Annotated in this window: 43 protein-coding genes and 1 pseudogene (2 of these 44 cut by a window edge); 24 read left to right on the top strand and 20 right to left on the bottom strand. The window is 62.2% G+C overall.

Annotated features, from left to right (window positions below):
- A protein-coding gene (locus AC3ISG_RS10975) for an RHS repeat-associated core domain-containing protein (protein ID WP_489299251.1) crosses the window boundary here: on the bottom strand, window positions 1-3,759 show its 5' portion. The gene continues 837 nt to the left of window position 1, outside the view; 3,759 of the gene's 4,596 nt are visible here — the first part of the coding sequence; it begins with the start codon at window positions 3,757-3,759; the stop codon falls past the left edge of the window.
- A 333-nt stretch (window positions 3,760-4,092) separates the two neighbouring features.
- Window positions 4,093-4,506, bottom strand: a complete 414-nt coding sequence (locus tag AC3ISG_RS10970; RefSeq protein ID WP_489299250.1) for a winged helix-turn-helix transcriptional regulator — start codon at window positions 4,504-4,506, stop codon at window positions 4,093-4,095.
- A gap of 84 nt (window positions 4,507-4,590) precedes the next feature.
- Between AC3ISG_RS10970 and AC3ISG_RS10965 the strand changes: the two genes are divergently transcribed.
- From AC3ISG_RS10965 to AC3ISG_RS10945, 5 genes are all read left to right on the top strand, one after another.
- Complete coding sequence (locus tag AC3ISG_RS10965) at window positions 4,591-5,472, top strand: SDR family oxidoreductase (RefSeq protein WP_489299249.1); 882 nt, start codon at window positions 4,591-4,593, stop codon at window positions 5,470-5,472.
- Window positions 5,473-5,583: 111 nt separating this feature from the next.
- Window positions 5,584-5,892: an RcnB family protein gene (locus tag AC3ISG_RS10960; protein ID WP_205483121.1), complete on the top strand. Its 309-nt coding sequence runs from the start codon at window positions 5,584-5,586 to the stop codon at window positions 5,890-5,892.
- 82 nt (window positions 5,893-5,974) lie between these two features.
- Window positions 5,975-6,295, top strand: coding sequence for an RcnB family protein (locus AC3ISG_RS10955; protein ID WP_122625413.1), 321 nt, complete (start codon window positions 5,975-5,977; stop codon window positions 6,293-6,295).
- A gap of 173 nt (window positions 6,296-6,468) precedes the next feature.
- Complete coding sequence (locus AC3ISG_RS10950) at window positions 6,469-7,398, top strand: AEC family transporter (RefSeq protein WP_489299248.1); 930 nt, start codon at window positions 6,469-6,471, stop codon at window positions 7,396-7,398.
- 48 nt (window positions 7,399-7,446) lie between these two features.
- The gene (locus tag AC3ISG_RS10945; RefSeq protein WP_122625415.1) at window positions 7,447-8,373 is read left to right on the top strand and encodes a LysR family transcriptional regulator; all 927 of its coding nucleotides are present in this window, start codon (window positions 7,447-7,449) and stop codon (window positions 8,371-8,373) included.
- Between the two features lie 232 nt (window positions 8,374-8,605).
- Here the strand turns inward: AC3ISG_RS10945 and AC3ISG_RS10940 are convergent, their stop codons facing one another.
- Both AC3ISG_RS10940 and AC3ISG_RS10935 read right to left on the bottom strand, forming a co-directional pair.
- On the bottom strand, window positions 8,606-9,847 hold the full coding sequence (locus tag AC3ISG_RS10940) for a serine hydrolase domain-containing protein (RefSeq protein WP_489299247.1): 1,242 nt from the start codon (window positions 9,845-9,847) through the stop codon (window positions 8,606-8,608).
- Between the two features lie 229 nt (window positions 9,848-10,076).
- The gene (locus AC3ISG_RS10935) at window positions 10,077-11,096 is read right to left on the bottom strand and encodes a branched-chain amino acid aminotransferase (RefSeq protein WP_122625417.1); all 1,020 of its coding nucleotides are present in this window, start codon (window positions 11,094-11,096) and stop codon (window positions 10,077-10,079) included.
- Between the two features lie 280 nt (window positions 11,097-11,376).
- Here AC3ISG_RS10935 and AC3ISG_RS10930 point away from each other — a divergent pair, with 280 nt between their 5' ends.
- On the top strand, window positions 11,377-12,201 hold the full coding sequence (locus AC3ISG_RS10930) for an HDOD domain-containing protein (protein ID WP_420793083.1): 825 nt from the start codon (window positions 11,377-11,379) through the stop codon (window positions 12,199-12,201).
- Window positions 12,202-12,434: 233 nt separating this feature from the next.
- The gene (locus AC3ISG_RS10925; protein WP_272635064.1) at window positions 12,435-13,277 is read left to right on the top strand and encodes an NAD-dependent protein deacetylase; all 843 of its coding nucleotides are present in this window, start codon (window positions 12,435-12,437) and stop codon (window positions 13,275-13,277) included.
- A 174-nt stretch (window positions 13,278-13,451) separates the two neighbouring features.
- On the opposite strand, the gene AC3ISG_RS10920 is transcribed toward AC3ISG_RS10925, so the two are convergent.
- Window positions 13,452-14,567, bottom strand: coding sequence for a DUF2817 domain-containing protein (locus AC3ISG_RS10920; RefSeq protein ID WP_489299246.1), 1,116 nt, complete (start codon window positions 14,565-14,567; stop codon window positions 13,452-13,454).
- A gap of 1,198 nt (window positions 14,568-15,765) precedes the next feature.
- On the opposite strand from AC3ISG_RS10920, the gene AC3ISG_RS10915 reads away from it, so the two are divergent.
- The 9 genes and pseudogenes from AC3ISG_RS10915 to AC3ISG_RS10875 all read left to right on the top strand — a co-directional run bounded on the left by AC3ISG_RS10915 (window position 15,766) and on the right by AC3ISG_RS10875 (window position 27,674).
- On the top strand, window positions 15,766-16,623 hold the full coding sequence (locus tag AC3ISG_RS10915) for an energy transducer TonB (RefSeq protein WP_489299245.1): 858 nt from the start codon (window positions 15,766-15,768) through the stop codon (window positions 16,621-16,623).
- Between the two features lie 52 nt (window positions 16,624-16,675).
- Window positions 16,676-17,383, top strand: a complete 708-nt coding sequence (locus AC3ISG_RS10910; protein ID WP_122625422.1) for a MotA/TolQ/ExbB proton channel family protein — start codon at window positions 16,676-16,678, stop codon at window positions 17,381-17,383.
- Entirely contained in the window at window positions 17,383-17,784 is a 402-nt protein-coding gene (locus AC3ISG_RS10905) for an ExbD/TolR family protein (RefSeq protein ID WP_172612470.1), read from the top strand. The genes AC3ISG_RS10910 and AC3ISG_RS10905 overlap by 1 nt, the downstream gene beginning before the upstream one ends.
- A 116-nt stretch (window positions 17,785-17,900) precedes the next feature.
- Window positions 17,901-20,737 (top strand): annotated as a pseudogene (locus AC3ISG_RS10900) (TonB-dependent receptor).
- Between the two features lie 239 nt (window positions 20,738-20,976).
- Window positions 20,977-22,839, top strand: coding sequence for an extracellular solute-binding protein (locus tag AC3ISG_RS10895; protein WP_489299500.1), 1,863 nt, complete (start codon window positions 20,977-20,979; stop codon window positions 22,837-22,839).
- 1 nt (window position 22,840) lies between these two features.
- A complete protein-coding gene (locus AC3ISG_RS10890) occupies window positions 22,841-23,911 on the top strand; it encodes a microcin C ABC transporter permease YejB (RefSeq protein WP_489299244.1) in 1,071 nt (356 codons plus the stop codon).
- Window positions 23,911-24,933 (top strand): ABC transporter permease, encoded by a 1,023-nt coding sequence (locus tag AC3ISG_RS10885; RefSeq protein WP_205483104.1) that lies wholly within the window; start codon window positions 23,911-23,913, stop codon window positions 24,931-24,933. The genes AC3ISG_RS10890 and AC3ISG_RS10885 overlap by 1 nt, the downstream gene beginning before the upstream one ends.
- An 8-nt stretch (window positions 24,934-24,941) precedes the next feature.
- The gene (locus tag AC3ISG_RS10880) at window positions 24,942-26,534 is read left to right on the top strand and encodes an ABC transporter ATP-binding protein (protein ID WP_489299243.1); all 1,593 of its coding nucleotides are present in this window, start codon (window positions 24,942-24,944) and stop codon (window positions 26,532-26,534) included.
- A gap of 84 nt (window positions 26,535-26,618) precedes the next feature.
- Window positions 26,619-27,674, top strand: a complete 1,056-nt coding sequence (locus AC3ISG_RS10875; protein WP_489299242.1) for a permease — start codon at window positions 26,619-26,621, stop codon at window positions 27,672-27,674.
- A gap of 928 nt (window positions 27,675-28,602) precedes the next feature.
- On the opposite strand, the gene AC3ISG_RS10870 is transcribed toward AC3ISG_RS10875, so the two are convergent.
- From AC3ISG_RS10870 to AC3ISG_RS10835, 8 genes are all read right to left on the bottom strand, one after another.
- Window positions 28,603-29,136: a GNAT family N-acetyltransferase gene (locus AC3ISG_RS10870; protein ID WP_489299241.1), complete on the bottom strand. Its 534-nt coding sequence runs from the start codon at window positions 29,134-29,136 to the stop codon at window positions 28,603-28,605.
- A gap of 7 nt (window positions 29,137-29,143) precedes the next feature.
- Window positions 29,144-30,628, bottom strand: a complete 1,485-nt coding sequence (xylB, locus tag AC3ISG_RS10865) for a xylulokinase (RefSeq protein WP_489299240.1) — start codon at window positions 30,626-30,628, stop codon at window positions 29,144-29,146.
- Window positions 30,629-30,671: 43 nt separating this feature from the next.
- Window positions 30,672-31,670, bottom strand: coding sequence for a LacI family DNA-binding transcriptional regulator (locus AC3ISG_RS10860; RefSeq protein ID WP_489299239.1), 999 nt, complete (start codon window positions 31,668-31,670; stop codon window positions 30,672-30,674).
- A 26-nt stretch (window positions 31,671-31,696) separates the two neighbouring features.
- The gene (locus AC3ISG_RS10855; RefSeq protein WP_489299238.1) at window positions 31,697-32,638 is read right to left on the bottom strand and encodes an ABC transporter substrate-binding protein; all 942 of its coding nucleotides are present in this window, start codon (window positions 32,636-32,638) and stop codon (window positions 31,697-31,699) included.
- Between the two features lie 64 nt (window positions 32,639-32,702).
- Window positions 32,703-33,695 (bottom strand): ABC transporter permease subunit, encoded by a 993-nt coding sequence (locus tag AC3ISG_RS10850; protein ID WP_108121758.1) that lies wholly within the window; start codon window positions 33,693-33,695, stop codon window positions 32,703-32,705.
- A gap of 15 nt (window positions 33,696-33,710) precedes the next feature.
- Window positions 33,711-35,288, bottom strand: a complete 1,578-nt coding sequence (locus AC3ISG_RS10845; protein ID WP_489299499.1) for a sugar ABC transporter ATP-binding protein — start codon at window positions 35,286-35,288, stop codon at window positions 33,711-33,713.
- 370 nt (window positions 35,289-35,658) lie between these two features.
- Complete coding sequence (locus AC3ISG_RS10840; RefSeq protein WP_122538598.1) at window positions 35,659-35,979, bottom strand: helix-turn-helix domain-containing protein; 321 nt, start codon at window positions 35,977-35,979, stop codon at window positions 35,659-35,661.
- Window positions 35,963-36,328: a type II toxin-antitoxin system RelE/ParE family toxin gene (locus tag AC3ISG_RS10835; protein WP_122538596.1), complete on the bottom strand. Its 366-nt coding sequence runs from the start codon at window positions 36,326-36,328 to the stop codon at window positions 35,963-35,965. The genes AC3ISG_RS10840 and AC3ISG_RS10835 overlap by 17 nt, the downstream gene beginning before the upstream one ends.
- Window positions 36,329-36,568: 240 nt before the next feature.
- Here AC3ISG_RS10835 and AC3ISG_RS10830 point away from each other — a divergent pair, with 240 nt between their 5' ends.
- Window positions 36,569-37,438 (top strand): isocitrate lyase/PEP mutase family protein, encoded by an 870-nt coding sequence (locus tag AC3ISG_RS10830; RefSeq protein WP_122624081.1) that lies wholly within the window; start codon window positions 36,569-36,571, stop codon window positions 37,436-37,438.
- A gap of 105 nt (window positions 37,439-37,543) precedes the next feature.
- Here the strand turns inward: AC3ISG_RS10830 and AC3ISG_RS10825 are convergent, their stop codons facing one another.
- On the bottom strand, window positions 37,544-38,572 hold the full coding sequence (locus AC3ISG_RS10825; RefSeq protein WP_122624083.1) for an alpha/beta hydrolase: 1,029 nt from the start codon (window positions 38,570-38,572) through the stop codon (window positions 37,544-37,546).
- A gap of 222 nt (window positions 38,573-38,794) precedes the next feature.
- On the opposite strand from AC3ISG_RS10825, the gene AC3ISG_RS10820 reads away from it, so the two are divergent.
- Window positions 38,795-39,736 (top strand): AraC family transcriptional regulator, encoded by a 942-nt coding sequence (locus AC3ISG_RS10820; RefSeq protein WP_489299237.1) that lies wholly within the window; start codon window positions 38,795-38,797, stop codon window positions 39,734-39,736.
- Window positions 39,737-39,754: 18 nt separating this feature from the next.
- On the opposite strand, the gene AC3ISG_RS10815 is transcribed toward AC3ISG_RS10820, so the two are convergent.
- Window positions 39,755-40,198, bottom strand: coding sequence for a (R)-mandelonitrile lyase (locus tag AC3ISG_RS10815; protein WP_272635050.1), 444 nt, complete (start codon window positions 40,196-40,198; stop codon window positions 39,755-39,757).
- Between the two features lie 94 nt (window positions 40,199-40,292).
- Here AC3ISG_RS10815 and AC3ISG_RS10810 point away from each other — a divergent pair, with 94 nt between their 5' ends.
- A complete protein-coding gene (locus tag AC3ISG_RS10810; protein ID WP_489299236.1) occupies window positions 40,293-41,192 on the top strand; it encodes a LysR family transcriptional regulator in 900 nt (299 codons plus the stop codon).
- Window positions 41,193-41,201: 9 nt separating this feature from the next.
- Here AC3ISG_RS10810 and AC3ISG_RS10805 read toward each other — a convergent pair whose 3' ends face one another.
- The gene (locus AC3ISG_RS10805) at window positions 41,202-43,571 is read right to left on the bottom strand and encodes a DNA polymerase II (RefSeq protein ID WP_489299235.1); all 2,370 of its coding nucleotides are present in this window, start codon (window positions 43,569-43,571) and stop codon (window positions 41,202-41,204) included.
- A 226-nt stretch (window positions 43,572-43,797) separates the two neighbouring features.
- On the opposite strand from AC3ISG_RS10805, the gene AC3ISG_RS10800 reads away from it, so the two are divergent.
- The gene (locus AC3ISG_RS10800; protein WP_489299234.1) at window positions 43,798-45,033 is read left to right on the top strand and encodes a M20/M25/M40 family metallo-hydrolase; all 1,236 of its coding nucleotides are present in this window, start codon (window positions 43,798-43,800) and stop codon (window positions 45,031-45,033) included.
- 624 nt (window positions 45,034-45,657) lie between these two features.
- Here the strand turns inward: AC3ISG_RS10800 and mnmH are convergent.
- The 4 genes from mnmH to treS form a co-directional block, all read right to left on the bottom strand.
- A complete protein-coding gene (gene mnmH, locus AC3ISG_RS10795) occupies window positions 45,658-46,767 on the bottom strand; it encodes a tRNA 2-selenouridine(34) synthase MnmH (protein ID WP_489299233.1) in 1,110 nt (369 codons plus the stop codon).
- Window positions 46,767-47,801, bottom strand: a complete 1,035-nt coding sequence (selD, locus tag AC3ISG_RS10790; RefSeq protein WP_489299232.1) for a selenide, water dikinase SelD — start codon at window positions 47,799-47,801, stop codon at window positions 46,767-46,769. The genes mnmH and selD overlap by 1 nt, the downstream gene beginning before the upstream one ends.
- A gap of 465 nt (window positions 47,802-48,266) precedes the next feature.
- Window positions 48,267-49,415 carry an MFS transporter gene (locus AC3ISG_RS10785; RefSeq protein WP_489299231.1) on the bottom strand — a complete coding sequence of 383 codons (1,149 nt, stop codon included), beginning with the start codon at window positions 49,413-49,415 and terminating at the stop codon, window positions 48,267-48,269.
- Between the two features lie 350 nt (window positions 49,416-49,765).
- Entirely contained in the window at window positions 49,766-51,835 is a 2,070-nt protein-coding gene (gene treS / locus AC3ISG_RS10780; RefSeq protein ID WP_122538575.1) for a maltose alpha-D-glucosyltransferase, read from the bottom strand.
- A 213-nt stretch (window positions 51,836-52,048) separates the two neighbouring features.
- Between treS and pdxR the strand changes: the two genes are divergently transcribed.
- From pdxR to AC3ISG_RS10760, 4 genes are all read left to right on the top strand, one after another.
- The gene (gene pdxR / locus AC3ISG_RS10775; RefSeq protein WP_489299230.1) at window positions 52,049-53,494 is read left to right on the top strand and encodes a MocR-like pyridoxine biosynthesis transcription factor PdxR; all 1,446 of its coding nucleotides are present in this window, start codon (window positions 52,049-52,051) and stop codon (window positions 53,492-53,494) included.
- A gap of 642 nt (window positions 53,495-54,136) precedes the next feature.
- Window positions 54,137-55,243 carry a Gfo/Idh/MocA family protein gene (locus tag AC3ISG_RS10770; protein ID WP_122538569.1) on the top strand — a complete coding sequence of 369 codons (1,107 nt, stop codon included), beginning with the start codon at window positions 54,137-54,139 and terminating at the stop codon, window positions 55,241-55,243.
- 250 nt (window positions 55,244-55,493) lie between these two features.
- Window positions 55,494-57,077: an aldehyde dehydrogenase (NADP(+)) gene (locus tag AC3ISG_RS10765; protein ID WP_489299229.1), complete on the top strand. Its 1,584-nt coding sequence runs from the start codon at window positions 55,494-55,496 to the stop codon at window positions 57,075-57,077.
- A 209-nt stretch (window positions 57,078-57,286) separates the two neighbouring features.
- Window positions 57,287-57,671 carry the 5' portion of a DUF1349 domain-containing protein gene (locus AC3ISG_RS10760; RefSeq protein ID WP_489299498.1) on the top strand. It continues 191 nt past the right edge of the window, so only the first 385 of its 576 coding nucleotides appear in the window; the start codon lies at window positions 57,287-57,289; its stop codon lies off the right edge, out of view.

Genomic DNA, 57,671 nt, shown 5'->3' with positions numbered 1-57,671 from the left:
GAGCTCGCGCTCTTTGCGGGCGTGTTCGTTTTCGTTCCAGCCGGTGCCGGCCTCGGGGCGTGGTCGGTAGTGGGCTTTGGAGAGTTTGTAGAGGCGACGTCCGAGGGGGTCGTAGCCGAAGTCGACGGTGAGGCGCGGATCTCGGAAGTGCGCCAGACGATCGAAGAGGTCCCAGTGCAGTTCGCTTCGCAGTCCGTTGGTCCAGCGCGTTGTCTGGTTGCCGCGTTCGTCATATTCGTAGTGGTTGCCTGCATAGTCGCGCAGCAGGTTGTCGACCAGCTTGTGGCGGACTGGCTTCGGATCAAAAGGGCGGCGGACGGGTGCGGCGCTGTCGTCGAGCAGATTGCTCGCGGGGTCGAAGGCGAAGGTTTCGGCGCCCAGGAGAGTGGTGGCGCTGAGCAGGCGGCTCACTGGGTCGTAGCGGTAACTCAATTGGCCGCGACGGCTGTCGTGGATGTCGGTGAGCTGGCCGGCGGCGTCGTAGGTGTAGGCGCGTTTGATGAACGTGGATTTGTCGTCGCTGCGTCCTAGCAGTTGTTCGTGCAGACGCCCCGCCGGGTCCCAGCTTTGGGTTTGCAGCAAGCTATTGCCTTGATGGCGGGCCACTTCGCGGTGCAGGTCATCGCGCTCGTAACTGAGCAGTTCATGTTCGTCCAGCTTCAGCCCCAGAAGATGACCGCTGCCATAAGTCAGCCAACTGACGCGGTGACCGTCCGGGCGGATGGTCGCGACGCGGTTGTTCAGCGCGTCGTACTCGTGCTGCCAGACGGCAACCAGTGGTTTATCCAGATTCGAGTAATGCTGGTGCTCGCGCACTAGATTCCCGGCGGGGTCATGGAACCACTGCAACCGGCTGGCGGCGTTGGTGGCCATGACCAGATGGCCATTGCCGTCGTAGGCAAAGGTTTCGCTTTGGGACTTTTCGCCGAGCGTCGCACGGCGTTCGGTCAGGCGGCCCATGGGGTCGAAGGTCAGCGCGATGGTGCGTTGGCCGTTGATGGTTTCGGCGAGGCGGCCGGTTTGCGGGTCGTACTGATAGCGAGTCGAGCGATTGTCGAAGCCGCGTTCTTCAAGCAGCCTGCCTACCGGGTCGTAATGAAAATGGGCGCGGCGTTCGTTTTCGTTTTCCAGCGCTACGAGGCGGCCCAGTTTGTCCCAGCGGTAACGCAAGGTTTGCTCGGCAGCGTCGACGCGTTCGGCGATGAAACCTGCAGCGGTGTAACGCCAGGTGGTGCAGCGTTCAAGGCCGTCCGAGTGGGCCAGCAAACGACCTTCAGCGTCGCGGCTGAAGCGTTCTTCGGTTTTGTCCGGGTGCTTGATCAGGACAAGCTGACCGGCTTTGTATTCGTACGTGGTGCTGTGCCCGGCCGGGTCGGTGAAGCGAATCATCTGGCCGCGTTCGTCGTACTCCCAAACACTCAGCTTGCCGGAGCAGTCGGTGTACTTAACGAGTTGTCCGGCGTCGTTGTAGGCCAACGACTTGGTATTACCGTTAGCGTCCTTGATGGCCGTAGGAAGACCAAACGTGTTGTAGGCGTATTCGGTAACGTTCTGTAGCGGATCGATCGCCTCAATCAGATTTCCGCGATGGTCGTAGTCGCGCTTCCACAACCCGCCCTCGCCATCGCTGATCTTGATCAGGTGGCTTTTATCGTCGTAGGCGTAATTGATGACGCTGTGATCAGCGCGGGTGTGTTCGGTCAGATTGCTTAGCTTGTCGTAGCGATAACGATCCGTGCTGCCATCGGTGTGTACATGGCGAATGATGTTTTTGGCGGCGTCGCGAAAGAACCACTCCGAACGCCCGTCGGCATAGCAGATGCGATAGGTGTAACCCAAGCTGTCGTAGTAGTGGCGGGTTTCGTGGCCTAAAGCGTCAGTGACGTAAGTCAGACGGATGTTTTCATCCCACGCCAGCCGAGTATCGAAGCTGCCGTCATCGGCCCATTCGCGGATGGCTTTGGCGTCGGGACCTGTTCCCTGCCATTGCAGGTTTAAACCGCGATTAGTGCGGTCGGTGTAGCGCGTGATGAGGTGGTTTTGATACTGATAACGCCACGCGGCGCCGTTCTCATCCTGGGCCAGAACAAGGTCACCAAAATCGTCGTACTGATACGCGCAAAGTTGGCGTTTGACGTCGCCGTCACGTATTTCCCAAACACCCGTCAGCCGCCCCTGATCATCGATCAACGTGCCCAGGCGAAGATGGACTTTGTTTACATCTTTCTCCGAGTAAGTCACCAGCTCGGAGAGCACCAACCCCCCACGGTGCCGATGCTCGTAATGCAGCATCACCCCGGCGCCATTCGGTAAAACCTTGTTGATCAGAACAAAACGGTCACCCCGGCGAACATAGGTCTCCCTGTGCTCCAGGCCCCGCATCAGCACCAACCGATCCTTGCTGAGGCGAATGACGGTCAGATTTTCAATGGCGTTGAAGTGGAACAGTTTGACCTTGGGAAGAGGGAATTCATGGCTGCGGCCATCAGCGTCGTGGAAGACCAAACCGTCGCCGACGAGATCAAAACGTGTAGTAAACGGCGTAATCCACCGTGCACCGATTACGTCATGATCGAAGGCATCCAGACTGGAGCAATAGGTCCGCGTCCACTCAATCGGAAACGGCCCTGGCAGGCTGAAATCGGTATGGCTGACCGACTCCGAACCCATCGCAAAGCTGATGCTCTTGATCGTCGCCGCACAGGCGCAATTCTTCAGCTCATTAGGCCGCCCCTTGGCAGGCGTCTCCCGCTGAATCTTCTCAAGTTTGCCTTCCCCGGCCCTGCGCTTGGCCTGATTAGTAACCCCAGGCTTGATGTTGAACGATTGACCATGCCCGTTGCGCGACCGCCAGCTAGCGACCGCGCCGTCCAGAGTCAGCAGCAAAGAACAGAGCGAGTTCTGAACTCCAGGATCCGCCAGACCTTTAATCTGGGTCCGAAGCTCCGGTCCCATGGCGCGCAACAATGTGGCCTGTCTGACCACCTCCGCCTTAACTGCGTCAGGCACTAAATGCTCGACGGCGCCGTTAACTGCACCTTTGCCCGCAGCAACGCAAACATCCGCCGCCGCTGCAAAGATATTGCCAATGGCAGCCTGAGGATCGTAGGCCCAGAGATCGCCTGCGGCATGAACCAATTGCTCCGCCTCAAGCAAATCTGCCTTGGCGTTCAGTTTTGGATCTACCAAGCTCTCCAAGCCAGCAGCGATCTGAAGCAGTACGCCTTCACCCAGCTTCCCCGCTTCCTCAAGAATTCCGGGAAGCTTGGTCTGCGCCTGGCTCACAAAGTCATCAAGGGTTCCGACAATCGTGGCATTCAGGTGCCCGATCAGAATCTCGATCAGCGCATCCCCCAGCACCATCTTCCCCGCCTGACGCATCTCCTGACGCACCAGAAACAGCATCGGCCGCAGGCTCATCCGCGCCGCCGCCATGCCCGGCGGAATGGGGACCATGCCGATCAGATTGATGCCCAAACTGACCCAGTCCAACGGGTCACGCTTCTCACTGGTCGCCAGCCGAACGATGTCGTTCAGCGCATCGACCAGCGCCATGATGTTGCCCACCACCGGCAGCCCGCCGGCCACGGTCTTGATCCGCTCAAGCGTGACAACCCCGCCGCTGATCTCCTGCAGCCAGGCATCGACATTCGCCGCACCAAGACCAACGTCTTCCAACTGGATCTGATCAAGTGGAACGATTGCCACCTGAAGTGCGGGTTTCTCGCCACCAACGGGCAGATTTAAGGGGGTGGCCAAGGATGCTCTCCGTGCTCAAAAAACCTTCCGAAAAGGCGTGAATGCCAATCCGGGGGGCACGGAGATATCAAGGGCTGTGCCAGCTATGAATTATCCAATCAAAATCAATAGCTTAAGAAATAAAACAATAGGTTTGAGCGAACGCCAAACCTGATAACAAAGCAAAAGTGCGCAACAAGTTGCGCACCCCTGCGCAACTTCTTGCGCACTCGTCTGCAGGCCACGGACAACGTGGCCTCAAACGTATTAACCACGCAAACTTCAACGATCAACTGCGCAACTTCTTGCGCATAATGGCACTACAACACCAAGGCCCTAACCCACCCTACCCGATCACTCCACCACCGCTGCCCTACCCTCACGCGCGGCCAGAATGCGCGGCAGATTTTCCTCGATCCAGGTCGTCAGCCCGTCCATTTGCAACGCCACCTCCTCGCCCATCGGCGTCAGGCGGTATTCGACGTGGGGCGGCACCACGGGCAGTGCCTTGCGGTCGACAAACCCGTCCTGTTCCAGACTTTGCAGCGTCTGCGAAAGCATCTTCTCGCTAACACCGCCGATCTTGCGCCGCAGTTCGCTGAACCGGTGCATGCCGTCCAGCAACACCACCAGCACCAGCACGCCCCAGCGGCTGCACACATGATTGAGGATCTCCCGCGACGGGCAATCCCTGGCCAACACCTCACCGGTACGGATGCGCTCCAGCAAGGAAACGCTGCCTGCAGAGGGAGAAGTCATCTTGTTCATCACGCTTACCTTTTTGTGCGTACTTACGAAAGGTTAGCATGGTGATTATGCTGGAGGCTCATTCAATCTCGTTCGGGACTCATCATGATCGTCATCACCGGTGCATCAGGTCAGCTAGGCCGCCTCGTCATCGCTCAATTGCTCGAAACCGTACCCGCCTCGCGTCTGGTTGCGGCCGTCCGAGATCCGGCGAAAGTGGCCGATCTTGCCGCCAAGGGCGTGCAGGTCCGCCAGGCCGATTATTCACAGCCCGCCACGCTGGACCGCGCCTTCGAAGGTGCCGAGAAGGTCCTGCTGATCTCGTCCAGTGAAGTGGGCCAGCGTGTCACTCAGCATCAGGCGGTGATCGACGCGGCCAAGCGCGCCGGGGTGAAACTGCTGGCTTACACCAGCGTGCTCCACGCCGACACCTCCGCGCTGGGGCTGGCCGAAGAACACAGGCAAACCGAGGCGGCGCTGGCGCAATCCGGCGTTCCGGCGGTGGTGCTGCGCAATGGCTGGTACCACGAAAACTACACCGCCGGCGTGACCCACGCCGTGGCGAACGGCGCGCACTTTGGCAGCGCGGGTGAAGGCCGAATCAGCTCTGCCGCGCGGGCCGACTACGCACGGGCGGCAGCCGTTGTGCTGACAGCGGCTGAGGATCAGGCGGGCAAGGTGTACGAACTGGCCGGCGACGAGTCCTACACGCTGAAGGAATTCGCCGCTCAGATCGCGGAGCAATCCGGCAAGCCCGTTATCTACACCGATCTTCCAGAAGCCGATTACAAGGGTGCGTTGCTGCAGGCGGGGCTTCCGGAATTCGTCGCCGAGTTACTCGCCAACTCTGATACCGCCGCCGCCAAAGGTGCGCTGTTCGACAGCAGTCGGCAGTTAAGCCGTCTGATTGGCCGGCCCACCACGCCGCTGGCCAGCAGCATTGCTGAAGCGCTACCCGGTAACCTCGCTGCCACCCCCGTCCCGTAACAGCAACCGCAACCGCAGGCGGGCGGCGCGCCAGCACGGGCAGTGAATGATTTTCGCCCTGCACGGTCGGAACTAGTGACAGCGCATCACGCGCTGGCCAAGGAGTTTCGAATGAACAGCAAATCGCTCATTGCCAGTCTGGCGATTCTGGGATGCATTTCCGTTGCGAGTTTCACGGTGCAAGCCGCCGACGCCACGGAGCCGACCATTCAACCTTCCAGGGACAACATGCGGGAGCTGGAAGTCGGCAGCCGTTCACCGCAGGAATTTCAGCGCCCGGCAGCGGCCATCAAGGACTGGAAAACCAAGGGTCTGGAAGAACCGGCCAAGATGAGTCAGTGGGTGCGCATCAACGACAAGTACGTCGAAGTGCAGACCACCAACGGCCAGATCACCAAGATTGTTCCGGTTGAAAAATAAGCCGGGGCACTGACCCAGCGCGCCGGGTTTGCGTGGCGCGCGCCAACGCCAAGAACGTATAAGAACGACCAGAGGAATTCCCATGAACATGAAAAAACTGATGGCCAGTGTGGCCGTGGTCACTTGTCTGGGTGGGGCCAGCGCCGCTGCCATGGCGCAAACCCCTGCGACCAAGAGCGTGCAGGCGGAACACACCAATGTGCAGTACAAGGTCGGCGACACCACCCATGACCTGTACAAAGACGAGCGTGTCGGCGTCAAAGATTGGGAGGGCAAGGGCCTGCACGCGCCAAAGGAAGGTACGCAATGGGTGCTGATCAGCGATAAATACGCGCTGATTAACATGGAAGACGGCAAGGTCCTCGACATCGCGCCGGGCAACCTCAAACCCCTGAAAAAGTAATTACCGCTATGCCCGTCACCGTGCCCGACGCCCGTCGGGCATCGCTGTGTCAGCCTCGCCATGCAAATGCCCGCCCCCTTCCTTCGTTTTTGCGCTGACAAGAAAGGTTGCAGCCTAACGATCGCGCCCTCTACTCTGCCGCTCTCGTTTGTTGCGCCATAGGCCCGGGTTCGATGTCTTCCGTCTTGAATGTCTTGCTGCCCATTTTCGCCCTTATTCTGGTGGGTTACCTCTGTCGCCGTACCAACCGCCTCGGACCGACCGCCGCCTCTGAAATCAATCGAATGGTGGTCTGGCTGTGTTTGCCAGCGCTGCTGTTCACCGCCACGGCACGCGCCACCTGGGAACAGATCTGGCACCCGGGCTTTGTGCTGACCTTTACCCTTTCGACCATGGCGATGTTCGTCATTACCTTGCTGCTGCGGCGCAGAAAGGCGGGTCATTTTGCCGATGCCAGCATCGATGCCCTCAGCGCTTCCTACGCCAACACGGGCTACATCGGTATTCCGTTGTGCGTCATGGTGCTGGGCCAGGACGGCCTGGAACCTGCGCTCATCGCGTCCCTGCTGGTGGTCTGCGTGGTGTTCGGCATCGCCCTGGTGTGCATCGAAATCGGCCTGCAAAGCGAGGCCCGGGTTCACCGCATCGTGCTCAAGGTGCTGCTGGCGCTGGCAAAAAACCCGTTGGTGGTGTCGCCTATTCTCGGCGCCTGCTGGGCATCGACCGGCGTGGCCTTACCGGGTGCGCTGGACAAATTCCTGACCCTGCTGGGTGCCGCGACGACGCCCTGCGCGCTGATTTCCCTTGGCCTGTTTCTCGCCCAGAAACAGCAAGGCCCCCGTGAGGGCACGACGCTGCTGGTGCTGATCAAGCTGATTGCCCACCCGCTGTTGACTTGGTTTCTGGCATTTCGCGTGTTCCACCTGCCGCCGCTGTGGGCCAACTCGGCGCTGCTGCTGAGCGCCCTCCCCACCGGCACCGGGCCGTTCATGCTGGCCGAGTATTACAAGCGCGAAGCGTCGGTGGTGTCGAGCACGATCCTGATCTCGACGCTGGGCTCGCTGGTGACGCTGTCGCTGTGCATTTACTACATCAACGGTTGACGGGCTGGCGTCGGGCAAAAGCTCGGGCATAGAGGTGGGTGCGTCGCAATGAACAAGCTGGATTTGCTGAAAACCTTCGTCAGGGTCGCCGAGCTGTCGAGCTTCACCCACGCGGGTGATGCCTTGGGCTTGCCGCGCTCCACGGTGTCGGAGCACGTGCGCAGCCTCGAAGAACTGCTCGGCGCGCGTCTGCTGTTGCGCACCACACGCAAGGTGCAAGTGACGCCCGACGGGCAGGCGCTGTATGAGCGCAGCAAGGATCTGCTCGGCCAGATGGACGAGCTCGAAGGCTTGTTCCGGCAGGACAGCTCGGCGCTCAGCGGGCGGCTGCGGGTGGACATGCCTACCGCCATCGCGCGACGTCTGGTGCTGCCACGGCTGGGTGATTTTCTTGAGCGGCACCCGCTGATCGAACTTGAAATCAGCAGCACGGACCGGCGCGTCGATCTGGTCCGCGAGGGCTTTGATTGCGTGCTGCGCATCGGCGCGTTGCCAGACACGCCGCTGGTCGCGCGCAGCGTTGGCCTGTTTCGGATGATCAACTGCGTGAGCCAGGGGTACGCCGACCGGTTCGGCATTCCGCGGAATCTGGAAGAGCTGCAGCAGCACCGGCTGGTCAACTATGCGCCGGCATTTGGCGCCGCCGACGCGCTGTTCGAATATTGCCGCGAGGGCAAGGATTTTCACGTGTCGATGCCCTGCAGCGTGACGGTGAACAACATCGAAGCCTATGAAGCGGCGTGTGTCGGCGGCCTGGGTATCATCCAGATTCCGCGCCTGGCTGCCCCTTACCAGCAGCAGCGCGGTGACCTGATCGAAATCCTTCCCGAGTACCGGCCGACGGCGATGCCGGTGTCGCTGTTGTACGCCCATCGCCGGCACCTCCCCCAGCGGTGCCGGGTGTTCATGGACTGGATGGAGGCACTGCTCGCGGAATATGGGGTTGAGCCGAAGGGATCACGGGACCGGCGTTAGCAGAGCACCAGCTGTCACATCGTGAAATTGACAGCGCATGATCCGACGCCTTCCCGGCTAAAGCCGGTCCCACGAGGGATCGCGTGCATTCAGCAAGAGGGTGAGTGAACGCATGAGTAGGACTGGCTTTAGCCGGGAAGGCGTCGGCGAAAACTCCGCAAAAATGATGTCGCTTCCACAGGCCTCTTCCCGGCTAAAGCCGGTCCCACAAAAGCCCCCACCGTCTTCCTGATCACTTCAACGCCGCGACCACCGCATCGAAGAACGCCATCGGGTCGATGGGCTCTTTGTCCACCGGTTTGGGTTGCGCGCCGAAGGTGACGATCACGACTTTATTGGCCGGGTTGACGTAGATGTTCTGGCCCTGAATGCCGACCGCCGAATAGGCGCCATCCTTCACCGACGGCGCGGTCCAGGCGGTCCACCACATGTAGCCGTAATCCAGGCTCTTGCCGCCCTTGAGGGTGGTCGGCCGCGTCGCTTCACTGACCCAGCCGTCCGGCAGAATCGAGGTGCCGTTGATCTTGCCGTCGTTCATGAAGAACAGCCCGAAGCGCCCGTAATCCCGCAGCGTGGCGCTGATCCCGCTGCCGCCGATCTCCACGCCGTCAGGGGAGTCCAGCCACCACGTCGCGTCGCTTTCCATGCCGAACGGCTGCCAGATTTTCTTCGACAGGTACTCGGCCAGCGGCATCTTCACCGCGCCTCGCACAATCTCGCCGAGGACCTGGGTTTCGCCGGTGCTGTAGTTGTTCACCGTACCGGGCTCGGCAGCGCGCGGCAGGCTCGCCATCAGCGTCATGGCCGAGTGAGGCTGCTGGGAAATCTGCGCCTTGAGCAAGGCCCTGCGGTCCGACGCCGGATCGGTGTAGGTTTCGTTCCACTTCACCCCCGATGACATCATCAGCACGTTGCGCACGGTCACCCCTTCATAGGCGCTGCCTTTGAGGGCCGGCACGTAATCGACCACCTGGGCGTCGAGGCCTTTGATCAAGCCGTCCTTGATCGCCGCAGCGGTCAGTGTCGAGGTAATGGATTTGGCCATCGACATCGACATCCAGCGGGTTTTCTCGGTGTTGCCGCGCTGATACGTTTCGAAGACGATCTTGCCGTCCTTGATCACCAGCATCGCGGTAATGCTGTCCAGCGCCACGAAGTCGTACAGGTCGTACTTTTTGCCCTCGACGGTGAAGCGCACGTTGGGCAGTTGTCGGTCCGACTTCGGCAGTGCATAGGGATGATCGCCCGCCTGGATGGTGTGGGTGGGAAACAGCCGGCCGATATTGCGATAGGTGCTGACCGCCAGGTCCGGGAGCATGGCGCCGTCGTAGATCTGCTCGACCGTGCCGATGGGCTCCTGGGCGTGGAGATAGTCGTCGGCCCACACGGTGGACACGGACACGGCGGCCAGCAAACCGAGGGACAGGGCCAGCGGCCGGCTGAAGGCGGCAGGACGAAAGACGGGTGAGTGCATGACGTATCCTTTTTTGTCGTCGGTAAAGGACGCTGAATTCCCGACTAAAGCCGGTGCTACTGAAAGCACGCGCCCGTTCCAACCATAGCCCACCCACCGGCGTTGCACCGGGCGATCAGTTCACTGATTTCATACCCTGACATCTGCGATGACGTACGTGAGCGAAGCGAGGGCGAAAAAAAACCACCGCACGAAAGCGGTGGTTTTCAGGCTTGCAGAACGCGTCGGATCAGACCTTGACGATCCAGCCCGCCGGGCCTTCGATGTCGCCGGACTGAATGCCCGTCAGCTCTTTGTACAGGCGCTGGGTCACGGGACCGACGTCGGTTTCGCTGTGGAACACGTGCAGTTTGTCTTTGTAGCTGATGCCGCCGATCGGGGTGATCACCGCCGCAGTGCCACAGGCGCCCGCTTCCTTGAACAGGTCGAGCTTGTCGATGAACACCTCACCTTCGGTGACCTTCAGGCCCAGACGGCTTTGCGCCAGTTCTATCAGCGACAGGCGGGTGATGCCCGGCAGCACGGAGGGGGATTTCGGCGTGATGAACTGATCGTCGTGGGTAATGCCGAAAAAGTTGGCCGAGCCGACTTCTTCGATCTTGGTGTGGGTCAACGGATCGAGGTAGATGGCATCGGCGAAGTTGGCCTTCTTGGCTTCGGCGCCCGGCATCATGCTGGCTGCGTAGTTACCGCCGACTTTCGCAGCGCCGGTGCCTTGTGGCGCGGCGCGGTCATAGCTGGAGATGACGAAGTTGTGCGGTTTCATGCCACCCTTGAAGTACGGGCCCACCGGGATGCAGAACACCGAGAAGATGAACTCGGGCGCAGCGCGCACGCCGATGTTGTCGCCGACACCGATCACGAACGGACGCAGGTACAACGCCCCGCCGGTGCCGTATGGCGGGATGAAACGCTCGTTGGCGCGGACCACTTGCTTGCACGCTTCGATGAACTGCTCGGTCGGCACATGGGGCATCAGCAGGCGGCTGCAACTGCGCTGCATGCGCGCGGCGTTCTGGTCGGGGCGGAACAAGTTGATCGAGCCGTCTTTGGCGCGATAGGCCTTGAGGCCTTCGAAGCATTGCTGGCCGTAATGCAGCGCGGTGGAGCCTTCGCTGATGTGCAGCACGTTGTCTTCGGTCAGGGTGCCTTGGTCCCACGCGCCATCGCGCCAGTGAGCCAGGTAGCGTTTGTCGGTCTTGATGTAGTCGAAGCCGAGCTTGTCCCAGTTAATGCTTTCGTTACCCATGACACCCTCTATGTCCAGGCCAGCGCGGCCGGGAGTTTCCGGCGTCTGGCGTTTCATCGATAAGGCCCGGAGCAGGACGCGACCCGTTCCGGTGTGTCGCCATATTACTGATTTTTCCCCGCGCAAACCGCCTCGCCGGCAGATGAGCTGAAAAAGATCCGCCGGGGCCCGATTCAAGCGTTGGTGTTTGTGCCGTCTGTAGCAAAACCGCTGGCGGACCCGTGCAGTTTCGCCAATGTTGCCTATGGTGTGTAAATCGTCCGAGACAGGAGCAGCACCCATGGGTATCGATCAGTTGTTTGCCGATTTGAGCAGTCTTCCCAGCATTCCCAAGGTGGCCCAGGACCTGATCAAACAGTTCGACAGCCCGTCGTCGGACTTGGGCAGTATCGCCGGCAATATCGAAAAGGACCCGGTGATCGCGGCGAAAATCCTGCGGCTGGCCAACTCAGCGCGCTTTCGCGGGGCGCGGGAATCGTCGAGCATTGAGGATGCGGCCATGCGCCTGGGCTTCAATACCCTGCGCACACTGGTGCTGGCGTCGGCGGTGACCGGCGCTTTCAAGGCAGGACCCAGTTTTGATTTGAAGGGTTTCTGGCTGAAGAGCTTTCAGGTGGCAGGGATCTGCCGTTTGCTGGCGAAACAGTCCGGCGCCGATGGGGAAATCGCCTTCACTTGCGGGGTCATGCACGACATCGGCGAGTTGTTGATCCAGACCGGTGCGCCCGCCGTTGCCGAGCGCATCAACAGCGTGACCAAGACCGGTACGACCGGGCGTGCGGCGATTGAAACGTTGCAGTTGGGTTTTGGTTACCCGGAAGTCGGCGCCGAACTGGCCCGCCGATGGGGATTGCCGGCGGTCATCCAGAACGCCATCGCCTATCAGGCGCGGCCCATGCAGGCACCGGGGGACGCGACCCAGCCACGGATTGTTGCCCAGGCATTGACCATTTCCGCTGCGCTGGAAAATCACGGCGGCGCCACCGCGCAGGCGAAGCAGGAAGTGGATGGCCCGCTGCTGGAGGGTGTAGACCTGGATGCGGTGTTCGCGGCGCTGCCGAAGGTGCTTGAGGATGACAAGGCGTTTGCGGAGTTGTTGAGCTAGTCAGGGTCCGGGTTGGAGATTGATAGTGCTTACACCGGCTTCTTCCCGGCTGAAGCCGGTCCCACACATTGACCGCGGTCCGACTGACACAACGCGGTCAAGCTGCAGGACTGGCTTCAGCCGGGAAAGCGTCAGGCCTCACACTGCAAAACCGATGGTGCTCAATCAGGCCCCTTCCCGGCTGAAGCCGGTCCTACTAGTATCGGCGCACAGCCGCGATTGAGGACCTGTGCATGCCTGATGTACCCGATACCCATGTCGACACCCTGCTGCACTGGATGCAAGACCGCTCCTTCGTCGTGCTGACCGGCGCCGGGATCAGCACGTCTTCCGGGATTCCGGATTACCGCGACAGCGAGGGCGTGCGTCGGGGTCGGCAGCCCATGATGTTTCAGGAATTCCTCAATGCGCCCGAGGCCAGGCGTCGTTACTGGGCAAGGGCGATGCTGGGCTGGCCACGGGTTCGCGTCGCGCAACCCAACGCGGCCCACGAAGCGATTGCGCGCTTGCAGCAGCATGACCTCATCAGCGGCGTCATCACCCAAAACGTCGACACCTTGCACGATCAGGCCGGCAGTCATGACGTGGTGGAATTGCACGGCAGCCTGCATTGGGTGCTGTGCCTGGATTGCCGCCAGCGCACAGAGCGCGACATCATTCAGCTGACCCTGGTCGAGCAAAACCCTTACCTGGCGGGCGTCGATGCGGTACAGGCGCCCGATGGCGATACCCTGCTGGACCCGGCCTTTGAGGAACGCTTCCAGGTGCCCCATTGCCCCCACTGCGGCGGTGAACGCATGAAACCTGACGTGGTGTTTTTCGGTGAGAACGTGGCGCCACCCACTGCAGCCAAGGCCATGCAGCGCGTGGAAGACGCTCAGGGCCTGCTGGTGGTGGGGTCGTCGCTGATGGCGTTCTCGGCGTTTCGCCTGTGCCGCACGATCAAAGATCAGGGCAAACCGCTGATCGCCATCAATCTGGGGAAAACTCGGGCCGATGATCTGCTTGATCTCAAGATCGAAGCCTCATGCGAGGTGTTGTTGCCGGCCTTGGCGCAGCGGCTGCTGGTGGGTTAACGGAAGCAATGACAGGTGGGAGATCTCCGCCTTCCTGACCCTGCCCTGTCGCGCGGCAAACCTCGTCCATGTGGGAGTGAGCTTGCTCACGAAGAAGGCATTTCAGTCGCTGAAGATCTGGCGGATGGCCCACCCTATATCGTGAGCAAGTCCGCTCCCACCTTGCCCGATCCCTCATCTGATTGCACGAATCCCCGGCAACGCCGCCAACGCCCTGTTCCAGACCTGCCGCGTCCTGACCCACGCCACCTCCTGCCAGTCCGGGTCCACCGGATAGAACTGCTCCAGCAGCCCTTGCTTGATCCGCCGCCCCGTCTCGTCCAGCGGATCGCCGTGCAGGTGCAGCCAGTGATCATCACGCAAATGCCCATGCACCGCCGCCCCCCGGTACGTGCCGCACTCGATGACAAACGGCATTAAGTGCACGCCCGGAAGCGCGTCGAGGAGCATCTGCGAGGTGTATCCGGTGGAGGTCGCCGCGACACCGGTTGCGCTGACCCGATTGGCGCCGGTGATCAGCGTAAACAACCAGGGCCCGAACAACGCCCTGGCGTCCTCCAGCGCGGGGTAGGCTGACTCGACGATGCTCATCAGCATCGGATGACCGTAATCCCCCGCGCCGGTGTGCAGGTCAAAGCAGGTCACCACCTCGGCATCCTGCAAGTACTCCCCGACGATGCTGCGCAGCGTGCGATTGGACCAGCTCGGCCCGCTGCCGCCGAAAAACAACCCATCGGGGAATGCGTACTGCCCCGCCTCCACCACCGACATCAACCCTGCCCAACCCCGCGCGTCGATCGCTGCCTGAAACAACGCATCAGCCTGATCGCGCTTTGGCCCGCGCAACTGCTCGCACGCGTAAATCCCGTGGACGTCGGTATAGGCGCGGTTGTCCGGCAGCGGCCGGCTGAAGTCCAGGTAGTTGCGGTTCTGATCGAGGTTGTCCTCATTGACCCGGCGCATCCACGCCGTGCCCCAGGGGTTGATCAGGTGAATCATCAGGATCGCCACGCCCTCGGGCAGCGCGCGCGGATCAAAATCTTCCAGCCAGCGGCTCTGGCAATCGGAACCGTAATAGCCCTCGACGCCGTGGGTGCCGCTCAACGCCACCAACACCCGCCGCGCCTGCGGATCGCCGAGCCAGGCGACGTCCGTGGCCAGCGTCTCGCCAAAAGGCCCGGCCAGCGGATGGACATATTCGCTCAACCGCGCACCCGCAGAGGCCGCTGCTGCAATGAAGCGCTCGCGAAGCTGGCGATAACCCGGACGATCAGGAAAAAGGTGGCTCATGAATGCGCTCCATAGGGGGGTGACACCGCGCGTCCAGGCCCGTACCAGACAGGCCGAACGCCACGAAGAAAAGACACTGCGTCAGAAATGTTACAACCGGACACGTTTTGGCACACTTCTTTCTAGTAATTCTCGAGTGGAACGTCAGTACCACGAAATGCCTCGCGTCCAGCCCAGGCTGCCGGGAGTCGACGCTGCCGAACGGTGCGAACCCCGCACCCGTGTGCAGGAACCGGACACTACCCCGTCCGAAACAGTGCAGGACGTCGACCAGAAGTCTGGCGTCCGTCGATAAGGAATTCGATTCGTGCCAGACATGCGCCCTTCATACCCCACACGCCAACGCCGCACCTTGCCTTTTCCGCTGCCCCCATCTGTCAGCGAGCCTGCCGTCCGTCCCATCTCCCTTCAGCGTTCCGGCTGAAACCCAGCATTAATTTGCTGCAGTGCCCGATATTTTTTTCGTTTCAATGGCTGTCGCTTTTATAGCGATCCGGTCGCCACTTTTTATTGTCCTTTTTCGGCACAGATGCGCCCGCGCAAATAACGTTTTAAATAACGAGCAGGAGGGATCGCTGTTGATCCACACACACTTAAAGGATCAGTGATCATTTTCAGAAAGTGTGCGCCATTGTTAACAACCCTTCACCCTATGACTGACAAGTCACACTTTCAGGACTTACCACAATGACCACCTAAGCACTCACGCACCAACTTGCACCCACTTACTCAAGTTTGGTGCAACGCACTTCTGATTCAATCGGAACAGGTCACCTTGCAAACCCGCGGTGGACCTGTGTGGATAGGTTCGCCCCATGGTTCGGCAACTTGCCCTGCTTCCATAGAGCGAACAGGCCCACCTCTGACGAAATTCGCTAAAAAGTTACAGGAATGCGACATCGTCCCTGTACAAGCCAGAAACCGCTGGCTAGAGCCCTTGACTGGCATAGCGGTTGCAATAGCGATGTTCGTTAGCCAGTGACGCTGAAACAAAGACGTACTTCTTCGTACTCAACAAGCAATCAGGGAACTGCAATGTCGCCTCCATAGCTCACGCAGTCACAGCACTTATAAGAGTGGTTCTTTAGAGACCTGCTCTCCCAGGCCTCGTGCTTGCGACAGCACGGACGTCAACTTCAAACAGGGCAACTTGTTTGAACGGACCCTTATTGCCCTTCAACGACCCGAGGGAGCTTTAATGAATGACGCGGTAAAAACGAAAGCCATACCTGACCCGGCGCCGGACGCACTGTCCATGGCCTGGCCGCGTATTCCTTTCAAGGAAAACACATCGCGCCCGGGTGAATTAAGCCGGTCGCACGTGTTGATATTGATTGCCGCCTCGGTCCTTATTCACGGCGCCCTCTGGTGGTATATGCAAACTGCCAAAGCCGACGTCCCGGAAGTTGCGCCGCAAGTGCCCGAGATGACCGTGGAACTGACCAGCCCGACACCGCCAACCCCGGAAACTCCACCTGAGCCACCGCCACCGCCGCCGCCTGAACCGCCACCGCCACCACCGCCGCCCCCTGAACCGGAGCAACCGGTCGAGGACCCCGACGCGGTCAAGCCGCCGCCGAAACCGGTGGAAAAGCCCGTCGAAAAACCGAAGGTCGAGAAGCCCAAGCCGGTGAAGAAACCCGAACCGGTGAAAAAGCCCACACCGCCCGCGCCGGCTGCACCCGCTGCGCCGAGCCCGCCTGCGCCCGCCGCACCTTCGCCCTCGCCCGCCCCACCGGCCCCGGCTGCTGCACCGGCGGCGCCGGCCAAGGAGTCGGCCGCGATTTCCGGGCTCGCCAGCCTGGGCAACCCGCCACCGGAATACCCCGGCGCGGCGCTGCGCAAGGGCATGGAAGGCCGGGTAATCCTGCGCATCAAGGTGCTGCCGAACGGCCGCGCCGGCACGGTCGAGGTGACCAAATCCAGCGGCAAGCAGGTGCTGGACGATGCGGCGGTGGAAACGGTGCGCAACTGGAAGTTTATTCCGGCCAAGCGCGGTGACACCCCGATCGAAGGCTTCGCGACGCAAACCATCGACTTCAAGCTGCCCGAATGAACCCGGTCAGCCCATCAACAACAACTCTTTATATAGCGGGTGAGGTGTAACCATGAACGAATCGATCTCTTCGATGATTGTCCCCGGCGTACTGTGGGCGCTGGTGGTGTTTTCGGTGCTGAGCTGGGGGCTGCTGCTGATCAAATCCGCACAGTACTTGCGCTTAAAGACCCAGAACAAACAGTTCGCCAAAGCCTTCTGGGCGGCGCCGGATCTGCTCACCGCTGCTGAGCACTCCAGCCAATACCCGGGCTCTCTGGCGCGCATTGCCAACAGCGGTTTCGAAGCCATGACGGTAGACGAGACGCCGCGCAACACCCAGCAGCTTGCCCATACCATCAACCGCTCCGACCGTCTGGAACGCAACCTGCGCCAGCAGATCCAGAAAGAACGCCGCGCCCTGGAAGCCGGTCAGGCCATTCTCGCCAGCATCGGCAGCACGGCGCCGTTCATCGGCCTGTTCGGGACGGTCTGGGGGATCATGGAAGCGTTGCAGAGCATCGGCGCCAGCGGCTCGGCCAGCCTGGAAACCGTGGCCGGCCCCATCGGTCACGCGCTGATTGCCACCGGTGTCGGTATCGCCGTCGCCGTGCCGGCGGTGCTGATCTACAACTTCTTCCTGCGTCGTCTCAAGCTCGCCGTCGCCGACATGGATGATTTCGCGCACGACTTCGACGCCCTCGCCCAGCGCAGCGCCTTCGCCATCAACCGTCAGGCCATCGCCAGCAAGCACAGCCAGGCTGTGCGGGAGGCGAGCTGATGTCGTTCTCCACCCAAGACAGCGATGAGGTGCTCAGCGAAATGAACGTCACGCCGCTGGTGGACGTGATGCTCGTGCTGCTGGTGGTGTTCATCGTCACCGCGCCGCTGATGACCAACGCGATCAAGGTCAACCTGCCGAAAACCGACGCCGTCGCCGCCGCCGACAAAAAAGACCCGGTGGTGGTCAGCGTCGACCAGGACGGCAAGTTCTACCTGGCCAAATCCGAAGTCGCGCCGGAATCCCTGGAGATCAGCCTCAAGGACGTCAAGGCCAAGGACCCGGAGGTGCGCGTGCAATTGCAGGCCGACACCAACGTCAACTACGGCCAGGTGGCCAAGGCGATGGCGTCCATCGAGCGCTCGGGCATCACCAAGATTTCAGTGATGACCTCGAAATGATTGGCCCATGACCCGCCGTTGATCTGCACTTGAAGCAGACGCCGCACCCGCTGCGGCGCTGCTCACCCTTCTCCCGATTCACCGCCGTCCGGGTTTTTGCCCCGGAGGGGAGCGGCTTGCTTGAAATAAGGAAATTCCCGACCGCTACCACCGCGTCGGAGCAACGAGGGCTCACAAGGCCATTTCAATAACATCTGGAATAAGTCGGAAACTACCATGCTGATGAGCTTTCCTGGTTTTACCCTCAAGCCCCTTGTTGTTGCCGTACAACGCCCCCCCCGTGCGCTGATTTGCGCACTGGCGGTCGGCATGAGCCCGGCCTATGGCGCCGACAGCACGGACAGCGCAGCCGAGGCCGCGACCGGCAGTGAAGCCGCCGTGCCCGCTGCGGCGGTGGCTGCCGCGCCGGCGACCACCCAGCTCAAACGGGTGGAAGTGACCGGTTCGGCCGTGCGCCGGGCCGATGCGGAAACTGCCGTGCCGGTGACCATCCTGCGCGCCGACGAGCTGAAGAAACAGGGCGTGACCACCACCGAACAGATGGTCCAGCGCATCACCGGCAGCCAGTCGATGATGAACAGCGCAGGCTCGGTCGGCGCGTCCACCGGTGGCGCTTCCTATGCCGACATGCGCGGCATCGGCGCCAACAAAACCCTGATCCTGCTCAACGGCCGCCGTCTGGCCAACAACGCCTTGTCCGGCGTCGGCACGCCCAACGGCAGCGCCATCGACCTGAACATGATTCCGTTCGCCGCCATCGACCGCATCGAAGTGCTGCGCGACGGTGCCTCGGCGCTGTACGGCACCGACGCCATCGGCGGCGTGATCAACTTCATCACCAAGAAGTCGCTGACCGACGGCACCCTGAGCCTCGGCGGCGACACCCCGACGGCCAGGTGGCGGCGCCAGCAAGGACGTCAGCGCCAGCTGGGGTTTCGGTGATCTGGACGAAGACCGCTTCAACGTCATGGGCGTGTTCAACTACAACAAACAGCAGAACCTCGACGCCAACGACCGCTCTTTCGACAAGGATTACGTCCCGGGCCGCGGTCTCAACCAGACCTCGGGCACCGCTTACCCCGGCAACTACTACCAGGGCAATAACAGCAGCAACCCCCTCGCGCCCAACTGCGCCGGACCGGGCCTGGTGAGCGTGAACGGGCTGTGCCGGTTCAGCACCCGCGATTACATCGACCTGGTGCCGCAGACCGAGAAGACCTCGTTCTTCGGTCGCGCCACCGGCAAGCTGGCCGAAGACCACAACGTCAGCCTCGAATACTTCTTCGCCCGCAACAACAACGCCACCAGCATCGGCCCGGCGCCGTTGACCGGCCTGAGCATCGACCCGTCCTCCCCGTATTACCCCGGCAACGGCATTACCCCCGGCCCGAACAACTTCGCCCTCGACCCGACCCAGCCGGTGGACACCGCCTGGCGTGAAACGGCCGCCGGCCCCCGTGGCAGCAAGGACCAGAACACCAACCAGCGCCTGTTGCTGACCTTCGACGGCACCGTCGGCGGCTGGGATTACAACCTGGGCGCCAACTACAACCAGAGCAAGGTCGTTTCCAGCGTGACATCGGGTTACGCCAGCGACGCCGCCCTCAAGGCGGGCCTGGCCAGCGGCCTGCTCAACCCGTTCGGCCCGCAATCGGCGGCGGGTCAGCAGTACATCGACGATGCGGCGTACCACGGCGAATACTCCACCGCCGTCGGCCGCGTTTATGGCGTGGACGGACGTATCAGCCGCGAGATCGGCAACTGGTTCGGTGCCGGCGAATCCGGTCTGGCGCTGGGCGGCGAATACCGCAAGGAAAAACTGCACCAGGATTACGAGGACTTCGTCGACGACATCAACAGCCTGGGCCTCGATTCAGCAGGCTCGGTGTCCGGCGATCGCAGCGTCAAGGCCGAATACGCCGAGCTGAACGTCCCAGTCATCGACAGCCTGGAACTGACCGCCGCCGTGCGCCACGACAAATACAGCGACTTCGGCAGCACCACCAACCCGAAATACTCGTTCCGCTTCCAGCCGTTCAAAGAGCTGGTCATGCGCGGCGCGTACAGCGAAGGTTTCCGTGCGCCGTCGCTGTACGAGCTGTACGCCCCGCAGAGCCTGGCCTACAGCCAGGGTTACTACGATGATCCGACCCTTTGCGCCGGCGGTACCGTGCAACCGGGCGGTCAGGCGGGTCGCGACTGTAATCAGCAGTTCCTCAACCGCAGCGGCGGCAACGCGAGCCTGTCCCCGGAGAAAGCCCGCAACGTCACCTTGGGCTTCGTGTATCAGCCGATGAACAACCTCTCCATGGGCCTGGATTTCTGGTGGATTCACATCTCCAACCAGATCCAGTCGTTCCCGGAATCCACCGTGTTCGACCAATCGGACCTGTACGGCGATCGCATCATCCGCAACGCCGACGGCTCCATCGCCAACATCGTGACCGGCAACTCCAACCTGGGCATCGTCAAGACCAACGGTGTCGACGTGACCCTGGACTACCGCTTCCCGAACACGCCGTATGGCCAGTTCGGTCTGGGGCTGACCGGGACCTACGTCAACCGCTACGACTTCCAGAACATCATCGACGGTCCGTACACCGACAAGGTCGGCGACTTCCAGGGTGATGGCGTGATTGCGCGCTGGAAACACGTGCTGATCGGCAGCTGGACTCTCGGCGACAGCCGTGCCTCCCTGACCAACCGCTTCACCAGCGGCTACAACGACTACGACCGCAGCACCAACGGCACCGTGCCGTCGTATTCGCTGTGGGACCTGTCGGTGGGCCATACCTTCGAGAAGGTGCTGGACGTCGATGCCGGCGTGCGCAACCTGTTCGACCGCGACCCGCCGTTCACCAACCAGGCCTACAACTTCCAGTCCGGCTACGACCCTCGTTACGCCGATCCACTGGGCCGCACGCTGTTCGCGCGGGCGACGTATCACTTCTAAGCATCACCACCCGACGCGCTAATGCTCCGGCGCGTCGGGCGGCTTCTGCGCAATCGCGCCCCCTGACCCGGCCTCGTCCACGGGAACGGGTCAGGGGATTTTTCGCGGCGCCACTGATGCCTCGACTTGCTCTCAAGGATTGTCCGCCCATGTGCCCCCCTCCTCTTTCATTGCCACGCCTGTTGCCGGGCGTGGCATTGCTGTACACGGTGCTGTTTTTTACCTCGCTGCTGTTTGGCATGCCTCAGGTCTTTGCCGCGCCGGTGCATGCGCTGACCGTCTATGGCGAAGCGCCGAAATACGCCGCTGATTTCCAGCACTTCGATTACGTCGACCCCGACGCGCCCAAAGGCGGTTCCATGAGCCGCGCGTCCGAGGAGATCGGCCAGTTCAACTACCTCACGCCCTATGTCGACCAGGGGATTTCCGTGAGCCAGATCGATTCCTGGGTGTACGCGCCACTGGCCTACCGCTCACTGGACGAGCCCTACACGGTGTACGGGCTGGTCGCCGAGAAGATGGAACGCGATCCCGACAATCTGTGGGTGCGCTTTTACCTCAACCCCAAGGCGCGCTTCGATGACGGCACGCCGATCACCGCCGAAGACGTGCGCTACACCTGGCAAACCCTGATCACGCAGGGCAGCTTCAGCTATCGACCGCTCTACGCCGACGTCAAGGACGCGGTCATCGAAGCGCCGGGGCAGATCCGCTTCGATTTCAAGACCGGCACCAACCGCACCCTGGCACTGGACCTGGCCAGCCTGCGCATCCTGCCCGAGCACTGGTGGAAGACCCGCGACTTCACCAAGGGCGGCGGCTTCGAACCGCCGCTGGGCAGCGGGCCGTACCGCGTTTCGCGGGTCGACGCCGGGCGCAGCGTCAGTTTCGAGCGGGTCAAGGACTGGTGGGGCGAAGACCTGCCGGTCAGCCGTGGGCTCTACAATTTCGACGCGCTGACGGTGAATTTCTATGGCGATGTCGACGTGGCCCGTCAGCTGGTCCAGGCCGGCAACTTCGACTACAACCGCGAGTTCTCCTCGGCCGGCTATGTCGTCGGCTACACCACGCCGAGCCTGCAGGACGGCCGCCTGCAAAAGACCATTCTGGCCAAGCGCCGCCCGGTGGCCGGTCAGGGCTTCGTGTTCAATCTCGACAAACCGATGTTCCAGGACCGACGTGTCCGTGAAGCCCTGGCGATGCTCTGGGATTTCGAATGGGTCAACGGCCAGATCATGCGCAACTTCTATGTGCGCGAACAAACCTATTTCCCGAAGAGCGAGATGGCGGCCACCGAGCTGCCTGACGCCCAGGAGCTGAGCATTCTCGAGCCCCTGCGCGGCCAGGTGCCGGATGAAGTCTTCGATCAAGTCTGGCGCGCACCGAAGACTGACGGCAGCGGCTACATCCGCGACAAGCAGCTCAAGGCCCTGAAGCTGTTGGCAGATGCCGGCTGGCACGCGAAAAACAACCGGCTGGTGAACGCCGCCGGTCAGCCGCTGGAGTTTTCCTTCCTCGACGGCCAAGGCGGTTTCGAGCGGCTGGTGCTGCCATACAAGCGCGTGCTGGCGCAGATCGGCATCACCCTGAATTTTCGTCGCGTGGACTCGGCGCAGTACATGAACCGATTGAACGCGCGGGACTACGACATGATCGTGGTCACCCTGCCCAGCAACGGCAATCCGATCCTCTCTCCCGGCCGCGAGCTGTACAACCTGTTCGGCTCGCAGAGCGCCCGGCAGGTCGGCAGCTCCAACGCCATGGTGCTGCGCAATCCGGCGGTCGACCGCCTGATCGACGGCCTGGTCGCGTCCAATAACCGCAACGACATGCTGCACTACGCGCGGGCGCTGGATCGGGTCCTGCTCTGGGGTTTCTACATGATTCCGAATTACTACTCCCAAGGCACGCCGGTGGTGTTTGCCAACCGTTTTGGCAAGCCGGCGATCGAGCCGATCTACGACGTCGGCCTGGAAAGCTGGTGGGAAGTCAGCCGAGTGCCACTGACCGATGCGCAGATGGCTGCGCAAATGGCTGCGCGTCTGGCGCCACAAAGCAGCGTGACGAAAATGCATCCTGCGCCAACCACGGAGGGCCAGTGACATGCTCGCCTACACCCTGCGTCGCCTGTTGCTGATCATCCCCACGCTGCTGTGCATTCTGGTGGTCAATTTTCTCATCGTGCAAGCAGCGCCGGGCGGTCCCGTCGAACAAGCCATCGCCCGGGTTCAGGGCATGGCCCCGACGGGCGGGATTGGTGGCGGTGGGGGCGAAGTTGCGGCCACCGGCGGCATCAGCCGGGGCGCCCAAGGCCTGGACCCTGAACTGGTGGAAGCGATCAAGCACCAATACGGTTTCGACAAGCCGCTGCACGAGCGCCTGTGGCTGATGCTCACCCACTACGCGCAGCTGGATTTCGGTAGCAGCTTTTTTCGCGGCGCCACGGTGACCGGGCTGATTCTGCAAAAGCTGCCGGTGACGCTATCCCTCGGGCTCTGGGCAACTCTGATCACGTACCTGATCTCGATCCCGCTGGGCATCCGCAAGGCCGTGCTGCATGGCAGCCGCTTCGATGTCTGGAGCAGCACGGTGATCATCATCGGCTACGCCATCCCGGCGTTTCTGTTCGCCATTCTGCTGATCGTGGTGTTTGCCGGCGGCAGCTACTGGAGCTGGTTTCCGGCCCAGGGCCTGTTCTCGGACGACTTCGACAGTCTCTCGCCGCTGGGCAAGTTGCGCGATTACCTGTGGCATCTGGTGTTGCCGGTCAGCGCGCTGGTCATCGGCGGCTTCGCGACGCTGACGATCCTCACTAAAAACAGCTTCCTCAACGAGATCGGCCGCCAGTACGTGGTCACCGCCCGGGCCAAGGGCCTCAGCGAGCAGCGCGTGCTCTACGGCCACGTGTTCCGCAACGCCATGCTGCTGGTGGTGGCGGGCATTCCCCAGGCGCTGATCGAGGTGTTCTTCGCCGGCTCGCTGCTGATCGAAACCATCTTCGGCCTCGATGGCATCGGCCGGATGAGCTACGAAGCGGCCGTCTCCCGGGATTACCCGGTGGTCTTCGGCACGCTGTTCCTGTTCACCCTGTTCGGCCTGTTGATCAAGCTGGTGGGCGACCTGTGCTACACGCTCGTCGACCCGCGCATCGATTTTTCCGCGAGGAGCGCCTGATGTTCGAGTTTTCCCCGCAAAACCAGCGCCGTGTCGCCAACTTCAAGGCCAACCGTCGCGGCTGGTGGTCGCTGTGGCTGTTCGTTGCGTTGCTGGTCATCTGCCTGTGCGGCGAACTGATCGCCAACGACAAGCCGTTGATCGTCCGCTATCAGGGCGAGCTGTACTTCCCGGCCCTGCATCAGTATCTCGAAACCGACTTCGGCGGCGAGCTGCCTTTCGAGCCGGACTATTCCAGCGACTACGTGCGCAAACTGATCGCCGACAGGGGCGGCTGGATGCTCTTCGCGCCGATCCCCTTCAGCTACGACACGGTCAATTACGAACTGCGCGAGCCCTCCCCCAGCCCGCCCAGCGCGCGCAACTGGCTGGGCACCGACGACCAGGCGCGGGACGTCATGGCGCGGGTGCTGTTCGGCACCCGCGTATCGATACTCTTCGCGTTGGCGCTGACCGCCATCAGCACGGTGATCGGCGTGTTCGCCGGAGCGATTCAGGGCTATTACGGCGGGCTGGCGGATTTGATCGGCCAGCGCTTGCAGGAAGTCTGGTCGGGGCTGCCGGTGCTGTATCTGTTGATCATTCTGTCGGGTTTCGTCGAGCCGGATTTCTGGTGGCTGCTGGGGATCATGTCACTGTTTTCCTGGCTGGCGCTGGTCGACGTGGTCCGTGCCGAGTTCCTGCGCGGGCGCAATCTGGAATACGTCAAAGCCGCTCGCGCCCTGGGTCTCAGCGACGGCGCGCTGATGTGGCGGCACATTCTGCCCAATGCCATGACCAGCACCCTCACCTACCTGCCGTTCATCGTCACCGGCGCCATCGCCACACTGACCGCGCTGGATTTCCTCGGCTTCGGCATGCCCGCTGAAAGCGCGTCCCTGGGCGAACTGATCGGCCAGGCCAAACGCAACTTGCAGGCGCCGTGGCTGGGCGTCACGGCGTTCTGCGCCCTGGCGTTGATCCTCACGCTACTGGTGTTCATCGGCGAAGCCTGCCGTGACGCTTTCGATCCCCGAACTTGAGCGCTGCCATGACTGACCCTCTGATCCAGATCCGCAACCTGCGCGTGGCCTTCAACGGCACCGAAGTCGTGCACGGCATCGACCTCGACATCCAGCCCGGCGAATGCCTGGCGCTGGTCGGCGAGTCCGGGTCGGGCAAATCGGTGACCGCGCATTCGATCCTGCGCCTGCTGCCGGCCAAGTCCGTGAGCACCCAGGGCAGCATTCGCTACAAGGGCGTCGATCTGCTTAAAGCCAGCGACAAAGCACTGCGGGGGCTGCGCGGCAACCGCATCGCCATGATCTTTCAGGAGCCGATGACCTCGCTGAACCCGCTGCACAGCGTGGAGAAACAGATCGGCGAAATCCTCGCCCTGCACAAGGGCCTCAAGGGCAAGGCCGCCCGCGAGCGCACCCTGGAGTTGCTCGGTCTGGTGGGCATTCAAAACCCGCCGCAGCGGCTTAAGGCCCTGCCCCATCAACTGTCCGGCGGCCAGCGCCAGCGGGTGATGATCGCCATGGCCCTGGCCAACGAACCCGAACTGCTGATCGCCGACGAGCCCACCACTGCGCTGGACGTCACGGTGCAGCTGAAGATTCTGGAGCTGCTCAAATCCCTGCAACAACGGTTGGGCATGTCGCTGCTGCTGATCAGCCATGACCTCAATCTGGTCCGGCGCGTTGCCCAGCGTGTCTGCGTGATGCGCGCCGGGGAAATCGTCGAGCAGGCCGAGTGCCAGACGCTGTTCGCCGATCCGCAACACCCCTACAGCCGCCTGCTGATCAATGCCGAACCCGACGGCGAACCGGTGCCCGGCGAGCACACCCAGAGGCTGCTGTCGGTGGACGCGCTGAAGGTCTGGTTTCCGTTGCCCAAACCGTTGTTGCGGCGCGAGCGGCAGTACATCAAGGCGGTGGATGGGGTGAGTTTCGAGCTGTTGAAGGGCCAGACCCTGGGCATCGTCGGCGAATCCGGCTCGGGCAAATCGACCCTGGGTCAGGCGATCCTGCGGCTGATCGATTCCGAAGGCAGCATCCGCTTCGGCAACAAGGAACTGAGCCTGCGCAGCCAGCAACTGATGCGGCCCTTGCGCAAGCGCATTCAGGTGGTGTTTCAGGACCCGTTCGGCAGCCTGAGCCCCCGCATGACGGTGCAGCAGATCATCGCCGAAGGGTTGCTGACCCACGGCATCGGCACCCCGGCCGAGCGTGAAGAGACAGTGATTCGCGTGCTCGGCGAAGTCGGTCTGGACCCGGCCAGCCGCCATCGTTACCCCCACGAATTCTCCGGCGGTCAGCGCCAGCGCGTGGCCATTGCCCGGGCGCTGGTGCTGGAACCGGAGCTGATCCTGCTCGACGAACCCACCTCGGCGCTGGATCGTACCGTGCAAAAGCAGATCGTGGCCTTGCTGCGGGATCTGCAGATTCGCCACGGCCTCAGCTATCTGTTCATCAGCCACGACCTGGCCGTGGTTCACGCCCTGGCCCACGACGTGCTGGTGATCAAGGACGGCAAAGTGGTCGAGCAAGGCGCGGCGCGGGAGATCTTCGGCAACCCGCGCCAGCCCTACACCCAGGAACTGTTGCGCGCCTCCGGGCTGGATTTCGGCGGACGGGCATGAGCCGACATACCTGGCGACACCTACTATAATGCCCGGCCACGGCGTATCATCCCGCCCCCTCGATTTCTTGCTCTGGTGCCTGTCATGACTGCCCTTCCGCTCACCTCCGAACGCCGCGGCTGGTCGTTCTGGTGGAAACCCCTGGCCTTCCTGCTGGTGGCCGCCATCGGCTTGTACTACGTCAAGTGGTCGCCGTATTACCTGAAGTCCTTCATCGCCGCCGACACCCACACCATCGGCGGCTCGATCATCAACGACAACCCGGCCACGCCGTGGGCAGCCGCGCTGGCCTACGCCCAGGTCTATTTTCTGGCCATCTGGAAGGCCGCCGTGCTGGCAGTCATCCTCGGCTCGCTGCTACAGGTGCTGATCCCCCGGGACTGGCTGCTGAAAATGTTCGGCCGTGCCGGGCTGGGTTCGACGATTCGCGGCGGCCTGTTCGCCCTGCCGGGCATGATGTGCAGCTGCTGCGCAGCGCCCGTGGCTGCGGGCTTGCGCAAGCAGAACGTCTCGGTGGGCGCGGCATTGGCCTTCTGGATCGCCAACCCGGTGCTCAATCCGGCCACGCTGGTGTTCATGGGCTTCGTGCTGGGCTGGGGTTTTACGGCCCTGCGACTGGTGGCGGGCCTGGTGCTGGTGATCGGTGTTTCCCTGATTGCGCAACGCATTTCTCGCCCGGAAGTGTTGCCAGAGCAGGCGCTGGAAGCCGTGGCCAACGCCGAAATGCCGGACGAAGGCAGCTTGCTGGTGCGATGGGGCAAGACGATTTGGCAGTTGTTCTGGACGACCATCCCGATTTACGTCATCGCCGTGCTGATTCTGGGCGCCGCGCGGGTCTGGCTGTTCCCTCACGTGGACGGCGCGATGGGCAACAGCCTGTTGTGGCTGGTGCCGCTGGCGATCGTCGGCACGCTGTTTGTGATCCCGACGGCTGCTGAAATTCCGATCGTGCAAACGCTGCTGGCTTTGGGGCTGGGCACTGCGCCGGCGGTGGCGTTGCTGATGACGCTGCCGAGCGTGAGCCTGCCGTCGCTGCTGATGCTGCGTAAATCCTTCGACGCCAAGGTGCTGGTGATCGTGGGGGTGCTGACCATGCTGGTCGGGGTCCTGAGTGGCCTGGTCGGGGCCGCTCTGTTGTAAGGCCAGGATCAAGATCTCGAGATCAAGATCAAGATCAAGATCAAGATCTACAGCGGCTCTGCCTAACGGCAGAGCATTTCGCCTTCGGCGAGTTACTTGGAAAAGCACCCCAAGTAACCAAGGGTGCTTGCTCCTGGTTGGGTCCCTCCTCCGTCGGGATTCCCTCACTTCGACGACGCTCCGTGGGCCCGCGCCGAACGGACATCCATGTCCTGACGGCGCTCTCGCCGCATCCATGCGGCTCGGCCCACTGCGCGTCGTCTGCGTTCGGCCTGCACCCAAGTCGCGATGGGTGTCGTCTGGGCTAGCTGTGTATGAAGATCAAGATCAAGAGCTTCCCGGCTAAAGCCGGTCCTACAGTCGGCGCCCATCCCGCTGGATGCATGCGATTTCTGAGTAGGACCGGCTTTAGCCGGGAAGAGGCCCATACACCAACAATTTTGCTGATGACACCCTACCTGTGGGAGCGAGCTTGCTCGCGAATGCTTTACCTCAGAGATCAGATATCCGCTGGATGTACCGACCCCTTCGTGAGCAAGCTCACTCCCACAAGTCCGTTCCCGTGACCTGCCGTTGATCTGCTTTTGATCTGCTTTTGATCTGCTTTTGATCTGCTTTTGATCTTCATACGCAAAAAGCCCAGTCACCGCCAGTCGCGACTTGGGTGCAGGCTGAACGCAGGTCTCGCGCGGTGGGTCGAGCCGCATGGATGCGGCGAGAGCGCCGTCAGGGCATGGATGCCCGTTCGGCGCGGGCCCACGGAGCGGGACCGGAGTGAGGGAACCCGACGCAGGAGGGCCAAACCAGGAGCAGGCACCCTTGGTTACTTGGGGTGCTTTTCCAAGTAACTCGCCGAAGGCGAAACAGTCTGCCCCCAGGCAGACGCTCTTGATCTTGAGGATCTTGATCCGGTTTCAGCAGCAACGCCTTAATAGCCCGCCAAACCCCCTCTCAAATCGCACCACATATGCACCTTTGAAACATACCCCTCGCCCACCGCCACCGCATACGGCTCCACGCCAAACACCTCAAACCCCATCCGCTCATAAAGGCCCTGGGCGCTGCGATTGCCCTGCGTAAACGTCAACTGAACAAGCAACAGCTGCGACTGGCCCCGTGCATGATCCAGCACGCCTGCAACCAAATCCCGCCCGAGACCCTCGCCGCGATGGGCGTGCGGAACATACATCCCGAACAGCGTAGATTTATGACGGGCCTTCTTTCTGCTTTCAACGGAAAGACCGGCGACCCCCAACAGATGGCCCCCATCAACAGCGCCAAACACCACGTCCGCCACCTCAGAACCCGTTGCCAGCCGCTTCTCCCACCAAGCGATCGGCAGCGCTTCGCGCTCGCTGACATCGGAGGTAAACGCGTCAGGGTGCAGACGGTAAGCGTCGAGCATCAGCGCTCGATAAGCTGCGGCATGGTCAGGGGTCAGTCGCTTGATCGTCGTGGTCATCTCGGTTTCACTCCCGTAATCCCTTCGCTGCCGTCAATAACCCGCGAAATCTCTGATAACGCACCTGCAACGCACCCTGCACTTCCGGCATCGGCTGATAGCGCGCCTTCACCGGCATTCCCTGTTTCAACAGCTCAGCCCCTTCCCCGATCGACAAAAACCCAAGCTTTGCCGCGCCGATGCACGCGCTGAGTTCGCTGCCGTGCAGCGTGTACACCTCGCGATCCAGAATATTGGCCAGCAACTGCGCCCAGTATTCGCTGCGAGCGCCGCCGCCCACCAAGGCGCAGGCGTTGACCGTAGCGCCGGCCGACAGCGTGGCGTTCATCGCGTCCAGCAGCCCGAAACCGACGCCTTCAAGCACCGCGTAACCCAACATCGCGGGCGTGCTGTCATGGCCCAGGCTCATGAACCCACCGCGCAACAGCGGGTCGTTGTGGGGCGTGCGCTCACCGGCGAGGTACGGCAGAAACAGCGGATTTGAAATCGCCACCGGCTGATCGACCGGCAACGCAGCGTGAACCTGATCGAGCAAGGATTGCTCACTGGCCTGACCCAACAATCGGGTGACCCAGCGCAGGCAACTCGCTCCGGCCAGCATCGCCCCCATCGTGTACCAGCGCTGCGGCAGTGCGTGGCAAAAGCTGTGCACGGCGCTGGCCGGATTGCCCGCCGGATGATCGGTGATCGCGACGATGGCCGCGCTGGTGCCGAGGGTGACGAACGCATCGCCTGCGTTGATCGCGCCGATGCCTACCGCGGAAACCGGGTTGTCACCCCCGCCTGCGGCCACGGGCAGACCCAACGGCAAACCCAGCGCATCCGCCGCCTCAGCGCTCAGCCCGGCAGACAATTGATCGGCTTCCAGCAACCGGGGCATCTGCTCGACCGTCAGCCCGGTGGCATGGAGCATCGGCGCATACCATTGGCGCTTCGCCACATCCAGCCACAAGGTGCCGGCGGCGTCGGACATGTCACTGATCTGTTCGCCGGTCAGCAACAAACGAAGGTAATCCTTCGGCGACAACACGCTGGCGATGCGCGCAAACAGCTGCGGTTCGTCCTGCCGCATCCACAACAGCTTCGGCGCGGTAAGCCCGGCCATGGCCAGGCTGCCGGTGACCTCGGCGTACTCCGGCAAATCTTCGTTAAGCTGCGACGCCTGCTGCACGGCGCGGGAGTCGTCCCAGAGAATCGCCGGATACAGCACCTGCTCGGCCGCATCCAGCAGAACCGCGCCGTGCATCTGCCCCGACAAACCGATGCAGCCGATCCGCGCCCATGCCTGAGGATCGCTTGTCCGCAACTGCCCGAGGGCTGACAGGCAGGCCTGCCACCAATCAGCGGGGTTCTGCTCCGACCAGCCCGATTGCCGCCGACTGACTTCCACGCGCGCACCGGCCTGGGCCAGCACCTCGCCGTCGGCATCCAGCAAAATGGCCTTGAGTTCGGACGTGCCGAGGTCGATGCCCAGGGAAACAAGCTGATTCATGAAAATCCGGTTCCTGAAATATTCGGTGCCTGGCAGCGGCCCCTCAAGGGCATCCACACGAATTACGAATGCGTAGCGTCGGCGCCAGTCGCTCCGACACTCGTTTACCCTCGGGTGCATCGATGCGCTGCAGCAGCAACTGCACCGCGCGCGCGCCCAGGGCTTGCACCGGCTGAGCGATCACGCTCAAGCGCGGCAGGAAAAAATCCGCCCAGTCAAAATCATCGAAACCCACCAGCGCCATCTGCCCCGGCACCTCGATAGTGGCGTCGCGCAGCGCGTGCATGGCGCCGATGGTCATCAGGTTGTTCGCCGCCAGAATCGCCGTGGGCGGCGGGTCCAGGTGCAACAGTGCTGAAGTGGCGACCCGCGCGGATTCGCTGTTCGACTCACCGTCGATCAACAACTGCGGGTCCCACGGCACATCAGCTTCACTGAGCGCCTGCCGGTAACCCTCGATGCGCTCCTCCGTGGTGCTCAGCCCACGATGGCCGGCGATCATGCCGATGCGCCGATGACCGTGGCCGATCAAGTGCGTCACCAACGCAGCGGTGGACTGGCGATTCTCGACGCCGACCTGATCGAAACCCTCAACCGCCATGCGGTCCACCAGCACGCTGGGAATGGCGTTGTTACGCAAGTAAGTCAACGCTGCCTGCTGCGGATCGCTCGACGGCGCAAGCAGAATGCCGTCCACCCGCCGATGGTGCAGCGCCTGAACCACCTGCAGTTCCTGGGCGGGATCGTCATGGGTGTCGACGAACAACATCATGATGCCGTGGCGCGCACATTCGGTTTCGATGGCGTGCACCGTCTCGCTGAAATAGTGGTTCGACAGCGCCGAGATCGCCACGCCGATGGTGTGGGTGCGCGAACGGGCCAGCGAGCGCGCCAGGGTATTGGGGATGTAGCCCAAGTCCTGAACCGCTCGCTGCACCGCTTCAATCGTTTTGGCGCTGACCTTGCGCGTGCCGTTGAGCACGTGGGAGACGGTCGACGTCGATACCCGCGCCCGCTTCGCCACGTCTTCCATCTTGATCACTGCGCCGACTCCTTCAGGCCTGCGTCTCAGTGCTTGCTGGACCAGCCGCTGTAGGTACCCACGTTGTCGCGGGTGATCAGTTTCGGCGTCAGCTGGGTGACCGCTTCAGCCGGCTTTTTGTCGTTGAGCAGGTCGTTGCCGATGACCACCGCCTGCTGCGCCATCGCCCACGGATCCTGGCTGGCCGAGGCCTGAATCGAGGTGTCGGCCTTGAGCGCCTGCTCGATGTCCGGCGCGCCGTCCACCGACGTAATGATGATGCCGCTGCGTTTCAGTTGCTTGGCCGCCAGGTCACTGCCGATCGCCTGAGGGTCGTTGATTGCGAACAGACCGTCGATTTTCGGGAAGCGGGTCAGGTAACCCTGCATCGCATTCAGGCCACCTTCGCGAGAGCCTTTGGCGTCCTGATCGTCGGAGAGGATCTTGATGTCCGGCGCGGCGGCGAAGGCCGATTTACAGCCGGTGACGCGGTCGGTGACGGCGGTGACTTGCGGGCCGTTCTGGATGATCACGTTGCCCTTGCCCGACAGCTTGTCGACGATGAACTGGCAGGCGAGCTTGCCTGCTTCGACGTTGTCGGTCTGCACGGTGGCGTCGACGCCGGCGGCGCTCACGTCCACGGCCACGACCTTGATGCCGGCGGCCTGGGCCTTCTTGATCGCTGAAGCAATGGCTTTCGGGTCCACGGCGTTGATCAGGATCAGATCGACGCCCGACGCAATGAAGTTATCAATCTGCGAGAACTGCTTGCTCAGGTCGTAATCGGCGGAGACGGAGGTCACTTTGACAGCGGGGTTGAGCTCCATGGCCTTGGCCTTGGCGCCGTCGGCCAGGGTGACGAAATAGGGGTTGCCCAGGGAACCCAGGGTGATGCCGACGGATTTCAGCTCGCGGGCTTGAACGCCCTGGGACAGCAACGCGGCCAGGCACAGGGACACGACAGCGGGGAATTTGCGTTTGACGTTCATGGGTTCTCTCTTGTGATTATTGTCGGAGTCTTCGTTGAAACGCATGGAGCAAAACAGCGGTAGATCAGGTCCGCGCACCGGACTGGCGATAGCGATCCAGCGCCACCGCACCGATGATCACGATGCCTTTGATGATGTATTGCCAGATATCGGAGACGCCCAGCAGCACCAGGCCATTGGTCAGCACCGCGATGATCAGCGCACCGATCAGGGTGCCACCGATGGTGCCCACGCCGCCGGTGAAACTGGTGCCACCGAGGATGACCGCTGCAATGGCGTCCAGCTCGTAGGACTGGCCCAGCTGCAGCCCGTTGGCGGCGAACAGGCGCGAGGCGCTCATCACTGCGCCGAGCCCGGCCAGCGCGCCGGACACCGCGTAGACGAACAGCAACACCTTCCACACTTTGATCCCGGACAGGCGCGCCGCTTCGGGGTTGCCGCCCACCGAGTAGATCTGCACGCCCATCACCGTGCGGCGCAGGATGAACCACGAGACCGCGATGACCGCCACAGCGATAATCACCAGCCACGGCACGCCGAGCACCGAGTCGTTGCCGATGAAGGCAAACGGCAGGTCGGGATTGAACACGGTTTTGTCGTCGGCCAGCAGACGCGCCAGGCCGCGCATGGCGGTGAGCGCGCCGAGGGTGACGATGAACGGCGGCAGGCGCATGAAGGCAATCAGGCCGCCGTTGACCAGCCCCAGCAGCAGGCCGAAACCCACGCCGGCGGCGATACCGAGCATGCCGAACTGCGGCGACATCGAGGCTTGCAGGGCAACCACCGCGGAAGCCGCGAGAATGGCGCCCACCGACAGGTCGATGCCTGCGGTCAGGATCACGAAGGTCATCCCCGCTGCCAACACCACGTTGACCGAGGCTTGCTGGGTGATGATGGAGAGGTTTTGCCAGCTCATGAAGGTGTCGGTCATCAGCGAAAAGCCGATCAACAACAGAATCAGCACCGGCAGCATGCCAACGGTGCGCATCAGTTCGCGCACGCGTTCACGCTTGCTGATGGCGGCAACGGTGGGCGAGTTTTCCAGGGGCAGACTCATGGTCTGGTTTCCTTTTTATTGTTGTTGAATGGGGTGATCGGAAGTACCGCGGGCGCCGTGGGCCGCGGCGGCTGCGGCGTTCTCGCTGCCTGTCGCCAGATCGATGATCCGTTCCTGAGATATCTCCTGCCCTGAGTGACCGCCGACTTCGGCCACCAGCTCGCCTTCACGCATGATCAGCACCCGGTCGCAGGTGCCGATGATTTCCGGCAGCTCGCTGGAGATCACCACAATGCCGACGCCGGCCTTGGCCAGTTCGTTGATGATTCGGTAGATCTCGGACTTCGAGCCGATGTCCACGCCGCGGGTGGGCTCGTCGAGAATCAGCACGTGGGGCTTGACCTCCAGCAGCCGCGCCAGCAGCACCTTCTGCTGGTTGCCGCCGGACAGTGCGCCGACATTGACCTTGCCCGAGGCCACGCGGATCGACAGCGAACGAATCGCCTCGATTGCACGCTGTGCGCCACGGCCGCGATCCAGCACGCCACCGGCATGGGCGTCGGGCACGCAGGCGCAGACATTGATGTTGTCGCGCACGCTCATGTCGAGAAACAGGCCTTGGGCCTTGCGATCTTCGGTCAGGTAAACCACGCCGGCTCGGATGGCGTCGGCGGGGTTGCGTAAATCAGTGATCGCCTTGCCAGCAACTTCGAGGGTGCCGGAGGTGCGTGAGTCGGCGGCGAAAATCAGTCGCGCCAGTTCCGTGCGCCCTGCCCCGACCAGTCCGGCAATGCCCAACACCTCGCCGGCGTGCAGGTCAAAACTGCACGGCTTGACGCGCTTGCCGTCGGCCATATCACGCACGCGCATGACCACCGCGCCGGGGTCGTAAGCGGCGTGCTCTTTCTTGTAGAAACCGGACAGGTCGCGGCCGACCATCATCTTCACCAGCGCCTCGGCCGACAACGCGTCACGCTCCAGCATGCCCACGTACTCGCCGTCGCGCAGCACCGAGACCCGGTCGGACAGTTCGTAGATTTCGGCCATGCGATGGCTGATGTAAATGATTGCCAGGCCCTGATCACGCAGCTGTTTGATCAGCGCGAACAGGCGGTCGGTCTCCCGGGACGACAGCGGCGTGGTCGGCTCGTCCATCACCAGGATCTTCGCGTTGGCGTGCAGCGCCCGGGCAATCTCGACCAGTTGCCGCTCGGCAATGGACAGCACGCTGACGGTGGTCGACGGTTTGAAATCGGCGCCCAGTCGCACCAGTACGTCAACGCAGCCGGCTTCCATCGCCTTGCGGTCGATGCTCCAGCCACGGCGCAATTCGCGGCCCAGGTAAATGTTCTCGGCGACGCTGAGGTTCGGGCAGAGGCTCAGTTCCTGATAGATCACGGCGATGCCGCGCGCTTTGGCAGACAACGGGTCGAATGCGCTCAGGGCCTGGCCGTCGATACGGATCTCCCCGCCGGCGTCGGCCTGGTAAGCGCCGGAGAGAATCTTCATCAGCGTCGACTTGCCCGCGCCGTTCTCGCCCATCAGGGCATGAACTTCACCGGCGTAAACCTTCAGGGCCACATCTTTCAGCACGCGCAGACCGTTGAAAGTCTTGGAAATGGCGGTCATTTCCAGCACGGGCTGGGGACTCAGGGAGAGGACGGTGCTCATGGCCGGACAGCCGATGATTCCGAGGGGACAAACGCGGACAGCACACGCGGCAATCGAGCAGTCGAGCTGATCATGTGAATCTCCGAGGTTTCTTGTTTTTATGCCTGGGCCACCTCTTCGCGGGTGGCACTCGGGTATCGCTTTGAAATATTTCGGAACAGCTGAATCCTAGAACAGCTGAATCGATTCACGCAAGCGCTTGCTTTGTTATTTGGAGCTGGGGTCGTGTGGCGTGAGGCCTGGCGCCTTCCCGGCTGAAGCCGGGCCTGCTGCGCGGGGTGTTTCAGTGGGACCGGGTTCAGCCGGGAAGAGGTCGCGGTGATCACCCTTGGTTTGGTGATCATCAGCCCGCTCAGGCCAGAATCTCCAGGCCATGTTTTTGAACGATGCTCAGAAGCTTCAACCCCATGCCCCCGGGTCGTTTTGACCCGGCTTCCCATTGTTTGATCGTGGAGGTGCTGGTGTTCAGATAGCGAGCGAACACCGGCTGGCTAACATGACTTCGCTCGCGAATGGCTTTGATCTGTGCCGGGTCTATCGCAACCGGGACCTCGGCGATGCAATGCTGATCAAATTCGCGCATCGTTGCTTTATCGATGGCACCTATATCCAGCAGAGCACTGGCGGACTCGTGCACAGAGGCCAACGCTTCGCTCTCAATCCTTTTCTTCATGACAGATCTCCGTGAAATCCTGTCGATCCAGCAGCATTTGAATTTCCTGCCGGGTTAGTTTTTCGTACACCTTGGCAAGCTTTCTGAAAGCGAGGAGCTCTTGCCTGTTGATGTTGCTCTGGGTCTGTTTCGAGAAGAGAAACTGATAGACCCAGTAAAACTTGCCCCTCGCCAAAATGATCGAGCGGTGGCGATTGTGGTTGAGTCGCTTTTTCCAGACGCCACCACCCAGATCATCGGCTTGCCCCTTTAAAACCTCCCTTATTGCACCGCAAAGCTCGCTGTCTTCAATCGCTGCTTTGCCGGCTGCAGCGCAAAACCCCTTCGTTTTAAAAACCCTGTCCTGCATTTGGTCACCTACCCAACGAAGTGAAATCTACCACTCAGTGGTATACATCTCAAAGTCGGTTTCGTCGCTTCACGATCGGCTACCCGCACTTGGGGTCATTTCTGAAAACGCTGTGGGAAATCAATTCCTCGTTGCCCTACACGCAAATCAATGCACATCGCTCGTCGAGGTGAGACGTTTCAGCCTGAATTTGCGGTAGCATTGCTGGCATTTCGATGACGGCCTGAATCAGGAAGCCTTATGTCCAGAATTTCCCACTCCGCTTTGCGTCGCAAATTCCGAGAGCAGCTGGCTTCCCAGCACTGCGTCGAGACGGCTTCAGTGTTCGATCCCATGTCGGCGCGCATTGCCGCGGATCTGGGCTTTGAGGTCGGGATTCTGGGGGGGTCGGTGGCGTCGCTGCAGGTGTTGGCAGCGCCGGATTTTGCGCTGATTACCCTGAGCGAATTCGTCGAGCAGGCCACCCGCATCGGTCGTGTCGCGCAGTTGCCTTTTATCGCCGACGCCGACCATGGCTACGGCAACGCCCTGAACGTCATGCGCACCGTAGAAGAACTGGAGCGCGCCGGTGTGGCGGCGCTGACCATCGAAGACACCTTGCTGCCCGCGCAATTCGGGCGCAAATCCACGGACCTGGTGTCCATCGAAGAAGGCATCGGCAAGGTCAAGGCCGCCCTTGAAGCCCGCGTCGACCCGGAACTGACGATCGTCGCCCGGACCAACGCCGGCGTGCTGCCGGTCCAGGACATCATCGAGCGCACCCTGGCCTACGAAAAGGCCGGCGCCGACGGCATCTGCATCGTGGGCATCAAGGACTTCAAGCATTTGGAACAGATTTCGGAAAAGCTCAGCGTGCCACTGATGCTGGTGACCTACGGCAATCCCGAGCTCAATGACCCTCAGCGCCTGGCCGATCTGGGCGTGCGGGTGGTGGTCGCCGGCCACGCGGCCTACTTCGCCGCGATCAAGGCCACCTACGACAGCCTCCGCGCCCAGCGCCAGGTCACCCACAGCACCTCGAACCACAGCGCCACGGAGCTGACCCACACCTACACCTTCCCGGAAAATTACGTGGCCTGGGCCAAGGACTTCATGGATGTGAAGGAGTGAGGCTGCCGCGTGGCGCATGATTGCGTCACGCCACGTAAACCCCTGATCAACCGGTTCGACCCGCCGACAACTCGACGGATCAAGCGGCTTGAAACAGCCTGGGGGTTACTTCAGATGGGTCTGAAAGAAAGACGCGAGCCTGTCGAAAGGGATCAGATCCACCCGGTCATACAGGTCCACATGCCCGGCATTCGGAATGATGACCAGTTCTTTGGGCTGGCCGGCCAGGCGATAAGCTTCCTCGCTGAACTCACGGGAATGGGCGTTCTCGCCGGCGATAAATAGCATCGGCCGCGGTGAAATCGTCTCGATGTCAGCGAACGGGTAGAAGTTCATGAACTTCACGTTGCTGCTCAGCGTAGGGTGCGTGGTCAATTCAGGCGACTGGCCCTTCGGCGTGAACTCGCCCCGTGGGGTCCGGTAGAAGTCGTAAAACTCACGCTCGATCGGGTTGGAGTGTTCGGTGAGTCTGTCCACGGTGCCGCTGGTGTACCGGGTTTTGCCGCCGGCAAACTCGACATCACGTTGTGCAGCGGCGGCCGCGATGGCTTCTTTGCGTTGCTCGACACTGACCGAATGCTGCAGGCCGTTGCGATTGACGCCGCCCATGTCATACATGCTCACGGTCGCGACGGCCTTCATGCGTGGGTCTATCTTCGCAGCGCTGATGGCGAAACTGCCGCTGCCGCAGATACCCAGAACACCGATGCGGTCGCGATCGACGAAGCCTTGGCTGCCGAGGTAATCGACGGCGGCGCTGAAGTCTTCGGCGTAGATCTCAGGGGACACCAGATTGCGCGGCCGACCTTCGCTTTCCCCCCAGAACGACAGGTCGATTGCCAGCGTAATGAAGCCCTGCTCGGCGAGTTTCTGCGCGTACAGGTTCGAGCTCTGTTCCTTCACGGCGCCCATGGGGTGACCGACGATGATCGCCGGATACTTGCGGCCACTGATCATGTCCTTCGGCACGAACAGGTTGCCCACTGTTTTCATCAGGTACTGGTTGTTGAACGTCACCTTCTGCTTGGTGACCTGTTCACTGGTGTAGAAATTGTCAGCTCCGCTGGACATATCGGCTCCCATTGTGGCGAATGAGCTGACCAGCAAGGCCAGTCCCATCATCAGCTGTTTCATGAATGTCTCCGGCGCCGGGGCGCGGCGCGAATGAAGTGTGCGATGCACATATTCATGGGGCAGCCCGAGCAGGCAGTAGAGCAATCCGGTGGCTTTCTTGCCCGATCCGATCAATCCGGAGGGGCAAGGCTGGACGGCTGTTTTACCGGGCCCGTACAGTTCAAGCTCGGCAGGGCAGCAAAACCACGGCAAAGCCGCGGCAAAACCAAGTGGGGGAAAAACATGGGCGACACCGCGATTTCGATGCAGGCAACAGGCAGCGACACTCAAGCCCAGTTGCAATCGCTGACGCGCATCATCGACAGCCTTACGCCGGCCCCCGGTGATTTTCCTACCGTCATCACCGGCCTCGGCCTGTTTCGCCGCGAAGCGCCCTCGCCGCCAGTGACCTGCATCCTGGCCCCGAGCATCGTGCTGGTGGTCCAGGGCGCCAAGGAAATGGTCATCGGCAGCGACGTCTATCCCTACGACACGACGCGCTTTTTGATCACCTCACTGGACGTGCCTGCAAACTCCGCTGTAACCCTCGCCAGCGCGGACACGCCGTGCCTGGGACTGGTCTTCCAGCTGGACCTGCGCACCTTGACCGAGCTGATCGCCCAAGGGGATGTACCAACACCGAAGGAGCGCGCCGTGCGCAAAAGCGCGGGCATTGCCAGCCTGACCTCAGCGCTGCTCGATCCCCTCGCCCGGCTGATCAATCTGTTGCAGGAGCCCGACGCCATTCCGGTGCTCTGGCCCCTGTTGCAGCGGGAGATTCACTTCCGGCTGCTCCAGGGCGATCGGGCGCCGCTGCTGCGGCATATTGCTTCGGTCGACAGTCAGGGTTACCGGATTGCCAAAGCCATCGACTGGCTGAAGCTCAATTACGCGAGTGCCTTGCGCGTCGAAGACCTGGCTGCGCGGGTGCAGATGAGCGCGCCGAACTTCCACCTGCACTTTCGCAACCTCACGTCCATGAGCCCGCTGCAGTACCAGAAATGGCTGCGTCTGAACGAGGCGCGGCGGCTGATGCTCAAGGACCATCAGGACGCCGCCAGCGCTGCGTTCAAGGTCGGTTACGAAAGTCCCTCGCAGTTCAGTCGCGAGTACGGTCGGCTGTTTGGCGCACCGCCCAAAAAGGACATTACGCGGATGCGCAGCCAGGCCGCGGCGGCGTCATGATCGTTGCCCGCCAGCCCCTCAGTCTTTTTTAACCGGCCCGGCCAGGTACGTCTGCTCGGTCACCGGCTCCAGCCAGTCCACCGGCTTGCCGTCCAGCGCTTCATTGACCGCGACGTGTTGCATGGCGCTGGTGTCGGTCGCGCCGTGCCAGTGACGACGGCCGCAATTGCACCAGATCAGATCGCCCGGGCGGATTTCGGTTTTTGGCCCGCCTTCGCACTGGGTCCAGCCGACGCCGTCGGTGACCAGCAGGATCTGGCCCAGGGGGTGGGTGTGCCAGTTTGTACGCGCGCCCGGCTGGAAATTCACGATGGCCAGGCCGACCCGCGCCGGTGCCGGCGCGTTGAAAATCCGGTCGATACGCACGTCGCCGGTGAACCAGTCTGCGGGGCCTTTGATAGCTTTGGCCGAGCCGGCGCGGTGGATTTGCATGTCTTCAGCAGATAAATCAGTTGAGCTCATAGCGACCTCCAGAAAATGTGCAGTCAGCGTAACAAGGGCGCATTGCCGACAGTATCCGTAGAATGCTTCGATCAAAATGAAGGAGCGCTTCGCAATGGCGGATTACAAACTGGATGACCTGGCGGTGTTCGTTGCCGTAGGCCGCGAAGGCAATTTCACCCGCGCCGCCGCCGCGCTGGGCATCTCACCCTCCGCCGTCGGCCAGACCATGCGCCTGCTTGAGGAGCGTCTCGGCGTTCGCCTGCTCACCCGCACCACCCGCAGCGTGACCCGCACCGAGGCCGGCGAGCAGTTATTCAAGGGACTGGCGCCGCTGCTCGACGGCATCCAGGAACAGGTCGACGCCGCCATCGACTACAGCGACCGCCCTTCCGGCACGGTGCGCATCACCGCCGACGAGTTCGCCGCGCGTTACGTGCTTTGGCCCCGCCTCAAATCCTTGCTCGACCTATACCCTGACATGACCATCGAGCTGGTCACCGACTACGGCCTGACCGACATCGTCGCCCAGCGCATCGACGCCGGCGTGCGCCTGGGAGACACCCTCGCGGCGGACATGATCGCCGCGCCGATTGCCCCGCCGTTGCGGCTGGTGACCGTGGCGTCCCGCGAGTACCTCGCGCAGCACACTACGCCGCGGGTGCCCGAAGACCTGCCCGGCCACCGCTGTATCAACCTGCGCCTGCCGACCCACGGCGCGCTGTATCAATGGGAATACGCCAAAGACGGCCGCGAAATTCGCGTGCGCGTCGACGGCCCGTTGATCATGAACAGCGTGTTTCAGATTCTTCAGGGGTGCCTGGACGGCGTCGGTCTGGCGCAGCTTCCCGAGGGGCTGGTGGCCGGGCACATCAAGCAGGGCGAACTGGTGGAAGTGCTCCCCGACTGGTGCGAGCCGTTCGAGGGCTATCACCTGTACTACCCCAGCCGGCGCCAGCACACGGCAGCGTTTCGCGTGGTGCTGGAGGCGCTGCGGATCAATCCGCTGGCGTGAGAAGACGGGTTAGAAGTCGAAGCTGAACTGGTCCTGGGAACTGAGATCGATGGTCCGCGAGATCACGAACGGCAGGATCGCGTCGGCAATCGGCTGCAGCTGTTTGCTGATGTAGTGGTCGTAGTCGATGGCCGCCGTCCGCACTTCCAGCGGCTCGGGTCCGGCCACCGTGATCACGTAGCTGATCCAGCCGCCGTTCTGGTACTGCAACGGCCGACCCTGCTGGCGGTTGTACTCATCGGCCAGCCGCGCGGCGCGCACATGGGGCGGCACGTTGCGTTCGTAATCGTCGAGGGCGCGGCGCAGGCGTTTGCGATAGACAAGCTGGCCATCGAGTTCCCCAGCCAGGGTTCGGCCCACGTACTCCCGAATGTATTCCTGAAACGGCTGACGCTGGAAAATCCGCAGGTACAGCGCTTGCTGGAAGGTCCGGGCCAGCGGCGACCAGTCGGTGCGCACCACCTCCAGCCCCTTGTAAACCATTTCGTCTTTGCCATCGGCGCGGGTGACCAATCCCGCATAGCGCTTCTTGCTGCCCTCCTCCGCGCCGCGAATGGTCGGCATGAGAAAGCGCTTGAAGTGGGTTTCGAACTGCAGTTCGAGCGCACTCTCCAGCCCGTATGCCTCTTTCACATGAGCACGCCACCAGTCATTGACCTGCCGGACCAGCGCGCTGCCGATCTGCGCAGCATCGTCTTGCGCGTGGGCTTTTTTCAGCCAGACAAAGGTCGAGTCGGTGTCGCCGTAAATCACTTCATAACCCTGCGCTTCGATCAGCAGCCGTGTCTGGTGCATGATCTCGTGCCCGCGCAGGGTGATCGACGACGCCAGGCGTGTGTCGAAGAACCGGCAACCGCTGGAACCCAGCACGCCGTAGAAGGCATTCATGATGATTTTCAGCGCCTGGGACAGCGGCGCATTGCGCTCGCGCTTGGCGACCTCGCGCCCTTCGGCCACCCGCGAGACGATGGCCGGCAGACAGTGCCGGGTTCGGGAAAAACGCGCGCCCCGAAAGCCCTCCACAGACTCGCTGTCGTCAGGGTGCTTCAGGCCTTCGATCAAGCCCACCGGGTCAATCAGAAAGGTGCGGATGATCGACGGATACAGGCTTTTGTAATCGAGCACCAACACCGATTCATACAGCCCGGGGCGTGAATCCATGACGAAACCACCGGGGCTCGCCTCCGGCATGCGCTCGCCCAGGTTCGGCGCGACGAAGCCCTGGCGGTGCATCAGCGGGATGTACAAATGCTCGAACGCGGCCACCGAACCGCCGCTGCGATCCACCGGCAGGCCGGTCACCGTGGCGCGTTCGAGGAGGAAGGTGAGCAGCTCGGTCTTGGCGAAAATCTGCGTGACCAGTTCGCAGTCCTTGAGGTTGTACCGCGCCAGCGCGGGCTTGTCCTCGGCGAACATACGGTTGATTTCGTCCATGCGCTGATACGGATTGTCGATGGCCTTGCCTTCGCCCAGCAGCGTCTGCGACACGTTTTCCAGACTGAACGAGGGAAAGCTCCAGGTCGCCGAACGCAGCGCCTCGATGCCGTCGATGATCAGCCGCCCGGCCGCCGCCGCGAAGAAGTGATTGTTGCGTGCGCCGTGTTCGCGCCAGGTCATCACCTCGCCGCCCCGGCCCAGGCGCAGCGGCACATTCAAGCGCCGTGAATGCTCGTGCAGCACGCGCAGATCGAACTGCACGACGTTCCAGCCGATGATCCCGTCCGGGTCATGGCGGGCCATCCATTCGTTGAGCTTCTCCAGCAACGCGACGCGGGTGTCGCAGTACTCAAGCTTGAAGTTCACCTGGGCGTCATCGCCATTGGCCGGGCCGAGCATGTACACCTGACGCTCGCCGCAGCCATGCAGACCGATGCAATACAGCTCGCCGCGCTCGGTGGTTTCGATGTCCAGCGACACCAGTTTCAGGGTCGGTCGATAATTTGGATCAGGCCTGAGTTGCGCGTCCAGCAACAGGCCATTGGCGTCCGGGCGCCCACCGAACTGCACCGGCGCGGTGATGAAGCGCTCCATCAGGTAACGCTCGGGCGGGCGGATATCGGCTTCGTAAACGTCGACGCTGGCTTTGCGCAGGTCGCTTTCCAGGTTCATCAACTGGCGGTGCTGACGCGTGTACAGCCCGAGCACCGGGCGATGGCGGAAATCACACAACGCCAGTGGCTTCAGCTCGACGTTACGCTCGTTGCGCAACACAGCCTCGGCGCGCTCGCGGTGCTGCTCCGGGATAAACGCGACGGAGGTCTGATACGGCAGGCGCACCTGGCGCGGGCCCTCATCGGTGGCCAGCCAGAATTCCACCTCGGTGCCGGCGTCCGTGTCGCGCCAATGCCGGGTCAGGACGAAGCCCTGCTGTAAATCCACCGCTGCAACCTCGTCGCTGTTTATTTCAGACGAGGATTCTACGGTGAATGCTGCAGGAAAGCGCGGCGGTTACGGGAAAGCACCATGCCCGGCCGATGGCCTGTCAGCCAGAAGCGGCTCTCCCGGAAAATCCGCTGCACGGGCAGTGCCTGACGACCTATGCTGCGGGAACGATGTGGGCCCCATGGACATCACAACAACTCGACCATCCTCTGAGGGATCCAGCATGCACGTTCGACTTAACGCCCTGAGCGCCTCCATCCTCGCTGCCCTGTTTGCCTGCGGCGCCTATGCCGCCGACGTCACCCCCGAACCATTGTTAAAGAAGGCCGAGGCTGAGCAAAAACCCTATCTGGCCACGGTCAAGCAACTGGTCAACATCGACACCGGGACGGGTCAGGCGGCGGGCCTGAAAATGGTCAGCGCGGTGCTGGTCGAGCGGCTCAAGGCCTTGGGCGCATCAGTCGAGACCACGCCGGCGACGCCCTCGGCGGGCGATAACATCGTCGGCACTCTCAAGGGCACGGGCAGCAAATCCTTTCTGCTGATGATCCACTACGACACCGTGTTCGGCCCGGGCACCGCCGCCAAGCGGCCTTTCCGCGTCGACGGCGATCACGCCTACGGCCCTGGCGTGGCCGATGCCAAAGGTGGCGTGGCCATGGTGCTGCACACCCTGAAGCTGCTGGAAGACCAGAAGTTCAAGGACTTCGGCACGATCACCGTGCTGTTCAATCCCGACGAAGAAACGGGCTCCGCCGGCTCGAAAACCCTCATCGCCGAACTGGCCCGCAAGCACGACTACGTGTTCTCGTTCGAGCCACCGGACAAGGACGCGGTGACGGTCGCCACCAATGGCATCAACGGCGTGTTCGTCGACGTCAAAGGCAAGTCCTCCCACGCCGGTTCGGCCCCGGAAGCCGGGCGCAATGCCGCCATGGAACTGGCCCACCAACTGGTGCAGCTCAAGGACCTGGGCGACCCGGCCAAGGGCACCACGGTCAACTGGACGCTGATCAAAGGCGGCGAGAAGCGCAACATCATCCCCTCCAGCGCTGCGGCCGAAGGCGACATGCGCTACTCCGATCTGAGCGAGTCCGACCGCGTGCTGGCTGACGGACAACGCATCGTGCAAGGCAAAATGATCGACGGCACCGACGTCACCTTCCGCCTCGACAAAGGCCGCCCGCCGCTGGCGAAAAACCCCGCCACCGACGACCTCGCCAAAATCGCGCAGGCGATCTACGCCAAAACCGGCCGCACTCTCGAACCCATCGCCATGCGCTTCGGCACCGACGCTGGTTACGCCTACGTACCCGACAGCCAAAAACCTGCCGTCCTCGAAACCATGGGCGTCGTCGGCGCCGGCCTCCACGCCGACGACGAATACATGGACCTCAGCAGCATTGCCCCCAGGCTGTACCTGACCGCAGCAATGATCATGGAATTGTCCGTGAAATAAAGCGCACCGTCAGAGGCGGCATTGCCCTGCAGAGCGTGGGAATGACCAAAAAATAGCGGCGTTTACACCGGCCTCTTCCCGGCTAAAGCCGGTCCCACTAACCGCACAGCGCTCAGCCAGGGGGACTAGCTTAGGCCGGGAGTGGACGCGGAGCGTCCTCGGATGCATTCCCACGCAGAGCGTGGGCACGATCATAAATAGCAGTGTTCTACCGGCCTCTTCCCGGCTAAAGCCGGTCCCACTGACGGAACGCGATGCTGTTAGTGGGACCGGCTTCAGCCGGGAAGCTTTTGATCTGCTTGTGATCTGCTCTAAACGCGCTTTTGATCTTCAAACACAAGAGGCCCAGACACCGCCAATCGCGACTTGGGTGCAGGCTGAACGCAGGTCTCGCGCAGTGGGCCGAGCCGCACGGATGCGGCGAGAGCGCCGTCAGGACATGGATGTCCGTTCGGCGCGGGCCCAAGGAGCGAGACCGGAGTGAGGGTACTCCGACGCAGGAGGAGCCCAACCAGGAGCAGGCACTTTTGCTTACTTTTGGATGGTGCGACTTTCGACTTCTCAAAAGTAAGTCGCCGAAGGCGAAACAGTCTGTCCTTAGGCAGACGCTCTTGACCTTGCCCCTCAATCGCAGGAGTTAACTTTCCGCTGTTTTAAATACTCCACAACCGCCGCCTGATCCCCGGAAAACTCAATCCGCGCGTCCTTGCTGTCCCGCTGAAACGCATACATCGGATCGTAATACTCACTCAACATCCCGCTGATCCAGCCACGGTGCGAATCAACCGCCCCCGTGCGTGCCTGCTCAGCCAGCGCGCTGTCCATAATCGCCGCCAGCCGCTGATAACGCTCCCCGCCCAGCCGCCGAACAATGCTCGACAGACTCTGTTTCAGCCGCTCGGCGTACGCCGCAAAACCCGTTTCAACGCCCTGCACGGCGATGAACTCCGCACACAGATCCGTCACATAATCCTTCAGAATCCGCTCAACGCGGCTCTCAAAACTGTCCTCGAGCCACACCAGCGGCGCGTCCTGCATCGTCCGGTACAACTCAAGGGGCACAGCGCGACTGCCCACGATGCGTCCCTCATCCTCGACCACAAACTGGTCAAGCTGCCGGGCGCGCTTCTTGAGAATGTCGACCGCCAGCAGGTTTTCGAAATCGATCTGTCCCGGTTGCGGGGTCGCGTGTTTGCCGAAGCTCGAACCGCGATGATTGGCATGCCCTTCCAGATCCAGGCCGTTGTCGAGTTGCTGCAGCACCTCGGTCTTGCCGCTGCCGGTCAAGCCGCCGATCAGCACGAAATCGCACTCGGCCACCGCCTGTTCGGTCACTTCGATCAAAAAGCTGCGCATTGCCTTGTAACCACCGATGACCCGGGGGTACTCGATGCCCGCTTCGCTCTTGAGCCACTGCTGCGTGATCTGCGAACGCAGGCCGCCGCGAAAGCAATAGAGAAACCCCTCCGGATGGTTGCGGGCAAAACTCGCCCACGCGTCGATTCGCGCCTGTTTCAGCTCGCCAGCCACCAGCTTGTGGCCCAATTCGATCGCCGCCTGCTGACCGTCCTGCTTATAGCTGGTGCCGACCTTCTGCCGCTCGACGTCATTCATCAACGGCAGATTGATCACGCCGGGGAACGCGCCCTTGGTGAATTCCACTGGCGCGCGGACGTCCATCATCGGCACGTCGCGGAGGAAAATCTCGCGCAGGTCGGCGCTGTTGTCGCGCATCAGAACACCTCGACCGCGAGTGGCTGTCGCTCGATCAGTTCGCCGATCGGCGCAAGGCTCAGGCCCAATTCTTCCGCCATGGCGAGAAACCCCGCCTCTTCGGCAGGCTCGACGGCAATCAGCAGGCCGCCGCTTGTTTGCGGATCGCAGAGCAGCAGTTTTTGTGCCTCGGTCAACGGGCCGATGCGCTCGCCATAACTGTCGTAATTGCGGTGGGTGCCGCCGGGGATGCAATCCTGCTCGATGTAGAAATCCACACTGCCCAAGCGCGGCACGGCGGCCGCGTTCAGGCGTGCAGTCACGCCACTGCCGTCGGCCATTTCAACCAGGTGCCCGAGCAAACCGAAGCCCGTCACGTCGGTCATTGCAGTAACGCCGGCCAATCGGGAGAAACGGCTGCCGGGCTTGTTCAGCGTGCACATCACGTCACGGGCCAGGCCAATGTCTTCTTCGCGCAGCAGGCCTTTCTTCTCGGCCGTGGTGAGGATGCCGATGCCCAGGGGCTTGGTCAGGAAGAGCTTGCAGCCGACGGTGGCGGTGTCGTTGCGCTTCATGAAGCGCTTTTCAACGAGGCCCGTGACGGCCAGACCGAAGATCGGCTCGGGCGCGTCGATGGAGTGACCGCCCGCCAACGGGATGCCCGCTGCATCGCATACGGCACGCCCTCCGCGGATGACTTCGCGGGCGATTACCGGGGCCAGCACGTTGACCGGCCAGCCGAGAATGGCGATGGCCATCAACGGATCGCCGCCCATGGCGTAGATGTCGCTGATGGCGTTGGTCGCGGCGATGCGGCCGAAGTCGAACGGGTCGTCGACGATGGGCATGAAGAAATCGGTGGTGGACACGACGCCCTTTTCGTCGTCGATGGCATAAACCGCCGCGTCATCGCGGGAGGCATTGCCGACCCACAGGCGCGGGTCGAGGTTCTGCGCGCCGCTGCCGGCGAGAATGGTTTCCAGCACCTTGGGCGAGATCTTGCAGCCGCAGCCGGCGCCGTGACTGTATTGGGTAAGACGAATCGGGTCGGTCATGGGAAGCCCCTGAGTTTCAAGGCGCCGAAGTCTAACAGAGGCGCCAGTGGGTTGAAGGGTTGCTGGATGGCTAGAGCGCTGGATGTCGGGACACGCGATTTTCGTAGGACCGGCTTCAGCCGGGAAAGCGTCAGATGTCACACCGAAAAAAATGAGGGTTCCACCCCGGCCTCTTCCCGGCTAAAGCCAGTCCTACAGTCAACACCGCATGCTGTAGGTGGGACAGGCTTTAGCCGGGAAGGCGTCAGATGCCAAACCGCAAAAAAATGAGGGTTCCACACCGGCCTCTTCCCGGCTAAACCAGTCCTACAGTCAACACCGCGTGCTGTCAGTGGGACCGGCTTTAGCCGGGAAGGCGTCAGATGCGACACCGCAGCACTCATGGTCTACACACCGGCCTCTTCCCGGCTGAAGCCGGTCCCACTAAAGCATCGTGTTCATTCAGTGAGATCCGGGGCAGCTACCTCAGCCCTTCGCCATGCGCCGTGCCGTCAGCACTTGCGCGAGCATGAGGGTGCCGACACACAGCAGCGCTTCGCGCAGGCCGATCACGTGCGCAGCGAAACCAATCAACGCCGGCCCCAGCAAAATCCCGCAATAGCCAATGCCGGTAATCACCGCAATCGCCAGCCCCGCCGGCATTTTGGTCTGAGCACCCACCACCGAGCAATACACCGGAAAGGTGTTGGACAGCCCCAGACCGATCAGCGCGAAGCCCAGCAGGAACAGCGGCCACGGTTCCAGCAGGATCGCCATGGCAAACCCGACCATCACCAGCAGGCCGCCGCCAATCAGCAGGTTCACCGCGCCTAGGCGATCCCTCAACCAATCACCGGAAAACCGTCCCGCTGCCATGGTCAGCGAAAACACAGCATAGGCGCCGCCGGCCACCGACAAATCGATCTGGTGCATGCGGTTCAGGAACAACGCGCTCCAGTCGAGCATCGCGCCTTCCACCAGCAGCGCGATGAAGCAAAGAATGCCGACGATAATCACTTTGGTGGTCGGCCGGGCGAACGGCGCTGAAGGGTCGTCCGCGCCATGGGGCACCAGGTAGCGGGCGTGCCAGAGCAGCATCCCGGCAATCAGCGCCACCACCACGGCCACCGCCAGTAACGGCGAAGCGCCCAGCCACAGCAGCAAGGTCATCAACAGCGCGCTGCTGATGCCTCCGAGGCTAAACAGCCCGTGAAACCCCGACATCATCGGCCGTCCGTGATCGCGCTCGACCATCAGGCCCTGCACGTTCATTGCCACGTCGATGCTGCCCAGCCCGGCGCCGAACACCGCCAGGGCCACTGCCAGCGCTGGCAGGGATGACAAGGTGGCAAGCAACGGCAGCATGCAGCAGATCAACGCGCCGCCAATCAACGAGACAAACCTGCAACCCTTGCGGGTGGTCAGCATTCCCGCCAGCGGCATCGTCAGCATCGAACCGAGGCCGAAGCACAACAACAGCAAGCCAAGCTGAGCTTCCTCAAGGCCGGCCCGGTCGCGGGCGAAAGGCACCAGCGGCGCCCACGCACCCAGCGACATCCCGGACAGCAGAAACGTCAGGCGATAACTCCAGAGGTGAACAAAAACGGGGGCACGAACGGATTGGGCAACTGACACAGAAAACGACCTGAACAGGTCTGCGCGAGCGGCAGACGGTGAATAACAAAAGCGATTCTTCGCTGAACGCACTCCTTCGCAGGACCGGCTTCAGCCGGGAAGAGGCCAGTTTGAGCACCCTCATTTCAGGGCGTGACCACCGAAGCCTTCCCGGCTAAAGCCGGTCCCACTAAAGCAGCACGTGCATTCAGTGGGACCGGCCCAGCGCTGCAGATGTGCACTGTCTCCCGTAGGACCGGCTTCAGCCGGGAAGAGGCCTGTGCATACACCCTCAGTGCAGCGATGTGGCGACTGACGCTTTCCCGGCTGAAGCCGGTCCTGCCTAGAGAAGAAGCCAGCTCCGCAACCCATCACATCATCGGTGCCGCCATGCTGACCACGCGCAGCGCGAGGCCTTCGTAGGCGTCCAGCGTGATGGTGAATTCACCCTCTTCGGTCAGGTCGCCTTCGACCCGTTCATTGATGATGTCCACCACCGGCCCCGGGGCAATACCTGGCAAGTGCAGGGTCTCGACGATGGCCTCTGCGCTGAAGTTCAACGCAGTGATCTGGGTGCCCTTCCCGGCTGGCAGTTCGTGCACCATGATCAGCAGACCCGGGTGTTCGACGTCGGGAATCAAAATCTGCCGGCTGGCGGCGATGTCATAGGCGCGGCGCACGGCCAGCAGTTTCTTCAGCTGCGAGGCGAACGAGTCCGGCCGCTTCAATTGCTCGACCAGGCTGCCATACAGCGCGCGAGCCCGTGGCATACCGCCCTCCGAGATCTCGCAGTCCGGGTCCATGTCGACCAGATCATAGCCACCGCGATGGATCCAGCGGGTGTCGCCGTCGCCCATCAAATGCTCAACCTGCTCGGCCGGCAGCGGCAAGGCGCCCACCAGGTCCCAACCCGACAGCGCGAACACGCCCGGTTGCATGGCGTTGAACATCACCAGCAGCAAATGGATGTGCTGGATCTTGTCGATGTCGGCGGCGGTCATGCTGTCCAGTTCACGAATGCCCAAGGCCGCGGTGATGATGCTCGCCGTCGTGCACGACACGCCGTTGGTGACGAACTTCAGGTTGTAGGGCGCATGCTCGCCCGCCAGACGCTCGTACATCTCCTCGCGAATGTGCTCGCGCAGGATATTCCCCGGGAAGGTCTGGCCCTGATACAGGTATTGATCGTGGGCATGCAGCGTCCAGAAATGCACCAGCTCCAGGGTCAGTTCATCGTGGTTCTGCAGGGCGTGAATCAGCGACGCAGGGTCGATGCCGAACTCATGGACCTGACGCAGCATCAGGCGCAGGAACTCCGTGCGGCCGGTCAGCAGCGCGTGCTGATAAGCCGGGCGGGTGATGAAGTCATAGGACAGGTCAGCGCCGCCGTGGGACATCGCCGCGATGTCGTCGATGGTCAGGTTCAGCTCCTGGAAGCTGAAGCCGCCGGCCTTGCGAATGGCGCCCGCGAGCAACTGATTGCCGGTGATCGACAGCGGGTGGCTCTCGGACCACGCCGTGCCGTCAGCCTTGCGTTCGACGCCGAGGAAGCCGTTGGCGTCCAGACGCAACACCCGCGCGCCCATGACGTCGATGGCGTGCAAGGCATCGCCGATGATCATCTGTTGCGCGGCGAAACTCGGGTCCAGCCAGTTCAGCGACGGCTGGCCTTCCTTGAAGTAGTGCAGATAGACCCAGCGGCGGTCCTTGCCGTCGACGCCGGTGACGATGGGCGTGGCGCTCCAGTCGGTTTCCTTGACGCCGGGTTCGAAGAAAATCACCCGCTGCAACTGACCGACGATGTAATGCTTGTCGCGCAGGGCATCAACGATGGCGGGCTGAAGGTTGACGGCGTCGCGGCCGGCCGGGACTTCCGGGAGCAGAGACCAGTCTTCTTCCTTGATCTCCACCATGTGGTAGAGGCCCGGATACTCTTCGTAGGCCATCTCGGCCAGGCGGAAATCCGCGCCTTTGCCGGTGTGGGAAGGGATCACGTCATCGACGACGATCGCGTTGTGCGCGGCGGCGATGCGGCTGAGGTTGAGAAACTGCGCGTCGGTGCCCAGTGACGAATCCACCTCAAAACTGATGCGGTCGAAGTTGCCGTCGATGCTTGGGGTGCGCTCGCGCCCTTTCAAACCGCCGGATGCTTTCAACGGGCCGTTGTGAATGCCCTGAATGCCGACTTCGGACAGCGCGTGCCAGAGGGTTTCATCGGCCAGCGCTTCGAGCACCGAACCGCCTTCGCGGGTGATGATCGACGCCGGATACGCGGTGAACCAGACCGAGCCGATGGCCGAGGCATCCCTCGGACGGGCCTGGGCGTAAGGCCGCTGCCAGAGACGGCCCTGGCCGCCATACAGTTTTGCGCGTTGCTTCGCGGCGTTGAGCATCGATTGCTCAACCAGCCATTCGACGTACTGCTTGTCCGGGGTGGTCATGTATGCGGGGTTCCATCTTCAAGTGGATGGGAGCGGCGGTCCAACGGCTCTGCGAGCGCTGTCCGGACCGTCCTGCCTGGGTGTGTCAGGTTTATGCCTAACTCTAAGAGCACCTTGGCGCGTAAACGTTGCATCCGTTGCTGTGACGCGCGCCATGCAGTGGCTAAAATCCCCGGGGTGCATCTGCACCGCCGGCGCTGTTCAGGGGTTTGCGTGGAATTACACATCGTTATCGAGGGCCGCAAGGACCTTGCCCGTCAGGTCTATGAACAGCTGCGCGACAGTATCGTCTCCGGCCGCTTGGCGGCGGGCGTGCAATTGCCGCCCAGTCGGCTGCTGGCCGCACAGCTGGGGCTGTCGCGCAAAACCATTTCCGACACCTACAGCCGGCTGACCTATGAAAATTACCTGGTAGGCAAGGTCGGCAGCGGCACCTTCGTCAACGCCCTGAACGCCCACAGCCCGCCTCGGCCTGCGCCATCGAAACTGGCCAGCGCCCACATCGTGGCGAAATGGGAGCAGATCTCCCTGCCCCTGCGCCACCCGACCCGCGCGGGCACCCTGCGCTACGATTTTCTCGGCGGCGCGACGGCAAAAACCCAATTTCCCCACGACGAATGGCGGCGCTGTGTGCACCACGCGGTGCGGCAGATGTCCACCGAGCGCGGCTTCTACAGCCAGCCCGAAGGCCTGCCCGCCCTGCGGGCCGCGATTGCCGGGCACATCGCCTTCGCGCGCGGCGTGCGCTGCGGGGCCGATGACGTGGTGGTGTGCAATGGCGCGCAACAGGCCCTGGACCTGATCGCCCGCGTGCTGATCGAACCGGGCAGCCGCGTAGCCATGGAAGACCCGGGCTACACGCCGGCACGCCTGCTGTTTGCCGCCCAGGGCGCTGAGGTCTCCAGTGTGCCGGTCGACCGTGAGGGCATCATCGTCGAACAGATTCCCGACGACGCCTGCGCCATTTATGTGACCCCGTCCCACCAGATGCCGCTGGGCATGCCCATGAGCCTGGCGCGCCGCCACGCCTTGCTGGAGAAGGCGCGGCGAATCGGCGCGATCATCATCGAAGACGACTACGACAGCGAATTCCGCTACGAAGGCCGCCCGACTGACTCGTTGCAGAGCATGGACGAGCACGGCGTCGTGGCCTACGTCGGCACCTTTTCAAAAACCCTGCTGCCGGAACTGCGCCTGGGCTACGCCGTGCTGCCGGCGGCGATCCTCGAAGCGGTGATCAAGGCCAAGCAGCTGACTGACTGGCATACCTCGACGCTGCCGCAGTGGGCCCTGAGCAAATTCATCAGCGAAGGCCTGCTCAACAAACACATCCGCCGGTGCCACAGCACCTACGCCGGACGCCGCGAACGAATCCTGTCCCGCATCGCCGGTGACCTCTCGCCCTGGCTGGAAACCATCCCGTGCACGGCGGGCTTTCACATGGCGGTGATGCTCAAGGCATCGCGCCAGCCGGCGATCGACCTGCACCTGCTGGTCGACCGCGCGCGGGACAAGGCCTTAGGCCTTTATCCCCTCCACGGCTTCTACAGCGACGCGCCACCGCGCGATGGACTGATGCTGGGATTCGGCGCCATCGACCTGCTCGACATCGACCCGGCACTGGACAGGTTGCGGGATTTGCTGATGGTGTTTGATTAACAGGGAAAATTGAGGGCGCACACACCGGCCCCTTCCCGGCTAAAGCCGGTCCCACTAACAGCGCGCGTTGCATCAGTGTGACCGCTGACGCGGAGCGTCATAGGATGCATTCCCACGCGGAGCGCGGGAACGATCATAAAATTGAGGGCGCCTGCACCGGCCTCTTCCCGGCTAAAGCTGGTCCCACTAACAGCAGACCGCGAACCCCCTGTAGGACCGGCTTCAGCCGGGAAGCTTTTGATCTTGATCTTCATACGCAAAAACCCCAGACACCGCCAATCGCGACTTGGGTGCAGGCTGAACGCAGGTCTCGCGGAGTGGGCCGAGCCGCATGGATGCGGCGAGAGCGCCGTCAGGGCATGGATGCCCGTTCGGCGCGGGCCCACGGAGCGAGACCGGAGTGAAGGAACCCTGAGGAACGAAGGGCCCAACCAGGAGCAAGCACCCTTGGTTACTTGGGGTGCTTTTCCAAGTAACTCGCCGAAGGCGAAACAGTCTGCCCCCAGGCAGACGCCCTTGATCCTTGCGCAATAAGCCACCCCGCAGGACTAGCTGACACAATCCAATGGAACTTCTAACCCCGGAACCTGCCGACTACAGAGCTGCCGGACACACCGTCCGCTGAGAAATGGAGGCTTATACATGCCAGACGCAAACGGCAAAATCCGCTACGCAGTGGTCGCTGGAGGCTGGATCTCCCAAGGCGCATTCATGCCGGGACTTGAACAGACCGACAACTCCGTCATGACCGCCCTGGTCACCGGCGACCCCGTCAAAGCCGACCAACTGGCCGCACTTTACGACCTCAAGAGCTACCACTACGACGAATTCGACACCCTGCTGAAATCTGGCGAAATCGACGCCATTTACCTGGCAACCCCCAACTTCCGCCACCGCGAATTCGCCGTGCCCGCACTCGAAGCCGGCATCCACGTACTGCTTGAAAAGCCCATGGCTGCCAATGAACAAGACTGCCTGGCCATTGCCGAAGCCGCCAAACGCTCGGGCGCCAAACTGATGGTCGCCTACCGCCTGCACTTCGAGCCCGGCACCGTCGAAATGGTCCACCGCGTCCGCGCCGGCGACCTCGGCGACCTGCGCCTGTTCACCGCCACCTTCGCCCAGACCACCGACCCGGCCAACCACCGCATGCAGAGCGGCTTCGATGCAGGTCCCGTGGCCGACATGGGCCCGTACCCCATCAACGCCGTGCGCAACCTGTTCGCCGCCGAACCGATCGAAGTCCACGCCGTCGGCATCAAAACGCCAGGGCGCGAAATCAACACGTTCGACACGGTCAACGTGACACTGCGCTTTGCCGAAGAACGCCTGGCCACCTTCACCGTGAGTTACAGCCTGCCATCCACCGAGCGTTTCCAGCTGATCGGCACCAAGGGTGAGTTCGAAGCCTCGCCGTGCTTCGGTTTCGGCGAAGGCGTGGCCATCGGTTACCGGGCGATCATCGACGGCCAGACCACCGAGCACACGCACCCGGTGGTCGATCAGTTTGGCGGCGAGACCCAGTACTTCTCCGACTGCATCCTGCAGGACCGCGAGCCCGAGCCGGACGGCGACGAAGGCTGGCGCGACGTGCGGGTGGTCGAGGCCATTGAACGTGCGCTGACCACCGGCCAGCCGCAGAAGCTTGAGCCGTTGCCGGAGCGCCCGGGCATCAGCATCGAGCAGGCCCGTCGCCTGCCGCTGGCCAAAGTGCCGGAGTACATCAATACCGATGAGCCGAATGCCTGACCGTCTGGTTGATCAGGTCTGACGGCGTACACAGTTTGATCGCAATCCAGAGCCCGGCTATTTTCTTCGCCGGGCGTTGGACAATGCCTCTGCGAAGCGCGCCTTGCGGCTGAAAAAATGCAGTTGTATGATGACTGTCGACTTTTCGATGAGCCCTTGCGCTCGTCACCGCTACGCTTCATACGATTCCGAATTCCTCCATCAGGCCCTACGCCTGATCGATTCGCCCCAAAAATAACAGGAGAAGCAGATGCCTACCGTTCTCGGTCAGAACTTCATCGGCGGCGCCCGCAGTGGCCTCGGCGAAGCACGCCATAAAAGCCTCGACGCCACCACTGGCGAAGCACTGCCCTACACCTTCCATCAGGCCACCGACGCGGAAATCGATGCCGCCGCCTCGGCCGCCAAAGACGCCTTCCTCGAATTCCGCCAGCTGAGCCCGGCCCGTCGCGCTGAATTCCTCGATGCCATCGCTGACGAACTCGACGCCCTGGGCGATGACTTCGTTGCCCTCGTCTGCCAGGAAACCGCGCTGCCGGCCGGTCGAATCCAGGGTGAGCGTGGCCGTACTTCCGGCCAGATGCGCCTGTTCGCCAAAGTCCTGCGTCGCGGTGACTTCCTCGGCGCGCGTATCGATCAAGCCCTCCCTGACCGCAAGCCACTGCCACGTGTCGACCTGCGCCAGCAACGCATCGGCGTTGGCCCGGTGGCCGTGTTCGGCGCCAGCAATTTCCCGCTGGCCTTCTCGACTGCCGGCGGCGACACCGCTTCGGCACTGGCTGCCGGTTGCCCGGTTGTGGTGAAAGCCCACAGCGGCCACATGGCAACGGCTGATCTGGTCGGTAACGCCATCGTCCGCGCCGCCGAGAAGACCGGCATGCCAAAAGGTGTGTTCAACATGATCTTCGGCAGCGGCGTTGGCGAAGGTCTGGTCAAGCACCCGGCCATTCAGGCCGTCGGCTTCACCGGTTCGCTGCACGGCGGTAACGCCCTGTGCAAACTGGCGTCCGAGCGTCCGCAACCAATTCCGGTGTTCGCCGAGATGTCGAGCATTAACCCGGTGGTCCTCCTGCCCGGCGCACTGACAGCGCGCGGCACTGCCATCGCGGGCGAACTCGCGGCCTCCGTGGTCATGGGCGCAGGCCAGTTCTGCACCAACCCGGGCGTGGTCATCGGCATTCGCTCCCCTGCCCTGACGGCGTTCACCGAGCAACTGACCGAGCACATGGGTGGTCAGGCACCACAAACCATGCTCAACGAAGGCGGCCTGCGCAGCTACAGCAAAGGCGTCGAGAAGCTGCTGGCACACCCAAGCGTCACGCACCTGGCTGGCAGGCCGCAGGAGGGCAAGCAGGCCCAGGCTCAGCTGTTCAAGGCGGACGTCAGCATGTTGCTCAACGGCGACGAGTTGCTCCAGGAAGAAGTCTTCGGCCCAACCACGCTGCTCATCGAAGTGGCTGACGACGCTGAACTGAAAGCCGCACTGCTGGCCCTGCGCGGCCAACTGACCGCGACGCTGATCGGCGAAACCGCCGACCTGCAGAAGTACCAGTGGCTGGTACCGGTGCTGGAAGAGAAAGTCGGCCGCATTCTGGTCAATGGCTACCCGACCGGCGTCGAAGTCTCTGACGCGATGGTGCACGGCGGTCCTTACCCGGCAACGTCCGATGCCCGCGGTACCTCGGTAGGCACCTTGGCGATCGATCGTTTCCTGCGCCCGGTCTGCTACCAGAACTACCCGGACAGCCTACTGCCGGCCGCTCTGCAGAACGCCAACCCGCTGGGCCTCAAGCGCCTGGTGAACGGCGAGTGGAGCACTGACGTCATCGCCTGATGAAGTGGCCTGATTCGTCAGGTATTGTTCATTAGATCCGATGCGTCACACCAACGAGAAACGGCGCGACCCTGTGAGGGGCCGTGCCGTTTTTTTTGCCTTACGGTCAGTGTGGAGCGTTGGCACGGCTGGATTTAGCTCTTAATGGAGGGGGTAGCTTGGTGGATGAAAAGCAGATTGAAATGGCCAACCTTATCGGCGAAGGATCAATTTGGCAGGCTGGCAAATGGCTGAATAAGCCGAGCCATTGCCGTGTGGATGACCACACGCTGGAAATTGTGACGGATTTCCAAACCGATTTCTGGCGTAAAACCCATTATGGGTTCATTCGAGACAGCGGCCATTTCCTGGGGTTTGAGACCAAGGGAGGTTTTACCGCGCAAGTCAGAATCAACGCCGATTTTCGCGAGCTCTATGACCAGGCCGGGATTATGGTCAGGCTCAACGAGGAGACCTGGCTCAAGGCAGGAATCGAATACAACGATGGAATGCCAATGATCAGCAGCGTGCTGACCCAGGGCAAGTCGGATTGGGCACCCGGCTGCTTTTCCGGCGACCCGACCGATTTCTGGCTTCGGGTGACCGTTTCCGATG

This window comes from Pseudomonas sp. GL_135 (assembly GCF_057834665.1).
Note: the sequence above shows the minus strand (reverse complement) of the source record. Positions and strands in the feature narration are given on the sequence as shown.

Coding starts and splice junctions, on each gene's coding strand:
- AC3ISG_RS10970 (WP_489299250.1), bottom strand. CDS start 4,506: ATGAACAAGATGACTTCTCCCTCTGCAGGCAGCGTTTCCTTGCTGGAG.
- AC3ISG_RS10965 (WP_489299249.1), top strand. CDS start 4,591: ATGATCGTCATCACCGGTGCATCAGGTCAGCTAGGCCGCCTCGTCATC.
- AC3ISG_RS10960 (WP_205483121.1), top strand. CDS start 5,584: ATGAACAGCAAATCGCTCATTGCCAGTCTGGCGATTCTGGGATGCATT.
- AC3ISG_RS10955 (WP_122625413.1), top strand. CDS start 5,975: ATGAACATGAAAAAACTGATGGCCAGTGTGGCCGTGGTCACTTGTCTG.
- AC3ISG_RS10950 (WP_489299248.1), top strand. CDS start 6,469: ATGTCTTCCGTCTTGAATGTCTTGCTGCCCATTTTCGCCCTTATTCTG.
- AC3ISG_RS10945 (WP_122625415.1), top strand. CDS start 7,447: ATGAACAAGCTGGATTTGCTGAAAACCTTCGTCAGGGTCGCCGAGCTG.
- AC3ISG_RS10940 (WP_489299247.1), bottom strand. CDS start 9,847: ATGCACTCACCCGTCTTTCGTCCTGCCGCCTTCAGCCGGCCGCTGGCC.
- AC3ISG_RS10935 (WP_122625417.1), bottom strand. CDS start 11,096: ATGGGTAACGAAAGCATTAACTGGGACAAGCTCGGCTTCGACTACATC.
- AC3ISG_RS10930 (WP_420793083.1), top strand. CDS start 11,377: ATGGGTATCGATCAGTTGTTTGCCGATTTGAGCAGTCTTCCCAGCATT.
- AC3ISG_RS10925 (WP_272635064.1), top strand. CDS start 12,435: ATGCCTGATGTACCCGATACCCATGTCGACACCCTGCTGCACTGGATG.
- AC3ISG_RS10920 (WP_489299246.1), bottom strand. CDS start 14,567: ATGAGCCACCTTTTTCCTGATCGTCCGGGTTATCGCCAGCTTCGCGAG.
- AC3ISG_RS10915 (WP_489299245.1), top strand. CDS start 15,766: ATGAATGACGCGGTAAAAACGAAAGCCATACCTGACCCGGCGCCGGAC.
- AC3ISG_RS10910 (WP_122625422.1), top strand. CDS start 16,676: ATGAACGAATCGATCTCTTCGATGATTGTCCCCGGCGTACTGTGGGCG.
- AC3ISG_RS10905 (WP_172612470.1), top strand. CDS start 17,383: ATGTCGTTCTCCACCCAAGACAGCGATGAGGTGCTCAGCGAAATGAAC.
- AC3ISG_RS10895 (WP_489299500.1), top strand. CDS start 20,977: ATGCCTCAGGTCTTTGCCGCGCCGGTGCATGCGCTGACCGTCTATGGC.
- AC3ISG_RS10890 (WP_489299244.1), top strand. CDS start 22,841: ATGCTCGCCTACACCCTGCGTCGCCTGTTGCTGATCATCCCCACGCTG.
- AC3ISG_RS10885 (WP_205483104.1), top strand. CDS start 23,911: ATGTTCGAGTTTTCCCCGCAAAACCAGCGCCGTGTCGCCAACTTCAAG.
- AC3ISG_RS10880 (WP_489299243.1), top strand. CDS start 24,942: ATGACTGACCCTCTGATCCAGATCCGCAACCTGCGCGTGGCCTTCAAC.
- AC3ISG_RS10875 (WP_489299242.1), top strand. CDS start 26,619: ATGACTGCCCTTCCGCTCACCTCCGAACGCCGCGGCTGGTCGTTCTGG.
- AC3ISG_RS10870 (WP_489299241.1), bottom strand. CDS start 29,136: ATGACCACGACGATCAAGCGACTGACCCCTGACCATGCCGCAGCTTAT.
- xylB (WP_489299240.1), bottom strand. CDS start 30,628: ATGAATCAGCTTGTTTCCCTGGGCATCGACCTCGGCACGTCCGAACTC.
- AC3ISG_RS10855 (WP_489299238.1), bottom strand. CDS start 32,638: ATGAACGTCAAACGCAAATTCCCCGCTGTCGTGTCCCTGTGCCTGGCC.
- AC3ISG_RS10850 (WP_108121758.1), bottom strand. CDS start 33,695: ATGAGTCTGCCCCTGGAAAACTCGCCCACCGTTGCCGCCATCAGCAAG.
- AC3ISG_RS10840 (WP_122538598.1), bottom strand. CDS start 35,979: ATGAAGAAAAGGATTGAGAGCGAAGCGTTGGCCTCTGTGCACGAGTCC.
- AC3ISG_RS10835 (WP_122538596.1), bottom strand. CDS start 36,328: ATGCAGGACAGGGTTTTTAAAACGAAGGGGTTTTGCGCTGCAGCCGGC.
- AC3ISG_RS10830 (WP_122624081.1), top strand. CDS start 36,569: ATGTCCAGAATTTCCCACTCCGCTTTGCGTCGCAAATTCCGAGAGCAG.
- AC3ISG_RS10825 (WP_122624083.1), bottom strand. CDS start 38,572: ATGAAACAGCTGATGATGGGACTGGCCTTGCTGGTCAGCTCATTCGCC.
- AC3ISG_RS10820 (WP_489299237.1), top strand. CDS start 38,795: ATGGGCGACACCGCGATTTCGATGCAGGCAACAGGCAGCGACACTCAA.
- AC3ISG_RS10815 (WP_272635050.1), bottom strand. CDS start 40,198: ATGAGCTCAACTGATTTATCTGCTGAAGACATGCAAATCCACCGCGCC.
- AC3ISG_RS10810 (WP_489299236.1), top strand. CDS start 40,293: ATGGCGGATTACAAACTGGATGACCTGGCGGTGTTCGTTGCCGTAGGC.
- AC3ISG_RS10800 (WP_489299234.1), top strand. CDS start 43,798: ATGCACGTTCGACTTAACGCCCTGAGCGCCTCCATCCTCGCTGCCCTG.
- mnmH (WP_489299233.1), bottom strand. CDS start 46,767: ATGCGCGACAACAGCGCCGACCTGCGCGAGATTTTCCTCCGCGACGTG.
- selD (WP_489299232.1), bottom strand. CDS start 47,801: ATGACCGACCCGATTCGTCTTACCCAATACAGTCACGGCGCCGGCTGC.
- treS (WP_122538575.1), bottom strand. CDS start 51,835: ATGACCACCCCGGACAAGCAGTACGTCGAATGGCTGGTTGAGCAATCG.
- AC3ISG_RS10770 (WP_122538569.1), top strand. CDS start 54,137: ATGCCAGACGCAAACGGCAAAATCCGCTACGCAGTGGTCGCTGGAGGC.
- AC3ISG_RS10765 (WP_489299229.1), top strand. CDS start 55,494: ATGCCTACCGTTCTCGGTCAGAACTTCATCGGCGGCGCCCGCAGTGGC.